The following is a 55,567-nucleotide window of genomic DNA, read 5'->3' on the forward strand; positions in this document are numbered from 1 at the left end:
GGTTGAGGTGAGCATGGTGAGCGCCGTACCGAGCACGGCGAGCACACGCAGTGGTCTGAGCAGTTTCATCCGATTCTCCTCATGATTCGGGCGAGCTGAGCCTGGGAGTTCGTGTGCACGACCCACAGCGCACAACCGGGCACAGTGACGAGTCCGGCCAACGGCGCCTGACTGACGATGACCAACGCAGCGAAGAGCACACCGAGCGACAGCAAACTCAGCCCCCACCCCCGCACCCCGCTATAAACCGCGAGCCGCACAACCCCCCAAATCCCCACAACGTCCGAAAGACGCGCAGCGGTGGTCGGCGAGTCTTCGGACGTTAAGGGTGGAGCTCCCACCAGCACGAGGGCGTTAAGTGCGCCGACGGCGACGAGCGACAGTAAAACGACCAGCAGCGGCACCGCGCCGGGGTACGACGCGATCAGCACCTTGATGTCTGCTGCCAGTACGCCGATAAGGGCGGCCGCGATCACGGCGATCAGCAGCGAGCGGCGGGCGCGCGACACGGCCAGGCGGAACAGGGAACTCAACGGCGGCCGGGGATCTTCCAGAGCGAGGTACCCGAAGGCAGCCGCCGCAGCCGGAGCGAGCGGCAGCGCAAGCAGCCCGAAGAAGACCGGATAGCTCCAGGGTGTTGCCACCAGGCTCAGTGCGAGCATCAGCGGCGTACCGGCCAGTGCGAGCAGCAGGTTGATCGCGAGGACCCGGTGCGCGAACGACCAGAGCGTCTCCCAGAGATCCGCCCGGACGTTGACGCGGGACAACGGCGAGGCCATCACCTCAGCCCACTCGTCGCGATACCCCGCACGAAGTACTTCTGGCCGAGCAGGAAGATCACCAGGATCGGCAGCACCGACAGCACCGATCCGGTCATGATCATCGCGTACTCGGCGTCGTACAGGCCGACGAACGAGCGCAGACCGAGCTGGATCGTCCACAGCTTGTTGTCGGTCAGGTAGATGAACGGGCCCATGTAGTCGTTCCACGTGTTCACGAAGGTGAGCAGGGCCAGGCTCGCCAACGCCGGCTTCGACAACGGCAGGATGATGCGCGCCCAGATGCCGTATTCGCTCAAGCCGTCCAGCCGGGCCGCCTCGCTCAGTTCGTCGGGAATCGTCAGGTAGTACTGGCGCATCAGGAAGACACCGAACGCGCTGAACGCCTGCAGCAGGATCAGCGACAGGTGCGTGTTCACCAGGCCGGCCTTCTGCATGATCACGTACTGCGGAACCATGTACGCCTGCCACGGGACCGCGATCGTCGCGATGTAGGCCAGGAACAGCACGTCGCGGCCAGGGAACCGCACCTTCGCGAACCCGTACGCCGCGAAGCTGCCGGTCAGCACCTGCAACGCGGTGATCGTGACGCTGAGGAAGACCGAGTTCCGCAGATAGGTGAGCAGCGGGATCCGCTCCCAGATCGACGCGAAGTTGCCCCAGCGGAACTCGACCGGGATCCACTGCACCGGCACGGTGAAGACCTCCGCGTCCAGCTTCAGCGACGACGACACCATCCAGGCGAACGGCACCAGCACCGCCACCGACAGGGCGACCAGGAGTACGTAGGCGAGCATCCGCCGTACCGTCATGCTTCGCTCCTTCGCTGCAACCGGAACTGGACGACGGTGATCGTCAGCACGATGACGAACAGCACCATCGACACCGCGGACGAGTAGCCGAAGCGGCCCTGCACGATGCCCTCGCGGTAGATCACCTGCGACAGCACCAGCGTCGCGCGACCCGGACCGCCCTCGGTCATCACCTGAATCAGGTCGAAGACCTTGAAGCTCGAGATCGTCAGCATGATCAGCACGAAGAACGTCGTCGGCCGCAGCGACGGCAGGGTGATGTGCCGGAACCGTTGCCAGCCGCTCGCCCCATCCACCTGCGCGGCCTCGTACAGCTCGGCCGGGATCGTCTGCAAGCCAGCCAGGTAGAGGATCATGTAGTAGCCGAGGTCACGCCAGACACTCGCCACGATGACCGCCGGCATCGCCCAGGTCGTCGAGGTGGTCCACCCCGGCGGGTGGTCGATGCCGATCGCCCGCAGGAACTGGTTCACCGGACCCAGATCCGGACTGAGCAGCATGTTCCAGACCACCGCCACCGCGACCAGCGAGGTGATGTAGGGAAAGAACAATGCCGTCCGGAAGAACCGCACGCCCTTCAGCTTCTGGTTCAGCAGTACGGCGAACCCGAGCGCCGCGCCCAGCGTCAACGGCACATGCCCGACCGCGTAGTACGCCGTGTTGCGCAACGCGGTCCAGAAGTTGTCGTTGTGGATCATCCGCTCGAAGTTGTCCAGCCCGACCCAGCGCGGCGTGCTGTAGGAATCCCAGTCGAGGAAGGACAAAGCGAGCGAGGCGATCACCGGGATCAGCGTGAGCGCGGCGAACCCGATGAAGTTCGGCAGGATGAAACTCCAGCCGATCCAGGTCCGGCTCCGGGCACGCCGTCGGGGCGCCCGGACCTCCGTAGGGGCGGACAGGGTAGCGGTCACGACTCAGCCGACCTCGTTCTTGACCCGCTTGGCCATCTCCGCCAGGCCGTCGTCGAGGGACTTCTGCCCGGTCATGATCAGCTCATGCTCCTCGGTCAGGATCTGGTCGACGTCCGAGGACTTGTCACTGACCGGCATCTCCAGTACGACGTTGTCGGGTTTGAAGGCCTTCTTGGCCACGTCGCCGTTCGGCACGCCCGGCAGCGCGAAGTAGGTGTCGAGGATCTGCTGGCTCTGCAGCGACGGCGTGACGCCGGCCTTGGCGACCGCGGTCGCACCGGCCTCGCTCGAGGCCCACTCGACGAACTTCTTCGCGGCCTCGGAGTGCTTGGAGTTCTTGTTCACCGCGAACGCGGTCGGCGAGCCGAAGGTGGTCACCTTCCCGTCCGCCGCACGCTGCGGCAGCGGCGCCACTCCCCACTCGACCTTCGACTTGCCCGCCTTGGTGTCGGCCAGCAGGGTCGCGGCGTACCAGGTGCCCATCGGCAGCAGCGCGGCTTTGCCGGTGGAGAACATCGTGTTGTAGGAGATCTTCTGGCTGGACGCAGTTGCCCACGGCAACAGGGTGCCGTTCTGCTGCAGCCCCAGCGTCATCGCGTACTGATCCTTCAGGAAGCCGTAGTCACCACCCAGCAGATCGCCACCGGTCTGAGCTGCCGCGGTCGCCTGCACGATCGAGCGCCAGGTGTGCTGATAGGCGCCGTACACCTTGGACGCCCCGTCGCCCTTGGTCAGGCTCTTGGCCAACGTGGCGTAGTCGGCCCAGGTCAGGTTCTGCAGCTTGGACTCGGGCACACCGGCCTGCTTCAGCAGGGTCTTGTTGTAGTAGAGCACCCAGAAGTCCTGCCGGTACGGCAGCGCGAAGTACTTGCCTTCGAGCTCGTAGGACTTCAGGCCCGAGTACTTCGCCTGGTCGAGCTTCTTCGCCTCATCGGTGAGCGGCAGCAACTGGCCGCGAGTGCCGAACCGCGAGTAGTCGATGACGTTCTTCATCGTCAGTACGTCGGTGGTGTCGCCACCGGCGAGCATCGTGGTGACCTTCTCGGCGTAGTCGTCGGCCAGGATGTCGACCGGCTCGACCTTGATCTCGGGGTTGGCCTGCTGGAAGCCGTCGATGATCGCCTTGAACTCCGGCGTGGTGGCGTAGTTCCAGAGCGCGACCTTGATGGTCTGCGGCCCGTCGGCGGCCTGCTGCGCCGAGCCGCCGCAGGCGGTCAGCAGCGCGAGCGCGGCCGCGCCGGCCAGGGTGGTGACGAGGTGTCGCCTCACAACGTTCTCCTTGACTTTCGGTACTGCGGTACAGGGGTTCAGGCAGTCAGCGGGCTCAAGCGGTCAGCCGGCTCAAGCGGTCAGCCGGCTCAGGCGGTCTGCGGGCTCAGGCGGTCAGGGGAAAGGCGTCGGCCGTGATCGGGCCGTGCACGGGTTCACCGGCCACCCAGCGGGTGAGCTCGGCGAGCATGTGATCGGTGAGGCGATGGATCTCGGTGCCGAGCGAACCGGCGATGTGCGGGGTGACCATCACGTTCGGGATCGACCGCAGTGGCGAATCGGCCGGCAGCGGCTCGGGATCGGTGACGTCGAGGATCGCGAACAGCCGCCCGGTGCGGCACTCGGCCGCGAGAGCCGCCGAGTCGACCAGACTCCCCCGTGCCGTGTTGACCACCGTTGCGTGGTCCGGCAACTGCGCTAGCTCGGCTGCGCCGATCATCTGCTGCGTGCTCGGGAGTTCCGGCGCGTGCAGGGAGAGCACGTCGACCTGGGACAGCAGTTCGTCGAGGCCCACAAGCCGGGCTCCGGCAGCGGCCACCTCGGCCGGGTCAGCATGTGGATCAGCGACCAGGACGGTCGTGCCTTCGAGGGTCTGGAGCAGATCCACGACCCGGCGGCCGATCCGCGAGAAGCCGACCACACCGATCGTGCGCCGGAAGTTCGAGAGGTCACCGAAGCCCTGCGGGCGGGACCAGCCCTGGTACGCCGTACGGGCATTAGCCGCCAGGAACGGCGCCTTCTTCCCCGCGAAGATGATCGCGGCCAGCGTGTACTCCGCTACCGGAACCGCGTTCGCGTCGGCGGCGCTGGTGACGACGAGGTCGCGGCTCCAGAGGTTGTCGTCGGCAACGGCCCGGATGCTGCCGGCGGCGTGGAAGACCGCCTTCAGCCGGGGTGCCGCGGCGAGCCGCTCAGCCGTCAGCCGCGGTGCGCCCCAGGAGGTGACGAGGACTTCGGCCGTCGCCAGCCGCGCCCGTGCCTGTGGCGAGTCGAGCTCGTCGGTCCAGATCGGATCGGGCAGCGCCACGAGGCCGGCCAAGCGGTCCAGCCGAGATCGGTCGAAGTGGGCCGCGAACATCTCCCGCTCCATGACCACCAGCGCCGCACGCCGGTAAGCGGTTACCGTTGCTGTCATGTGAACATGAGATGTCCGCAGTGTTCAGATGAGCTATGGCTCGTTCAGACTTGTTCCTAAACATTCAGAGTCGAACATCGAGGTGAGGCGGGTGCCCGACGACCGGCTGTTCGGGGTCCAGCGCCACGAACGCGTCATGGATGAGCTGCGTCGCCAAGGCTCGGTCCGGGTGCGCGAGCTCGCGGAGCTGCTCGGGGTCAGCGAGTTGACCGTCCGGCGCGACATCTCGGCCCTCGCCGCGCAGAACCTGCTGACCAAGGTCCACGGCGGCGCGACGCTGCCGACCGAACTCGCGCCGGCCGCGCGTCGCCGAACCGCGGCCGCGCCTCGGTTCACCATCGGCATGGTCGTGCCGTCGCTCGACTACTACTGGCCGCCGATCGTCGGCGGAGCCCGTTCGGCCGCCGCCGCGTTGGGTGTGGCGATCCAGCTCCGCGGTTCGAGCTACGACTGGGCCGAGGATCGTCGGCAGATCACCCGGCTGATCGAGGCCCAGCAGGTCCAGGGACTACTGCTCGCACCGAACCTGGAGGGCAACGACGTCGACGAGATGATCGACTGGATCGCCCGGCTCCCCGTACCGGTGATCCTGGTCGAGCGGCAACCGCCACGCTGGACACCGACCCCACACCAGGTCGAATGGGTCCGCAGCGATCACGCGCTGGGCGTCGAACTCGCCGTACGGCACCTGCACGCCCAAGGGCACCGCAACCTCGCGCTCCTGCTCTCGAAGGGCAGTCCGACCTCGGCCCACCTGGCCGGTGGCTGGAACCTCGTCTGCGCGGACCTCGGGATCGCGGCCGACCTGGTGATCCGCGAGTCCGTGAACATGGACCAGCCCGGCCACCGCGACATCATCGCCCACGTCCTCGACCGCTGCCGCGCCGCGGGAACCACCGCGCTCGTCGTCCACTCCGATCCCGACGCGATGGCCATCGCCCAGTACTGCGCCGAGCAGGGCATCGCCATCCCCGACCAGCTCGCGATCGTCGCCTACGACGACGAGATCGCCCACCTCGTCGAACCCGCCCTCACCGCGATCCGCCCACCCAAGCCCATGGTCGGCCGCACCGCCGTCGAACAAATGGTCGCTCGCCTCACCGAAGGCCGCCGCCGCCCACCCCAACGAGTACTGATCGTCCCCGAGCTGGTCATCCGCGACTCGTCGATGACCTAATCCTTGTGAGCCAGTAAGGCGTAGGCGTTCGGCAGCCGGCCTGACCACGCGGCAGCCACGTACCCGTCGTCGGGTCGCCAGAACGGCTCGGCGTACTCCTCCAGTACGTCGAGCCGCAGGCCCGCGCGCGTGATCGCAGTGACGAGCTGGCCGAGCGTCCACTGCCATTCCCGAGCGCCGTTGCCGGGGAAGCTGTCGTTGACGTGCGACTCGGCGAAGTAGCTGCGGTCCGGTCGGATCCGCGGTTCGTCCTCGTCCCAGGTCCACAGCGGCACCGCAGGATGCGCCTCGTACACGAACAGGCTGCCGCCCGGCCGTAGTACCCGCGCCGCATCCCGTGCCCACGCGTCGATGTCGCGCATCCAGATCACTGCGCCCTTGCCCGTGTACACGAGATCCGCACACTCGTCCCGCACCGGCACTCCGGGGACCTCCGCGGCAAGGTACTGGCACGGCACGCCGACCTCCGCCGCCCGACGTTGTGCAGCACTCGCGGTCACCACGCTGTAGTCGATCCCCAGCACGGTCCGCGCGCCGGCCCGGACGAGTGCGGTGTCGTCCAGCCCGTGCCCACTCTGGAAATGCACGACCGTCGGGCCGGCCAAGAGCACCGGACCCAGCAACTCGAGCTCCCGCGGGAACAGTTCCCACCCACCGCGAGCCTGTTCGAGCAGTTCGTCGTACTCGTCGACGTACTTCGTTGCAGCCTGTTCCCAGACCGCCTGGTTGCTCCGCACCGACTCGTCCATCCGGCGAGTCTGTCAGCGCATCAAGCAGGTCGCGAACGAAATACGTCCTAGCCGAACGACAAGATCTCGTCGCCACCATCCGACCAGGTGACCCGAACGTTGTCTCCGTCCACGGCAATGTCCGGGACAGGCTCAGGACGACCGCCGGACAGGGAGACGATGGCAACGAAGACCTGACCTGGTACGGCGGATGCGCGGGCGATGGGGATCGCTGTGTGATCGCCGAGGGCCTCGGCCTCGTCAGCTCGCCGGACATCGACCGAGCCGAAGCCGACACTGCCTTCGACGGACGACAGCAGTTCGGCAGTGCGAATCTCGGCGCGCTCGCCGAGTACGGCGGCCTGCGGGATGCTGGACGTCAGGGGCCAACCGGATATTTCAAGCAGCCAGCCGGGTTCGACGACGGCGTCCGGGGCGATGCGGGCGGCCCGCACCTCGTGGCTTCCGCGCAGCGCGGACGCGATGGTGACGGTGGGTCCTGGGGTGACCGCTCCGCCGCGACCCGATCCGTGCTCGGGTCCATGGTCGTCTGTCGTGCGGACCCAGTGGGTCGTCGCGATCGAACTGCCCGAGCCGGTCGCCGTGAATCCGTTGCGGTGGGAAAGACCGAGCTCGGGATGCACGATGGTGACGCTGTTCTCCAGCGGCTGCGCCCAGTACGACGTACTGAGCGGTGGCATCGTGTGGGTCGAGTAGCCGAGGCGGGCGTACAGCGGTGAGTCGGCGCGTTGATCGCCGGGGACCGAGTGGTCGGTTCCATGGTTGACGATCCGCACGATCCCGTCGGACTGTGTTCCACTGACCAGCCAGCCGGGCTCCCTGAGCTCGCGCGTGAAGTCAGAACGCTCGACAGGTAAGGGTTCTTCGGCCGCCGTCCAGACCGGATGGTCGGCCGGGAGCATCAGGCCGAGCATGCCTTTCACCGCCCAGTACGGCGATCCCGGTCCGGAGTACGACTGCGCGATCGCCGGCCATTCGTCGTACCAGCCGAGGGTGAGCAGGCCGCGCTGGTCGGGGACGCCATGGTCGAGGAAGTGCTTGAGCATTCCGGATGACGTGCGGCGCAGCAGGCCGGGAGGCAGGTCGGTGGCACCGGTGATCGCGCCGATCCAGAACGGCGCGGCGGCGGCGAACCGGTAGGTCAGGCTCCGGCCTTGGACCAACGGGGCGCCGTTGCCGCCCACCAGGTGGACCGCCGAATCCAGGAAGGCTGTCAGCCGCTCGCGCCACGCGGATTCCAGCGTGGGCTCGCACAACTCGGAATCCATCGATGCCCAGAGCAACGGATAGACGTGCAGCGCCCAGCCGTTGTAGTGGTCGAACGCGCGCTCCGGACCGTCGGCGTACCAGCCGCTCGAGCGGTACAGCGACTCGTGCACCGCGAGACCGCTGTCGATGTCCTCGCGGGACCACGGCCCTTCGACCGATTTGAGGAACGTCTCCACGACGATCTGGAACCAGACCCAGTTGATCGGCGGATACTTCTCGCCGACCACCGTCGCCAGCCAGGCAACGATCTGCGCACGATCCCGATCATCGAGCCGGTCCCACAACCATGCGCGACTCAGATGCAGGCCGAGGGCGATCGAGCAGGCCTCGACCTTGGCCTGTCCGAGTTGGTCCGGCCGCGGCCAAGCGTGTGGTGACGCGGGATCGGTTCCGGCCCGCAGACCCTCGGCGTACCAGCCCGCTAGATCGTGCGGATCCTTGCCGTCGTCCCCTTTCAGCCGGATCGCAGCGAGCAGGAAGGACCGAGCGAAGGCCTCCAGCGAATCGCTGTCGGGCCCGTAGGCACTCTGCTGTCCGGGCAGGTCGATCCGGGCGTGGTCAGGCGCGGCCCACGGGCGAAGCGACAGCAACAACTGGTCGGCGACCGTCGCCCAGGAGTCGCGGGTCAGTCCGGTGAAGGGGGCGTCGAGCATCAACGGGGTCCTCGGGTCGGCAGGAGTTCGAGACGGTTGTCGCCCGCCGCAAGGATTGACATTCCACCACCTTCACCGCTGCTCCGGACGGCGGCCAGAGTCCGAACATGATCGATCAGGCCCGTTCACATCCGAAGCTCTGATCAGGACGCCCACGGCAAGCTGACGAGCCCTTCGTAGAAGGTGCCGCGGGCACCGACGTCGTTGTACTCCGTGAATGTTCCAGTCTCAAAATCGCTCTTGATCGGGTCTGAACGTTCTTGCGTACCTCTGATCGACGGATAGACACCACCCGGTTCCGGGTCGATATTCCTTGAACATGTGAAGCGGTAGATCCTCGAGCGCTCAGAAGAGGTCAGAACATGAACAGAAAACCGCCCCAATCCCGTACCGCGGTACTACGCCGATCGCTGCTCCTCCTGGTGGTGAGCACTCTCGCGTTGGGTGGCCTGGTCGCCACCTCGGCGCCGGCCGACGCCGCAACCAACCAGTTCCGAGGGATGAACTGGGCCGTCCTCGGTGACAACTTCAGCAAAGGCCCGCTCGTCATCTCCGGCCTCAGCCAGACCGACAGCAACGCGACCGTGCGGGCCAAGGCCAAGGCCGTGTACGACGACATGGCCGCGATCGGTGTCAACACGGTCCGGCTGCCGATCAACACCCACACCGTGGGCACGACCTGGTGGAACAACTACCGGGGCGCCATCGACGCCGCGACCGAACGTGGCTTCAAGGTCATCCTCGCGTATTGGGAGGACGGCGCCGCCTCGGGCGGCAAGGTCACGGACTACAACGCCTGGAACACGATGTGGTCCCAGGTCATCACCACGTACGGCGGCAACGGCAATGTCTATTTCGAGCCGATGAACGAGCCGCACGGCTACAGCTCGGCGGACTGGCGGAATGCCGCGGCGAACTGGCTCAGCGCCCACAGCTCGGCGGCACGCAACCGGGTGCTCATCGGCGGCACCGGCTTCAGCCAGGACCTGCGGGATGTCTGCAACGACAGCCGCTTCAGCGGAACGCTGTTCTCGTTCCACTACTACACGTTCTTCTACGGCGCGATGACGTACGACGCCTTCCGCAGCCACATGCAAACCCGGCTCGGAAACTGCGCCTCGCGGGCAGTCGTGACCGAGTACGGCGCGCCGATGTCCAACGGCCTGAACTATGCGAATGCGAGCAGCACCGACAACTACGTGCGTTACCTTCGCGCCGTCACCCAGGTCATGCGTGACAACCAGATGGGCGGCACCTACTGGCCCGGAATCGGCGGCAAGCGCACCGACGGCGGCGGTTTCGACTGGTACTCGATGTTCTCCCAGAGCGGCAGCGGCACAACCATCGATCTGGCTGTCCGCAACGCCTCCGGCCGTGACCGCGTCAGGTACGGCTGGGGCTTGTAACCCTCGCGCTGGCCGGTGAACGCATCGTGAATCCCTGACTTCGCGATTGTGCTGTCACACAAGCGCTGTTAGCGCGCACATCCGCTGCTTGCCGACCCCCGGACCACGACCGGCGTCGGGGTGCCAGCGGCTGTGCGCAACCCGCTCTCATCCGCACACCCAGATCGCCGACAGCCGTCGCGGGAACACGCTAGTGGGTCAGGATTGGCCGGCCTGCCGCCGAGCTGACGTCCGAAGAACCCGCAGGCCTGGTACGGCGTCTCTTCGGACGTAACCGGCGCGGGCGCCGGTTCCGGGGAGGACTCGGGTCGGCGTCCAGCCGATGTGGGGAGGATATGGGACCGATTCGGGGGGCAAATCCTCCCCAGATCCCGCTCCGGGCCGGGCAAACCCTCCCCAAACCGGTTTGGGGAGCCACAGCGCGACAGCCACCAGCGAAACCAGCACCACGCACACCCGACCCAACCGCGCTCACCACACCCAACGTCCGAACATCCGCAGACCACCCCCGCAGTTCTTTCGGACGTCAACGCGGGGCGGACTGCTTCACACCGCCGCCGACCCGCTAACTAGCCGGCCTTGGAACTGACCCGCCTGATCGAGCAAGCAGCCCGGCTGTGCTTTCGTCAGTCGATCGCCTGGTAGAGGGTGGTCCAGAAGTCGAGCATCAGCTGCGTGGCGCTCGGCACAGTCGCCCCGACCTGGGTCAGCAGTACGCCGACGACGTCGTTGACCGGGTCGGCGTACGTCGACGTACCGCTGCCGCCGTCCCAGCCGAACTGCCCGACCGGGGCGTAGTCGCCGCGGTAGGTGCGCACCGCCATCCCAAGGCCCCAGCCGCCGTGCTGGCCCTGGCCGAACGAGATGTGCACATTGTCGCGAGCCAACGCCTCCCGAGCGACCTGCTGCTCCGCAGTGAGGCGGTTGGTGGTCATCAGCGCTACTGCCGGCTTGGACAGGATCCGCTCGCCCTGGTGGACGCCGTGGTTGAGCAGCATCCGGAAGTAGGCGTGGTAGTCGTCCGCGGTGGAGTTGAGCCCGCCACCGCCTCCCGCGAACGCCGGCGGTTTGCTGTGACGGCCGCCCTCGGCCTCGTCCCACACGTGGAACTCACCCGTGGCCGGGTCCGGCGCGTACAGCGGGGGCAGGCGGTGCAACTGGTCGCCGGGCACCCAGAACCCGGTGTCCTTCATCCCCAGCGGGCCGAACACGCGCTCCTGCAGGAACTCGTCGTACGGCTGCCCGGTGACCCGGGACACCAGGACCCCGACCAGGTCGCTGCTGATCTGGTACTGCCAGCGCTCGCCGGGCTGATACATGAGCGGCAGGGTGCCGAGGCGGCGCACCCACTCGTCCGGCTCCGGCATGGGGACCGGGAGGTTCGGTGTGATGCCCTGCTCGAACAGGGCGGCCATGATCGGCGTACCGATCATCGTCATGTCCATGCCGAGGCCGAACGTCGAGGTGAGCACGTCCCGCACGGTGATCGGCCGCTTGGCCGGCACGGTGTCGTCGACCTCGCTGGTGATCTGCCGCAGCACCTGTCGGTCGGCGAGTTCGGGCAGCCACTGCTCGACGGTGTCGTCGAGCCGCAGCCGGCACTCGTCGAGCAGGACCATGGCCGCTGCGATCGAGACGGGCTTGGAGGTGGAGGCCATCCGGAAGATGGTGTCCCGCTGCACCGCCGGTCCCCCGTCGTGGCGCATCGTGCCGATGGTCTCCACGTGCGGCTCGCCGCCGCCCCGGCTGACCAGGGCGACCACACCCGGGATCTTGCCGGAGTCGACGTGGCGGGCGAGGACGTCGTGCAGCCGGCGCAGACCGGTCGTGGAGAAGCCGGTGGTGGTCATGGCGGTGTGCTCCTTCTGTTGTGCTTCGGCTGAGGTTCAGAGGCTGGCGGCGATGATGTCGCCGACCGAGGTGGTGGCCTTGATGTTCAGGTCGGCGTTGCCGCTGTTCTTGAGCGAGTTGCTGATCCGGCCGCTGGCGGTCCCGGCGTCCAGGGTGGCCGAGGCGCCGGTGGCGGCGACGATCTCGATCGCGCCGGCGTCGGTACGCAGGACGACGTCGCCGCGGGTGGCCTCGGCGATCCGGATGTCGCCGGCGCTGGTGCGGATCTCGGCCGGACCGTGCAGGCGGCCGACCGCGATGTCACCGGCGGAGGTGGTGAGCTTGGCGCTCGCGACGTCCTCGAGGTCGATCGCGCCGTGCGAGCTTTCGACGGTGAAGTCGCCGTACCGGCCGACGGCCTTGAGCTGGGCGCTCGCCGCCCTGACCTCGACCGCCGAGCCGGTCGGCAGCTGGACGCTGACCGCGACGTAGCCGGACGGGCCGAAGTACTGGTTCTTGGCCTTGACCTGCACCGTGAGGACCCCGTCGGCGTAGCCGACCTGAGCCTCCTCGGCGGCGCTGACGTCGCGCTTCTTCGACGGGTCGGCCGGCTTGACCTCGACCGTGGTCTCGGTCTGCTCGGCTGCGACCAGCTGGATGGCGCCGGCCGGGAGGTCGAGGACGGCGGTGATGGGCTCGGAGGTGGTGAAGGTCGTCATCGTGGTGCCTTTCGTGGTTTCTGTTCGGTTGATGGCACTACCTTGGCGAGCGGTCCTGACACGGGCCCGACATCGTGCTGACACCGCTGACACGAGAGCTGTCAGCAGCCGAGCCGGTCGGTCACCACGGCCGCCACGCGGGCATACCAGGTCTGTACGGCGAGGCTCGTGGAGGTGACCTGACCGGTCACCGGCTCGAGCTGGTCGGCGTACTCCGCGCGATAGCTGCCGTGCTGAGTGCCTCGAAGAGGGCGAGCGGCAAGGCGACAAGAGGCCGGCCGGCGGACGACAATGGGTGAATGAGTGCGGTGGACCGGATGCGGCGTTGGGAACGATGGGTCTCCAAGCGATCCTTGGCCTCGTTCGCCGTGTCGCGCCTGACCGCGGAGTTGTATCGGGACAAGTCGGTGTGGGCCGCTTCGATCCTGGTGCGTACCGCCGCGGGTTCGCTGCAACCAGCTGCCGGCCAGGCCTTTCAGGCTTTGGTCGAGGGATGCGAAGACCCGCGCGCGGTCGGCGGTGTGATCTACGAATCCTTGCTGCATTGCGGCGGACGAGACGAGTCGGATACGACCTGGACGCGGGTCACCGGACCACTGCTGCTGGGCGACTCGCCGCCGCGCCTGATCCGGTTCCTCGATCATCCGCCGGCCGATAACCCGCGCGGCAGTGAACCAGCGGACGTCATCAAGCAACTCATGATGTGCGTCTCCTTCAACTCGCCCAGGCGACCTGACCTGGAGCGGTTTCTGTCCAGCACAGATCAGCCTCTGATCGTGGAAGCCTTGCGGGCGGGCTGGAGCGACAACACCTTCTTGCCCAACCACATCGTCACGGACGTGGGCGTTGCGAACCCGCACCTGCAGCCCGCGGGCACGGACAGGAGCGCCGTACTGCTGGCTGTCGTCAAGGATCGCCTGGACCTCCTCGACTTCACCGATCCCTACACCGTCGACTCTTTGCTGCGTGGCGCGCAGATGAAGCGGCCTGACCTGGCCGACAAGTTCCTGCGCGTGCTGAAGGCGTTGCCTCCAGGCACCGCGCAAGAGCGCCTGTGCAAGATCGTGACACGCAGGCTCGTCCCCGATGACGCAGCCACCGTGGCCGCGCTCGAAGCGGGGTATCTCCCCGAGGGGCTGCAAGACCGAGTCCTGTTCCTCTTCCTCACCCAACAGTGGAGCCAGTACGACGCGATCGACCCCACCGGCGATCTCCTCTACACCGCTTACCTGCAAACGCATCGCTCCGCCGACCTGCGGGATCACACCCTGACCTGGGCCATCATCGAGACGGCGCGCCAGAACGGACGCCCCGATCCCGCCGCGCGCTACCTCGAAGAGAATCCGCTGCCCGAGCACACGCGCTCCGACGGAACGCGCCCGTCCGTCGGCGGCTACAGCAGCGACTACGGCTTCGGCGGTGATCACGGCAGCGGCGGCTGGACCGGCGGCAGCTTCCACACCTAGGCCCCAAGGACGAGGGTCGTCACCGAGCGCGCGGGGAGAGTGAGGGTGGCGGTGCTGTTCGCGACTGACAAGGTGCCGGCTTGGTGTGGGGTTCCGGCCGTGTCAGTGGATTGCCAGAGTTGTCCGGTCCCGGTCTGGTAACCGGTCAGATTCAGAACAGTGGTTGTGGCTGTGGTGTTGGCATTGACCAGGACGACGTTCTTGGCGCCGTCTGAGGCAAAGGCGCGCAGCAGGTTGCTACTGGATGCCGTGGAGACCATGGTCGCGCCGAAGTGGCGGAACAAGCCCTCGCCGGTGAACATGCCCAGACCGTGGTAGATCGGGGTCGGATCGCTGACCGGAATGCCGCCTTCGCCTTCGGTGCTGGTGATACCTAGGCCGGTGTTCTTGGCGGCGTTGCCGTTCTTGTCGCCATACAGCAGCGTCGCGACGCCAGACTGCAGCATCGTGCCGAGCGCCGAGGCGCCCCACACGGTGGCCAGGTGCGAGAGCATCAGAGTGCCGTCAGGATCGGAGTAGTCCATGTTCCACTCACCGATCTGGATCGGCACGTCCCGACCGGCCAGCCTCGCGATGCGCGCCTTGAGGTCGGCGATGTCGGAGCTGTAGCCATCGATCACTGTAGTGAGCAGTTCCTCAGGCGTGTACCGCGCGTACCCGGCGCCGTAGTCGTGGTAGTCGATGAAGTCGACACGACTCCCGGACACAGTCAAAAACGTGTCCATGTACGGCGTACCGAACTGCGGCTCGTACGACGCCAACGCCGGGCCGCCCACCTCGACCGCGGGGTCCAGCGCATGCAACGCGTCGTGTACCTGGTTGTAGCGAGCGCTGTACTCGTCAGCGGTCATCTTCTTCGGGTTGCCGCTGTTGTCGTGCTCGTTGCCGTAGATGAACTTGCGCACCGGCGTACCGGTCGCCTTGAAGTGGTTGTAGATGTTCTTCGCGTCGGCGAGATCCTCGGCCGCGGTCCGGCGTCCGTCCGCAGGAAGAATCAGCATCGGTACGGCGCCCAGCTCGCGGATCGCCGTGACCCAGGCATCGCCGGTGATCGCGGTATCGCAGTACGAACCGCCACACACCAGCCCGCCATTGGCGTCGTACTGGAGCTCCATCCGCAGTACGCCGAAGCCCTGCCGGCGAAGGTTGTCTCGGTGAGTGGTGTCGTTGGTGATGTAGTGCTGATTGCCATAGCCGGTGATGTCGAGGCCGTAGTCATTCGCGTCGAGCGTGGTGACCGGCTTGGTGAAGTCGACCGTGACAGTCGTCGTGGCGGCGTGGGCGGGAAGGCTGGGCAGAAGGAGCGAAGCGGCCGTCAGGAGTACGGCAGCCATCGTCGGTTTCGTCCGCATGGCGCTCAGCTTCGCAGCTCAGACCCGCCGGACCGCGTCCACTTCTGGCCAGGTTCCACAACTGGCCAGAAGTGGACGAGAAGCCCCGCGGCACCTCAGCCGCTGGCAAGGCGACCAAGATCACGCGCGACTGAGCGCGGCCTGGGATACTGAAGACGCCCTGCCGCCCGCCCCGAGAGGTGTTCAAGGTGCTCAGATCCGCGGTCATCACGGTCCTGCTCGCTCTCCTCACGTTGTCGCCAGTCGCTCCCGCCACCGCGGTCACTGGCACCCTTCAGGTCAGGCCCGCCGGCGCGGAGGTTGTCGCGGTCACGCCGATCGCGGACCGGCTCGTCGACCTGTCGGTCCGCTCCCAGGCGCTCGGCGGACGGACCGTGAAGGTACGGCTGCTGACGCCCGACGGTTGGAATCCCAGCGACCGCCGACAGCACTGGCCGACGTTCTGGTTGCTGCATGGATGTTGCGGCGACTACACGTCCTGGTCCGGAACCGATATCGCGAAGATCGACAGCCTCCGCAAGGTCCTGGTGGTCATGCCGGAGGCGGGCTGGAACGGCTGGTACAGCGACTGGTGGAACTACGGCGCGGGCGGCGACCCGGCCTGGGAAACCTTCCACACCACCGAGCTACGGCAACTGCTCGAGCGAAACTGGGGAGCCGGCCCCAACCGCGTCGTCGCCGGCCTCTCGATGGGCGGCCAAGGATCACTCCTGTACGCCGCCCGCCACCCCGGCATGTTCCGGGCCGTCGCGTCATATTCCGGGTCAGCGCACCCCCTGCTGAACGACGAGTCTGTCCAGCGGATCATGGGTTTCTTCGCCGGCCAAGGCAACGACCCACTTCGCGTCTGGGGCGATCCGGTCGCGCAGCGCGGCATCTGGGCGGCGCACGACCCCTACTACCTGGCCAAGCGCCTGAAGTCCCTGCCGGTCTACCTGTCCTGCGGCGACGGTACGGCGGGCCCCTTCGACCCGCCAGGCAAGACCGACGCCCTGGAAGCCGACTTCAACCGCCAGAACCACGCCCTCGCGACAGCCCTCCAGCAGGCCGGTGCACGACGACTCACCACCGACTTCTACGGCCCGGGAACCCACGGCTGGGCCTACTGGCAACGCGAACTCCACGATTCACTCCCCATGCTCCTCAAAGCCCTCGGCGTCCCGAGCGCCTGAAAAGCCGTCGCGGCCCAGGCCTGGGGAACCTGGACCGCGACGGGGTTCGATGGATCAGTTGACGTTGACCAGCGCGCCGACCTGGAGAGTGCCTTCGTTGAGACCGGCCGTGTAGCTACCGAAGATCTTGCCGTTGGTGTCGACGTGCTCGTTCGTCCACGTCGCGCCGGCGGCCTTGCTCCGGACCCAGAGACCACTGCCCGGTACGACGGCCGTGACGTGCAGGCTGCCGTTCGGAAGACCGGCCGCCGACAAGGACGAGATGGACTCGTTCAGGTCGATCGGGTCGGACGCGCCCCACTGCTTGCTGACGTTGCGGCTCTTGAACCAGATACCGCTGCCCGACACGAGGTTGAACAGGTTGAGGGTGCCGTCGGGCAGACCGACCGCACCGACCGAGGTGATGTACGGGTTGGTGTCGACCTGGTTCGCCGAACCCGCCCATACACCGTTCTTGAACTCCCGCGTCCAGACGCCGCTCCCCGGGATGGCGGTGAACAGATGCAGGGTCCCGTCCGGAAGCGCTGCCGCCGCGACAGCGACCGTGTAGGGGTTGGTGTCGACCTGCCTCGACGTCCAAACACCAGTGCTCGCGTTACGGATCTTGTGGAAGACCCCAGCCCCCGGTACGACGGTGAACAGGTGCAGCGTGCCGTCGTCCTCTCCCGCGGCTGCGATCGCCGAGATGTTCGGGTTGGTGTCGAGCTGCGTCGCCTCGGCCACCCACTTGCGGGTCTTCGGATCGCGGAGCCGATACCAGACACCGCTGCCTTTGACCACGTTGAAGGCGTACATGCTGCTGTTCGGGATGCTCGCCACCGCGGTGTCGGTGATGTTGGCGTTGCCGTCGACCGCGACGGCCGAAGCGTCCCATCCGGCCGAACCCGACCACTTGGTGCGGTTGAACAGCGGACCACGCGCGGTGCGATCAACCGGGGCGTCGTCCCACAGCAGGTTGACGATGCGCTGCGCGTCCACCACCTGTACGCCGTACCGGTCGGGGTAGGCCGAGACCTGGATCTTCTGGCAGATCGGGCCGATCGCGCCGGTCTTCCAGCTGCCGTTCGGGTACAGCTTCTCCATCTCGTTGAGGAACCGGTTGGTGGTCCAGGTCGCGTTCAGGCGTTGTTCCCGAGTACCCCACCACTTCTGCTGCTGGAACAGTCCCACGCTGGTGGCGTCGCCGCCGTCGAGGTTCTGCAGGGTGGTCTCGACGATCGCGGTGGTGACCGCGATGACTGCGGCGCGCTCGGTCAGGCCGCGATCATGGACGGCGTCGACGATCATCCGGGCGCAGGAGACCCGGTAGGCGTTCATGGCGTTCTTGAGCTCCTCGGTCAGCTGACCGTTGAGGGTGTTCGCCAGTTGCCCGTCGCGGCTGTTGCTGCCCTTGGGGTCACACGGCACTTTCGGGAGTGTTGCCTGCGCGGTCCGCTCGTTGACCGACGGATCGACGGGAGCCGCGTCGGCGACGGTGCCGAACAGGCTGGTGGCGGCGACGGCCAGGGTGACCGTTGCGAGAAATCTCTTGTGCATCGGAATGTCCTTTGTCCGGAGCCGGGATCAGGTCGCGTTGACGAGGGCGCCGGCCTGCAGCGTGCCGTCGTTCAGTCCGGCCACGTAGCCGTCGAAGATCTTGTGATTGCCGTCGATCAGCTGGGCGTCCGCGGTCCAGGTCTGGCTGCCGTTGTTGGTGCGGATCCACAACCCACTGCCAGGCACGATGGTGCTGACCACGAGCTTGTTGCCGTCCTTGGGCAGCGTGGTCGCCGAGATGGCGGTGATCGCATCGTTCTCGTCCATCAGTACGGCGCTGCTGGTCCAGTTGCCGGTCGTCTTGTCCCGCAGCCGGTGCCAGACACCACTGCCCGGAACGAGAGTGAAGAGGTGGACGGCGCCGTCAGCGCTGCCGGTCGCGGCGATGTCGGTGATGTAGGGGTTCGTGTCGCGGATGGACGCCTCGGCGTCCCACACGCCGTTGATCCGCTGCCTGCTCCAGACTCCGCTGCCGGGGACGACGTTGAAGGCCTGCACGTTGTTGCCGATCGCGGCGATGGCAATGTCGGTGCTGTAGGGGTTGTTCTCGATCTGCCGTGAGGTCCACACGCCGGTGCTCGGATTGCGGAAGCGGTAGTAGACGCCGTTACCGGGCACGAGCGTCAACAGGTGCAGGGTGCCGTCCGGGGTCGCGGTCGCGGCGATCTTCGTGATCGCGCCGTTGGTGTCGACCGGGCTGGCCGCGTCGACCCACTTGCTGGTCTTGGGGTCACGCAGGCGGTAGTAGACGCCGCCGCCCTTCACCAGCGTGAAGGCGTACGCGTTGCTGCTCGGGACGCTTGCGATCGCGGTGTCGACGAGCTTGGTGTTGGAGTCGACGAGGGTCGCCGCGTCGTCCCAGCCGGAGGTGAGCCAGCGGCTCCGGTTGTACAGCGGGCCGCGCGGTTCCTGGCTCACCTCGGGCGATGTCCACCAGGTCGTCTGCTTCTTGGCGCCGGCCCAGCTCAGGCTGAAGTGGATGTGGTCGGTGTGCGGGTTGGGACCGTCGTACGGCTGCCAGCCCTGCGACGCCTTGTGCGCCGACCAGATGCGGTGGTTCCAGATCATGTACATGATGCCGAGCCGGCGCGCCATCGCGTCCTCGTTACCGTATTTGTCCGTGGCCAGCAGCCATTGCAGGACGTCCTCGGCGGCGGCTTTGTCGGCCGGTTTGTTGATATCGAGCATGTAGTCGAGCGCACGGCCTTCTTTGTGCTCACTCTGACCGCCCGAACTGCATTCTCTGACGATCCCGCCGTTGTGCTTGCCGTAGGTGCGGTTCAACAGGTCGCGCAGGCCGATGGCGCCCGGCTGGGCCGGCAACCCACAGCGGGTCTGACCGTCGTACGGGGCGTAGGCGTCAATGCTGCTAGGGAAATTCGGGGTCACCGGGGCCGCGGTCGCGGCCTGCGGCGCGAGGGTGGCGACCAGGCCGACGGCCAGGACGCCGACCAGCGCCCGGACGGTACGGCGCCAGCGGCTGGGGCGGATTTTATGCATGACGGAGCCTCACTCGGTTCATGGCAATTGGATTGAACAACCAGAACCGTAGAGAGCCTTTTATCCGCAGACAATGCTATTGCAGCTTGTGGCAGTTGCAGGAACCGGCAGTGTAATAACCTGCAATTGCCACAACCGGAAAACAAGCAGAATGTTCCTTGACGGCCGCGATCCGGAACTGTAGGCCGGCCGCCCGATGGCCGGAAGCTGCCAGTTGGGCCCGCGGTCCGATAGATGCCTGAGGCAAAGTGCCATGCTGAGGCCATGATGATTCGATCCCTGGTGGCGGCCGTACCTCTCGTCGGTACGGCGCTGATCGGAATGCCCGCGGCGCAGGCGGCGCCGAACGCTGATCTGACCGTCACCGAGATGACCATGGACAAGACCCTGGTCGCGGTCGCCGGGCTGAACACTGTCCCGGTCACGCTGACGGTCAAGGCGAGTTACACCGGCACTGCCGCGGCGCCGACGCTCTACGTGATCTTCCAGCTGAGTGGGACCGGCCCGGGACCGTCGCAGAGCCTGTACTCCACCCCGTTGAAGCTCATCTCGGGCACACCCGCCAACGGCACCTGGCGCGGCCCGGTGAACGTGTCTTCGTCGGCGAACGGCGCGTACTACACCGATGGCATCCAGGTCGGCCGGTTCGATCCGGCGAGCGGTGACACCACCAACCCGGCGCAACCTCCGGAGTCGATCCCGCTGCTGCGTGTCTCCGGGCGGAACATCCCGCATTTCTCCGCCAAGGTGACGCCGAACCCGGTACCGGCCGGCAAGCCGTACTCGGTCCGCTGGTCGGTCATCAACTCGGCCACCGGCAAGGCCTACGGCACGCGTCTGAAGGTTGCACTAGGCAACGGTGCCGGCTGCTCGGGCCGCGTCGACCAGGTGCCGACCGTGTTGACCGACACGGCCGGCTACGTCACCCGCTCCTACCCCTCCACCGCGGCCGACTCCCCGAACTGCCTGCTGGTGCCCGGCACCGAGGCTCCGCTCGGCGGCCTCGACATGCTCGCCCCGCGGGCAACCATCATCTCGGCAACCCCGGCCCGCGCCAGCGCACCGGTCGGCACGATCGTCCCTGTCAACGGCACGGTCGCCGGCCCGCCGGTTGGCTGTGAAGTCCTGCTCCAGCGTCTGTACGGCGCTTCGCAGTGGCGCACCGTCGGAAGGTCTACCGTCCGGTCGAGTGGCCGGTTCACCCTCGACGCGCAACCGGCGTACAAGGGCTCGATCCCTTACCGCGCTTGGTTCTGGAACTGCCGCAACTATCCGGTCGGCAACTCCAAGACCTTCTACATCAAGGGCACCTGACCGTCGGAATTCACTCCCTCTCCGCGTCGAGGCGAAGGTCCAGCAAGGTGGAGAAGATGTAGAAATTGGGGATCCGGCTGATCTCCGAGAGCATGTGATTCCGCCGGGCGCCGTGCTCCCGGAGGTAGATCGAGCCGTTCGCAGCCCAGGCGCCCTCGAGCTGGTCCCAGGCCCAGACCTTGTCCTTCGCGGCGAGCGAGTCCCATCGCAGGGTGAGCGTGCCGAACCGCAACGTCTCACCCTGCCGGAACAGCGCCAGGAGGCGGGGCAGCTGCGCCTTTGTCACGGCTTGCTGGATGGCAGGGCCCCAGGCATCCACGGCGGCGTTCCCCTCATGCGAGCCCTCGATCATGGCCTCGGCGCCGTCGTCGCCGTACACCTTGTAGGAGAAGCTGGTCGAGCTGACCATGCCGAAGTCCGCCTTCTGCTTGAGGATCGTCTGCTTGACCTGCATCGAGTCCCAGCGGAAGGCCGACAACTTGCCGCGGTGGTCGATGAAGGTCATCCCGTGCTCGAACAGGTCGAGCTGCACTTTGCCCTTGTTGGCAGCCTTGCGGCCCATCTTGACGGCCCACCACGCCGCCGCGATCGACACCGGCGTAAAGATGATCGACAGGTACGCGGGACCGCCGGCGAACAGCGAACCGAAGCCGAAGACGCCGAAGAGAACAGCCATCAGGCTGGAGACCACAAATCCCGAAGTGTGCTCTCTCGGCTGGTGGGTGGCTTGGTGCTCGCCGAGCCGCGCCTGGGCGACCGCCGCGCTGATCTGATCGGACAAAGGGGTCCTCGTTCCCTTAGGCTTACCTTGAGCAGAGAAGGTAGCAGCTCTTACCTTGAGCATACAAGGTAGCGGCATGGGCCCGGATATGCGCGGCCGGCCGGGACCCAGCAACTAGACTCCGTGAGCTATGGCGGCCACTCGTATTCGCAGAGCACCCGAGGAGTCCCGGCGGGCGATCCTGCAAGCAGCAGAGGAGCTCCTCGTCGAGGGCGGCCTCGACGCCGTCAGCGTCCGCGCCGTCGCCAAGCGGATCGGCATGACCGACGCGGGGGTCGCCCACCACTTCGGCAGCCGCCAGGATCTCCTCATCTCCCTCCTCCGGTACGGCGGTCGCCGGATCCGCGAGGCGGTCGAGCAGGCGGTCGCCACCTGGGCGGACAGCGAGTCGGACATCGACACCCTGATCCGGACCATCGGCCGCGTCTACGACCAGGGGTACGCCGAGCTCGCCGTCGCACTGCACGCCGCGGGCTGGGAAGACACCGGCGTGGGATTCCTCGAGCCGGTCGTCCAGATCCTGCACGCGACCCGGACCCGGACCGGACGCCCAGGACCGTTGAGCGACACCCGCCTGGCCGTGGCCGCCCTCCACCAGGCACTCGCGCTCGACTCCACCTACGGCGCCGCCTTCCGGCGCAGCGCGGGCGTCAGCGAAGCAGCGGCGAAGCGACCGGGCCCGCAGCGGACCTGGTGGGCCAACACCCTGCGCACCGCACTCGGCCTGCCGGACGCCGTCGACCGACCTTGAGCACCCCTCAACCACCCGCGGACCCTCCCCATAGCTGACGGGTGCTCAAGGTAGTGATGGGCAGTCCCACTCACCTTGAGCACGGATCAACCGTTCCAGACCCTCGCCAATGACTGAACCGTGCACAAAGTAGGCGTGCCTCGCCACCTTGAGCACGGTTCGACCATTCGCGGGGCCCCGCAGTGGTTGAGGGGTGCACAAGGTGGCGGTCGGCCGATCCCAATCACTTTGAGCACCGATCAACCGTTCCAGGCCCCCACCAATGACTGAACCGTGCACAAAGTGGGCGTGCCTCGCCACCTTGAGCACGGTTCGACCATTCGCGGGGCGCCGCAGTGGTTGAGGGGTGCACAAGGTGCAGCGCCGCCGGACGCTACCCAGCGCCTACGTTTGATGGGCCCGCCCACGAGATGGTGGGTTGCCCACCGCAGGCGGCTGTGCCACTTGCGCCTCCACATCAGCGGACCCGACCGCAGCCAACGCCGCTAACGTCCGAAAACTCGCCGACCACGTGTGCGGGTTGTTCGGACGTTAGGGGTGGTTAGGAGCATCTGCCGGGGCGGAGGGTGTGTTCGGGACCGGTCTCCAAGGCGTAGCGGCGGAGGCCGGCGTAGTACTCGATGCGGATGCCGGTCAGGTGGCCCTCGGCGTAGATGTCGGGGCGGCGGACCTGGATGACCAACCAGGTGACCGGGGACTTCGCAGCGAGGTCGCCATCCACCGCGAACCTGGGGCGGTCGGGGCTGATGTCGAAAGGGCCGTCGCCGAAGCTCCAGCCGGACTTGCTGGTCGCGGAGTTCTTTTGGGCGTCGGGAAGGAGGAGCGCACCGGCGTACTCGACGCCGGAGGGGTCGATCAGCGAGACGTCGGTGATCCGGACCGCCCCTGAACTGCCGTTCCGCAGCGGCGCCGTCAAGGCAACGGTTGCGGTCTCAGAGGTGCCGACCGGGAAGCAGAGCTCGTCGCCGAGGGCGCTCTCCCCCAGCGGACCGTCACCATGCCGTACGCCGAAGAACCAGCCGGCCGTTGCGAGCAGCGCGCTCACCAGCACACCCACAAGAATTCGCGTACGCATTCGTCGCCCCCCAGGCGTCCGCGCAGACCAGCCGCCTGCCGCTCGATCCATTGTGACCGCTCGAAGGGTTACTCGCCGGCGACACAACGTGCGCCGGTACGACGACACCGGTACGACGACGTGGGTGCGCGATCGGATTCGGGCTCGGCGGCGGCGGAGCTCCAGCCGAAGATCTGGGACGGCAAGGGGGCCGACGGGAACCCGTTCACGGTGTACTACCAGGACGGGCGCTGGGACTACGTGAACGCGCACTCCCTTCGCCCGCTCGACACCAAGAATCTGGTCACGAGGATCACGGTGTGGTGCTGAGCCGATCCAGCTAGCCGCTACCGTGGGAGACCATCGGTAGACGGGAGCGGTAGTGCTTCGACTGACGAGGCAGCAGGCGCGGCGGATCGCCGTACGGGCTCAGTTGCTGACGGCTGATCGGCCGACTGAGCTGGTGACGATGGTTCACGACTTGACCTTGCTGCAGATCGATCCGACGGCGGCGATCGCTCCCAGTGCGGATCTGGTGGCGTGGAGCCGGTTGGGTGCGTCGTACCAGCCGGCTTCGTTGCGGCAGGCGGTGGAGGAGGAGCGGACGCTTTTCGAGTACAACGCGCTGATACGCCCGACGAGCGATGTCGCGTTGTACCTGGCCGGCGCGGCGGAGCAGCCGACGTGGGAGAAGGCCCGCGAGTGGATGCGGAAGAACGACGGCTTCCGGCGCGACATCCTCGACGTACTGGGCGAACGCGGACCGCTGACCTCGCGCGACATCCCGGACACGTCGACCGAGCCGTGGGCGTCCACTGGCTGGAGCAACGCGCGCAACGTCGCCAAGATGCTGGACTGCCTGATCGCCCGCGGCGAGGTCGCCATCGCCGGGCGGGTCGGCCGTGAACGCAAGTGGGACCTGGCCGAGCGGGTCTATCCGACGGGCCTCGTCATCCCCAGCGTCGAGGAGGCGACTCGCCTCAAGAACGAGCGCCGCCTGCGATCACTCGGAATCGCCCGCGCGAAAGGCACCGAGGTCCCGGTCGAGCCGTGGATCGTCGGTGACGTCGGTGAGCCGGTCGAGGTCGAGGACACCAAGGGCGAGTGGCGCGTGGATCCCGCCGCGCTCGAAGCCGACGACTTCACACCCCGTACGGCGTTCCTGTCGCCCTTCGACCGCTTGATCCACAACCGGCCCCGGGCCGAGGAGCTCTTCGACTTCGAGTACACGCTGGAGATGTACAAGCCGGCCGCCAAACGGCGGTGGGGCTACTTCGCGCTCCCGATCCTGTCCGGCGACCAACTCGTCGGCAAGCTCGACGCGATCGCCGACCGGAAGGCCTCGGTCCTGCGGGTGAATGCAATCCACGAGGACATCGCCTTCACCCGCAAGACCAGCAAGGCCGTCCAAGCCGAACTGGAGAGCCTCGCCGAATGGATCGGCCTGGCCGATATTCAGCAGTGATCAGCGGCCGAGATCCTGCACCCAGGTTCCGTGACCCCACTTGGATTTGATGCGTCCACTGTCGTAGCCGACGCCGAGCATGGTGAACGAGCAGTTCAAGAGGTTGCTGCGGTCGGTGTCGCTGTTCATCCAGGCATTCACCACGGCTGCCGGGTCGCGGGAGCCCGTGGCCAGGTTCTCCGCGGTTGAACCGCCCGCGAACCCTGCTGCTCGCATCCGGTCGGCCGGGGTGCGGCCGTCCTCGCTGTTGTGAGCGAAGTAGTGGTTCTCGACCATGTCGTTCGCATGGCCTTGGGCTGCGCGATTGAGCGCGCCATTCAGTTGCAGCGGTCCGCAGCCGGCCTTGGCCCGCTCGGTATTCGTCAACTGCAGGATCTCCCGGGCTTCAGCCGGACCACTCGGCGTCGGCGGCCCGGTCGTCGGCGGAGGCGGAGGCGGCGGAGGCGGAGGCGGAGTGGGCGGAGTGGGGAGCGTCGGCGGGTGGGTCGGCTGCGGCGGCTTGCCGGTCGGCCGAGGCGCGACAGTCGGCGTCCGGGACACCGGCTTCAAGGTCTTTCGCGTCGGCGACGCATCCGGGGTGCTGGATGGCGTAGGGGTGGACCTCAGCACGACCGGCTGAGCTGTCACCTTGCCGGTCAGCGGGACGCGCTGCCGGATCGCGGTCGATTCGTGCGGGCCGCGAGCTACCGACCAGGCACCGACCACCACCAGCCCGATCACCACCAAGGCCCCGATCAGCGGAGCAGTGGCGACGCGCTTGCGGCGTACCGGACTGGGCTCCTCCTCAGAATCCATCACTCCACGGAAGCTAATCGACCTCCTGGGTTGGCGTTACAGCCTTTCTCCAGGTCTTTACCATCATTGAAGATTTCCCTCTCCATTCGGAGATTCTCCGAACGGAGAGATAACTTAGTTGCCTGAAGCAATTGAATGTAAAACTACGGAAAGGGTCCGGCACCCGCTGTTTCACCAGGGCCGTCGCTGCCCGTAGTTTTCCCAGCACAGGCCGGAAAATCGTGATGGGAAGCGAGATGATTCAGCGAGTACCTGTCACCACTCATGTCCACGGAACGGCAGCGCGGATCGGCTGGTTCGCCCTGTATCTCGAAGCACTGCTGGTCCCCCTGGTGCTCACCTGGCTGTCGTACGGCCCGCGGACGATGAAGCTCGGCGAAGTGGTTGCCCTGGGCCTCGGTCTGGTGGCCTTCTCGGCCTTGGTGGTCGCGGTGATTCTGCCGGCCAGGGTGTCCCCGCTGATCGCGGCCTTCGGGATCGAGACGATCCTCAAGATCCATCGCGGGATCGCGAAGGCAGCCGTAGTCCTGGTGCTGTTGCACGTGGTCGCGGTCCTGATCGAAGACCCTCGGGGCCTGCGGATCTTCAACCTGCTGCACACGACCGCGGCGGCGCGCGCGGCAACCTGTTCGACGGTGGCGCTGATCCTGATGGTCGTCCTCGCGATCACGCGATCCCGTCGCCGGCCCCGGTACGAGGGCTGGCGGATGGTCCACAACCTGCTGGCGGGCGTCGTACTGGTGACTGCCTGGCTGCACGTGTGGTGGCTGCGGCACCTGATGACGAAGCCGTTGCTGGCCATCTGGTTCTTCGGAACCGGCGTGCTGGTCGCGACTCTCTCCGTACGGCGTTGGCTGTGGTTGCCGCTGCGCGCACGCCGGCGCTCCTACCTACTTCAGGATGTACGGCGTGAGCCGGGCGACGGGGTCACGTTGACGATCGCGGCGGACCGGCACGGCGGCGTACCGTTCAACGCCGGGCAGTTCGCGTGGCTCAAGTTCGGTACGTCGGCGTTCGTGTTCGAGGAGCATCCCTTCAGCATCTCCTCGAACGCCGACCGGCCAGGCGTCAAACAGTTCACCATCAAGGCACTCGGCGATTTCACCGAGCTACTCAGCGCGCTGCGGCCCGGCCGCCGCGTGTATCTGGACGGCCCGTACGGCGGGTTCACGATCGAGGGGCTCGACGGCTCGGCCGGGTTCATGATGATCGCGGCCGGCGTCGGCATCACCCCACTCATCAGCATGTTGCGCACCTTGGCCGATCGCCGCGACCAGCGCCGGCACTGGCTGATCGTGGCCGCCCGGACGATTGAGGAACTGATGCTGCGACCCGAGATCGACGAGGTCCGGCAGCGCCTCAACCTTCAGGTCGTCGAGGTGCTCAGCAAACCGGGACCCGAGTGGATGGGTGAGACGGGCCGGATCAGCGGCAGAGTGCTCACGCGTTATCTGCCGCGCAACCCGTCCCGGCTCAACTACTTCATCTGCGGACCCGACCCGATGGTCCACACCGTCAGCCACGCGCTGGCAGCGCGCGGCATTCCGTTGCGCCGCATCCATACCGAACGATTCGGCGCAGCCTAGGAAGTCCACAGTTGTAGTTCGGAAAGCTGTCCAGCCGGCCAACCGGTATTCGCGGTGATGTTCACTCGCCAATACCGCTGGCTCGAGGCTGGGAAGGTCATCGTCGCGGTCGGCGAGAAGGTATAGGTGGCGGCAGCCTTCACGGTGGTGAAGGTGTTTCCATCCGTGGATCCCAGCAGAGACAAGGTTTGGTCGCGGGCTCCCCACGAAGCAGGCAGTTGCAGCACGACCCGGCTCACGGACTGGGCGGAGCCGAGATCGACCTGCGCCCACTGCGGGAACACGTTGTTCGCGCTCTCCCAGTACGACGCCTGGTTCCCGTCGGTCACGTTGCCTGACCCGAAGGACTGGTTGTGCGAGGACTCGCTGGTGGGCTTACCGGCCGCCAGGTTCGCCGGCGCGGTTGAACCACTACTGAACTGCAGACTGTTGAAGTTCCAGCCGCCGTTGTCCTGGTAGACCGTCAGAGTCTGAACCCCGGCAGGCAGAGTGACCTGAGCGGTGACGGTTCCCCAGGTCTGCCAACCGCCGGTCGACGGCAGGCTGACGTTCCCGCTCAGGTTGGTGCCGGATGCATTGGCCACATGGAGCGCATTGGTCACCGCGGCCGGCGCCGCGACGCGGATCCCCACGCTGTAGGTACCAGCGGTCGCGACGTTGACGGTGTAGTGGAACCATTGCCCGCCAGTAGTCCAGCCCAGGTTGTAGCCGCCGCCCGTATCCGACGTCGCCTCCAGGTCAACACCATCAGCCCGATAGTTGTTCGCGTTGCCGTTGATCGAGCTCACGTTGTACGCGACGCCCTGTCCCCCCGTGTTGTAGTTCTCCGCCTGTACGACGCCGGGCACCGCGGCCGCCGTACCGCCGTACGGGCCCTCCTGCGGAGGAGTGCCGGTCTGCCAACTGTTGCCGCTCAGCGTCGCCGTGAACCCACTCGAGCCATTGATGTACGGCGATCCGCCACCGGTGACCGTGTTACCCGTGATCGTCGCGGAACCGGAGGGAGCCGGGTAGAACGGCGGTGAAATCACGATGCCGTTCCGCCCGGGCGAGGTGACGGTGTTGTTCTGGAGCAGGGTGTTGGTCGACGTCGAGAACCCAATCCCGTCGTACAGGGAATTGATGATGGTGTTGCCCGTAGCAGTCACGTGGTCGACCACGCCGACGTTCTGTCCGTCGCCGCCGTTGCCGATGTGGAACGCCGGTTGCCCTTGGCTGTAAGCATTTCCACCCGACCGTACGACGGTGTTGCCGCTGACCGTGGTCGACGACAGATCGTTGCCGTTGACGCCGAATCGTCCGGCGCCCAGGCCGATGTAGCGGGCAGTGTCGGAGACGTAGTTGTTCTCGACGCGGTGACCGCTGCCGCCGTAGATGCCGACGCCCTTGCCACCCCAGGGTGCGATCGAGGTGTTGTTCGTGACGACGGCGTTCGCCATCGGGGTGTAGTAGACGCGAGTGCCGTCGATGTCGTTGTAGTTGACCGAGTTGATCGCCAGCGCGTCATCACCAGTGCCGCGGACGAAGTTGTTCGTGATGGTCAGGTTGTTGCCGACGGAGTTGCCCATCGACACGTTGTTGATGTTGGCACCGTCGGCCCAGATCGTGGTCAGGCGGTTGTTCCGGATCGTGCCGCCGGTACCGGAGGCCCAGAAGCCGGAGAGCGTGTGCTGGGTCCAGATCCCCTCGGCCACCCAGTTCGTACCGGTGACGTCCATCGAGCCGCCCGCGCCGTCGACCGTTGCCCGGCTGGTCGCGTTGGTGTCGACGTGCAGGTTCCGGATCGAGGTCGAGGTCAGGCCCCACAGCGCGGGCAGCGGAGTGCTGTTCGGCAGCGGTACGTCGCGGTAGATCGTGCTGTACCACGAACCTGCGCCCGCGATCGTGATCCCCTGCGCCTGCAGGCCTTGCGTGCCCTTCACGTAGAAGGTGCCGGCCGGGATCCACAGGACCCGCCCCTGAGACTGCGCCTGGTTGATGCAGTTCTGGATCGCTGCTCGGCTGTCGACCGACGCCGGGTCGGCCGCACCGTTGGTCGGCGTGTTGTCGGCGACCGCGCCGCAGTCAGTGATGGAGATCGAGTTGGCGGGTTGGGCAAGAGCCGCCGGGGCGCTCTCCACATCGATGACATCAACGTCGTAGAAGGCAGCTGAGTTGGCGGCGTCCTTGCGCAGCATGAACGTGCCGCCCGCGGCGATCGGCGTACCGGTGACGAAGGTGCGGGTCTCGTCGAAGAACACCCGCGGGCTGCCGTCCGCGGGATTCTGACTGTTGCCGTTGTAGTTGTTGTTGCCCTCATACAGCCAGGTCTGCTTCGAGTTGACGTTGACCGCCTGGCGCAGACCGCCGTCGACGTACAGGTTCAGCGTGCTGGTCTGGCCAGTACCGCTGCTGTTGTCGGGGATGCTCACCCGGACGGTGATCGCGCTGATCGGGCCGCCGGTGTTGTTGGTCCACTGCACGCTCTGGCCGGTGCCCGCGAGGTGAGCGTAGGCATGCCCGGAGGCTTCCAGCGAAGCACTCGAGTACTGCGTCGTCGGCGCGGCCGTCAGAGAAACCGACGTCGCGCCACCGCCGAGCGAACCGGCCTCGGCCTCGTAAGAGGTGAACGGTACCGTCGCACCGGCAACCGCGGTGGCACTCGCGGCAGCCGGCGTGACCAGCACAGCCGTGATGGGTAGGGCAGCGACGCACGCAGCGACGACCAGCCGACGGAGCGGATTGGAGGGCATAGCTTCCTCTCTAGACCGTGCAGGCCAGGAGTGGGCTGTCCCGGCGGGCGACTACAGCGGCCTCAATGTCCGAAAGTTTCGAAGAACTGTTCAAAACTTGCATGGACACCGTGGGAAGATGAAACGCCAATGTCACCCGGGCGTCAAGAACCAGAGCCGGTCTTGCGAGCGCGGATGGTCAGGAAGATGACCGAGACCAGGAACCAGAACGCGCCGAACAGCGAGTAGCCCGCAATAGTGGACAGTCCGCTGGTGGGCGCGGCCGACATCGCAGCGAACGAGGCGCCGGCGAGGACGGAAAGGCCGCCGCTGATGATCATCGGCCACTGGGACCCGACGGTACGGCGACGTCGTACGGCGACCGTGAGCTGGATCGCGCCGGAGAGCAGAGCCCAGACACCGAAGACGAGCAGGGCCTTGCCGACGGTGGAGAAGGTAGCGGCGAGCATCGCGACGGTCGCGACGAGGCCGAGCGAGACGTTGATGGTGGCGACCCGGTTGGGGCTGCGCTCGAGCAGGGTGGCGACGGCGTCCCACAGTGGGTAGATCGTGAGCAGGACGGCCGCGATCAAAGTCAGCTTGTCGGTCGAGACGAGCGAGCTGGTGGTCGTGAAGACGAGCGTTGCCCAGAGCAACGAGAAGCCGGCCCGAATCAGGTAGACGGTGCGGAGTCCGGAGTGCGATGTGGTGGTCGAAGGTACGGCGGTCTGTGTCATGCAGCCAGTGTTCGCGCTCCGGAGCCACGCCGTGTACTACGGATGAAGTACTTCGCCGCACCGGGGATGGCGCAGAATCAAGGCATGGCGCAGCGCGAGAACGACGCACCCCTGTGGATCCGTCGTCCGCAGCTGGTGAACTACGCCGCGTACGCCGTGGCCGGGCTCGTCTTCGCCGGTCAGCTCGTCGCGCTGGTACTGCGGGGGCCGGACTGGCCGACCGCGTTGTCCGTGGTCCTCGCAGGCGTGGGCGTTGCCTTGTCTTGGTGGCAGCCGTGGGCCGGGCTGATCGTGACCAGCGCGACCTCGTTCGCCGTCACGGCAGTGGGCAACGACCCGCTCTCGCTGTGGATGGTGGCGGTGCTTGTGCTGATCTCGGTCACCTTCCGAGGCAAACAGCCGGTGATCGCCACCGCCGTCGTCGCGGCGTCCTTCCTCGGCGCCTATATGACGGTCGGCGGGTTTCGCGGCGGGCCGGTCGCGGGAGTCGCCGCGCTCTTCTCGGCCGTGTCCGGCGGAGCAACCGGTACGGCGCTCCGCATCTACCGCGATCACTGGTGGACCCTGGAGGAACGGGCCGAAAGCGAGGCCACTCGGCGCGTCTCCGAAGAACGACTCCGCATCGCCCGCGACCTCCACGACGTGATGGGACATCAGGTCGCGATGCTGAGCGTGCATCTCGGGGTCGCGGAGATCGGGCTACCGCAAGGCGCCGAGTCGTCCCGCCAAGCCCTCGATGCGGCCAGAGCCAACGCTCGGACGGTCGTCATGGAGACGCAGCGGATCCTCGCGCTGATCCGTCGCGGCGACGACGTCTCCGACGGCGAAGCCCTGCGGCCAACGCCGTCGCTCAGCGGTCTCGACGGGCTGATCGCCTCGTTCGGCAGCATCGGTCTCGACGTACGGCGGGTGCTCGCCCTGCCCGACGGTTTCGTCGAACCCAGTGTCGGTGTGACGGTCTATCGAGTCGTCCAGGAAGCGCTCACGAATGCCCACCGACATGGGGTGGGGACGGCAACGGTTGAGGTCCGCGAGCACGAGGGCCGGATCTGCGTCACCGTCGAGAACCGCATCGATCCCGCGCACCAGAGCCGAGGCAGCCTACTCGGGCTGGTGGGGATGCGGGAGCGCGTCGAGTCCTCAGGTGGCCAACTGACGATCGACACCGCGGACGGCGTCTTCCGCGTTCGCGCGGACTTCAGCCCCTCGGGAGCCGACGTCCGATGACGCGCGTACTGATAGTCGACGACCAGGACGACATGCGGGCCGGTATCCGGGCCATGCTCCTGCTCGACCCCAGCCTTGACGTGGTGGCCGACCTCTCGGACGGTCTCCAGGTCATCCCATTCCTGCGCGAGAACCCCGTCGACCTGATCCTGATGGACATTCGGATGCCCGGCATCGACGGAGTCGAGGCGACCCGCCGGATCCGCGCCGATCACCCGGCCGAGGAGGTGCGGGTGATCGTGTTGACCACCTTCGATCAAGACGAGATCGTCCTGGCTGCCCTCCGGGCCGGCGCCAACGGCTTCCTGAGCAAGACCGTCAGCCCGGCTGAACTCGTGGCCGGGATCACCGAGGTGGTCACCGGCGGCGGAGCGCTCTCCGCGGCCGCAACCGCCGCCCTCATCGGCCACATGACTGACAGCCCGCCTCCGGTCGTCGACCAGGAGCTGCTCCAGCGGTTCCGCGCCCTGACTCCACGAGAGCGGGAGGTCGTCGTACTGATCGCCGGTGGACTCGCCAACGAGGAGATCGCGGCTCAGATGTTCCTCTCCCCGCTCACCGTGAAGACTCACGCCGTACGGGCTATGACCAAGGTCGGCGCTCGCGACCGTGCGCAGCTCGTCTCCTTCGCGTTCCGCGCCGGCCTCTACTCCTGAATCAAGAACTCCTGAATCAGGCCGACGGCTGCGCTGCGGTGCGGCCGGTGAGGATCCTGAGCAAGCGGGTCAGTGACACGATCTTGAGCAGGGCAAGCGCTCCTGCGGTCAGGTAGGCCAGCCACATCACACCGAAGTTGTGGCCGAGCACCAGCGAGACCACGACGCCGCCGGTGTTCAGAGCCTTGGCGGGCATCGACCAGTTGTACTTGTAGATCGGTTTGTCGATCCGGAAGAAGTAGTTCGGGCTGATGCAACCGGGCCACAGCAGGAAGGACAGCGTCAGCATCGTGTCCAGGACACCGAACTGGAACAGGAACAGCGCCAGCGGGCCGAGCACATCGGGATAGACCGCCAGGAACGCTCCCGCGAGGAAGAACGCGCACGCCCGGTCGCAGACGACGTCGAAGACCGCGCCGGAGATCGTCTCCTGTTTGCGGTAGCGGGCGACGCCGCCGTCGAGCGAGTCACCGAGCCAGTAGACCGGGTAGGCGATGAACAACCAGATCGGCGTACCGACCCGATAGGCCACCACCGCGAAGGCCATCGCGACCACCGTCCGCGCGAGCGTGATCCGGTTCGGCAGCCCGAGCAGTTCGCGGGTCGCCATCGCCGGACCGATCTTGGTCGCGTTCTCGTTCATCAGCCGCCTTCGGTAGTGGTGCCCCGCGCGAGTCCACGCCCGACGAGGTAGTCGTAGCAGTCGCGCAAGAGCCAGTAGGTCTCGTGGTTCGAGCGGTCGATCTCGACGAGATTCCAGTTGACCGACGCGCCGGCGCGAACCACGCCGTCGATGTCGACCACACCCTGACCGTAAGGCACCAGCAGATCGTCCATCCCCCGCGCCGGACCGTCCTTGAGGTGAAGGTACTCCAGCCGGTCACCGAGCGACCCGGCGAGGCCGACCGGATCGACGCCTCCGGTCTGGGCCCAGTACACGTCCAGCTCCAGCACCACCGCCGGGTCCAGCGCGTCCAGCAGGACCTGGTACGCCGTTCGCCCGCCGAACGAGTTCCGGAACTCGGCGAAGTGATTGTGGTACCCGATCCGCATCCCGTACGACGTCGCGTGGGTCACCGCCTCGTTGATCCGATCGGCACCACTCCGGATCCCGTCCACCGTGCTGAACTCCTCCGGCTCCAGACTCCACACGAGCGTGTCCGCGCCCAGTTCGGCGTACTGGTCGAGGATCGCGGTGGCTCGCTCGCCCGTCGGAAACGGCGCGTGCGAACTGCACACCTCAAGCCCCAGGGCGTCGAGGCGAGACCTGACCACCTTCGGCGCATGGCCGTAGAGGTCGTAGGTCTCCACCCCGGCAAAACCTATCCCGGCAACCCGTTCCAGGACACCGAGCAGGTCCTCCCCTGCCTGATCGTGCAAGGACCACATCTGGAGGCCGATCAGCGCGCTGGACACCCCAAAAGCCTAAGGCCGCCCCGGAGCAGAACGCCTTCCGTGGCCGGATACTGCCCCGCCCGGACCTCGCCGTACCGGGCACCCAACGTCCGAAGGATCGCAGCACCTGGTCGGCGTGTTTTCGGACGTTAGATTTGGAGGGCGGCGTGCCGGGCGAGCAGGAAGGCTCGCTCGGCCTCGTTGTCGGTCAGGGCGAGCGCTTCCTCGTAGGCCGCGATCGCTTCGGCGGTGCGGCCGAGCCGGCGCAGGAAGTCGGCCCGAATCGCGCTGAGGTAGTGATAAGCCGCGAGCGCGGGTTCTTCCGCAAGCGGTTCGAGCGCCACCAGGCCGGCGTCGGGACCATCACGCATGCCGATGGCAACGGCCCGGTTCAGATCGGCCACGGGTGATGGCCAGGAGGCGCGCATGACGTCGTACAGGGCGATGATGCCCGACCAGTCGGTCTCCTCCCAGGACGCGGACTCAGCATGTACGGCGGCCAATGCGGCCTCGACCGCATACCGCGATGGCGAGGCTCGGGTGAGCGCGTCGGTCAGGGCCGCGACGCCCTCGTTGATCAGGTCGCGATCCCACTGGGAGCGGTCCTGTTCGGAGAGCAACAGCAACCGACCGCCGCTGTCCGTGCGAGTGGCCGATCGCGCTTCGACCAGCAGGAACAGGGCAAGCAGCGCGCTCACCTCGGCCGTGCCCGGCATCAGGAGGCGCAACTTCCGGGTGAGCCCGATCGCGCTGTCGACGAGATCCCGTCGTACCAGGTCCGGCCCGGATGGCGCGACGTGGCCGGTGGTGAAGATCAGGTGCAGCACCTCGAGCACCGCGGCCAGCCGATCGACCAGCTGATCCGGCGGCGGCACCCGATATGGGATGCCCGCGGCCAGGATCTTCTTCTTCGCCCGCGTGATCCTGGCGGCCATCGTCGTCTCCTGGACGAGGAAGGCCCGCGCGACGTCGCCGGTCGACAAGCCGCACACCAGCCGCAATGTCAGCGCCACCTGCGCATCACGCGCGAGCGCCGGGTGGCAACAGGTAAAGACCAGCCGGAGCAGATCGTCCTCGAGAATCTGCTCCGGCCCCGGGACCGCGTCCTCAGGCATGAGGAGCGGCAACGTCTTCCGCTCCTGCGCCGCTCGGCGGAGGAAGTCGAGCGCCCGGTTCCGCGCGACCGTGGTCAGCCAGGCACCAGGACGATCCGGTACGCCGGACTCCGGCCAGGTGCGCAGTGCCTGCGCGAACGCATCCTGGGTGAACTCCTCGGCCAGATCGAGATCGCGCGTCACCCGAGTGGTGGCCGCCAGCACACGGCCCCACTCCTGCCGATGCGCCTCGGCCACCTCGTCCATCGTCGGCTAGCCGTGGTTGACGAGCGGGCGAATCTCCACGCCACTGTGACCGACATGGACCTCGCGCAGTCCCGAGGCCAGGGCGATCACCTGGTCGAGGTCCTCGGCCTGCAGCAGGTAGAACCCACCGAGCACCTCCTTCGCCTCCAGGAACGGCGCATCGGTGACCGTCACCTGATCATTCGCACCCAACCGCAGACTCGTCGCCGTCGTCGACGGCTCCAGCTCACCGGCCGCCAGTACGGCGTCGCCTGCCTTGGCCGCGAACTCCTTGTGGGCCGTGTCGATCCGCGCCCGCTCGTCCGGACCCATCGCCGCCCACTCGACCTCGTCACCGAAGATCAGCACCATGTAGTTCATCATCCGAGCTCCCTGCTTCGGGGTCACTCTTTGACCCATTTACTCGTACGACGATCCTGTGGTGACCCGATTCGACACCTGCGCGCGTTTTCTCGTCGTGATGATGCCGATGATCGTGATGGCGATCGCGATCACCGCGGTCGCGCCGATGTTCAGCCGCTGATCGGACTGCGTGACCATGTAGATGAGCAGGGCCGGGATGACGATGACGACCGCCCAGGTCAGATAAGGGTAGGCCCACATCCGCACCGGCATCGGCGTACCGGAGTCTTCCAGTTTCGCGCGGAGCCGCAGCTGCGAGATCGCGATCACGAAGTACACGAGCAGCGCCACCGCGCCTGAGGTTGCGAGCAGGACGCCGAAGACGTCGTCGGGGAAGAGGTAGTTGCTGATCACCGCGAGGAAGCCGACGGCGGTGGACGCGAGCACCGCGACGCGCGGCACCCCACGGCTTGTGGTCTGGGTGACGATCGCAGGTGCCTGGCGCCGTTTGCCGAGCGAGAAGATCATCCGCGAAGCGGTGTAGAGGGCTGAGTTCAGGCAGCTGGCAACAGCAACCAGGACGACGAGATCGACGATCACCTTGGCGCCGGGAACGCCGAGCGCCTCCAGCGCGACCTGGTACGAACCGTCCGCAGCCAGCCGGGGCTCGTTCCACGGGACGATGACGACCACCAGCAGGATCGATGCCAGGTAGAAGATGCCGATCCGCCAGATGACCGACCGCGTGGCCTTGCCGATCTTCTCATCGGGGTGGTCCGACTCGGCCGCGGCGATCGTGACGATCTCGGTGCCCATGAAGCTGAACATCGTCACCAGCACGGCGGCCGCCACAGCACCGAATCCATTCGGCAGGAAGCCGCCCGTGTCCCACAAGTGCGCGACGCCGCTGTGCGTGTCACCGAACACACCAATGACGGCGAGCACGCCGACGGTGATGAAGCCGATGATCGCAACCACTTTCAAGAGTGCGAACCAGAACTCGAACTCGCCGTAATTCGCCACGCTGAACAGATTCGTCACTGTCAACGCCAACGTCACCGCGAGCGCCCACACCCATTTCGGCACACCGGTCCAGCTCTCCAAGATCCCGGCGGCCGCGGTCGCCTCGACCGGGATCACCAGCACCCAGAACCACCAGTAGAGCCAGCCCACCGTGAACCCGGCCCACGGTCCGATCGCTCGATCGGCGTACGTCGAGAACGACCCGGTATCCGGATTCGCGGCCGCCATCTCGCCGAGCATCCGCATCACCAGTACGACGAGCGCCCCGGCGAACGCGTACGCGATCAGGACGCCCGGTCCCGCCTTACTGATCGCCGTACCGGATCCGACAAACAGGCCGGCACCGATCACCCCGGCAATGCTGACCATCGTGACGTGACGGCTCTTCAGCCCTGCGGAGAGATCGTTGCCGGTTCCAGCCATGCGGACGACTCTAAATGGCTACGCTCAGTAGCCTGCGAAGACCCCGCGTAGCGTGTCGAGCGTGATCGGACCGGTCAGCTCGACCGAGTCCGGCGTACGGTCCGGGCCGAGACGACCGGCAACCAGCCGGAACCAGGCCTCAGCGGGCAGAGTCAGCGAGCCGTCGGGCTGCGCGGGCGAGCCCTTGTCCAGGCTGACCGGATCGGCCAGCCGCAGCGTGAACTCCAGGGCCGGCCCGGTCGTCGCCACCGCGAGTACGGCGGTCTCGCCGTTGAGCGCGGCCGGCTTGCTGACCCAGCTGAGGTCAAGCGCGCCCTGGAACAACTCGGGAACGGCCTCGGCATCGAGCGTGGCCGCCGGATCGATCGCGCTGCGCACGTCCCACGAATGGAGCGTCAGTTCGTTGAGCCGCATCCGGCCGATCGTTGCAACGTCGACCGGCGCGGGCAGCCAGCCCAGCTCGAAGCGGAGGTCCACCCGCTGTTCGTCGTTCAGCGACTCGAACAGCGCCACCAGCTTGTCGTTCCACTCGATGAACCCGTCAGCCTGCTCGCGACGCGACGCCGCGTTCCACCGCGCCCACACAGTCTGATTGAAGTCGCCCTCCGCCGGCGGCTTCCCGTCCAGCGCCAACTGGAGCGTGTTCGTCATGATCTCCGCGCCACTCCCCAAGTGGCTCAGCACCTGCGCGATGTCCCATTCCGTCGCGGCCGACGGACCGGCCAGCGCGTCGTCGTCGAACTTCTTCACCAGATCCGCGAGCCGGTCGTAGCCGCTACGGAGCGCGGCGATGACGATATCGGCGTTACTCAAGCTGTGCCTCCAGAAGCAATCAATCGGTTCAGTCCTCAATCATCTGACCGACCACGCTTATTCCCGTCAGCCCGGGAATCAGTCCGGGAATCAGCCCGCGAATCAGCCCGGGTCCACCAGGCCGCGGCGGACGGCTTCGGTGACGGCGGCGGCCCGGTTCGCGGTCCCGAGCTTGCGGTAGGTGCGCACCAGATGCGTCTTCACCGTCGCCTCGCTGAGCAGCAACTCCAGCGCGATCTCGCGATTGCTGAGTCCCTTGGCCAGCAGCCGCAGTACGCCGATCTCCCGGTCGCTCAGCTCGGACGTGGGCGCAATCGCCTCGTTGACGAGCAGGCCGATCGCCTCCTGGGCGATGCCGGTACCGCCTCCACCAGCCGTCCGGAGCGCGCGGAACAGCTCATCAGGCGGACCCGCCTTGAGGACGTAACCACGCGCCCCAGCCGCGAGCGCCAGCGCGATGTCGGTCCGCGTCCCGTGGCTGGTCAGTACGACGACCTTCGCCTCCGGCGCGACAGCGACCAGCCGGCGAGTCGCCTCGACCCCGTCGATCGCGCCCTTCTCCAGCCGCAGATCCATCAGGACGAGATCGGGACGCAGGTCGAGGACCAGCTTGGTCGCCTCCTCGCCGTCACCGGTCTCACCGACCACGTCGAAATCGGGTTCGCCCTCGAGCAGCGCCCGCAGTCCGGCACGAACGACCTTGTGGTCGTCGACGAGCAGAACTCTCATCCGACCGGCACCACAGCAGTCAGCGCCGTACCGCGGCCTGGGGTGCTGTTGAGGGTCAAGGTGCCACCCAAGCCGCGCAGGCGTTCCCGCAAGCCCGGCAAGCCATAACCCCGATCGACTCCAGTGCCGGGGTTGAGCCCAGAGCCGTTGTCTCGGACCTCCAGCTGGACGGACGTGTCGCGCCAATCCAGTACGACGTGGATCCGGTCGGCGGCCGCATGATCCCGGACGTTGGCCAACGCGCCCTGCGCGGTCCGCAGCAGCGCCGTCTCCAGTTCCGGAACGATCGGCCGCGGCTCGCCCTTCACCTCGAGCACGACCTCCGCGCCGTACCGCTCCTCCCGACGACACAACTCCGTCAACGCCGCCTGCAGACTGCCGTCTTCCAGCTCCGCCGGCGTGAGATCGGCAATCATCCGCCGAGCCTGTACGACGTTCTGTCCCAGCGTCCCGGCCACATCCCGCATCCGCTGTCGCGCCTTCGCGGGATCCGAGTCCCAGTCCCGATCAGCCGCCTGCAGCAGCATCCGGCTACCGGCCAGCTCCTGCGTGAGCGTGTCATGGATCTCGCGGGCCAACCGCGCTCGCTCCGCCAGCGCTCCCGCTTCGTGTTGCTGCACAGCCAGCTGATCACGGGTGGCGGCGAGGTCATCGATGAGTTGCTGACGGATACTCGTGTCCCGCTGCTGACCGGCGTACAGGGCGACGGTCGTCAGGATGGCAGCGACCGGCGGAAGGAAGAGCTCGAACGAACCGGACTGCCGGAACACCGCGATCACCAGCAGGACCGTGAGGATGCCGACCGCAACGATCGCGGGTTTCGGCGGGAGCGCCCGCAGCAGCAGGCAGGCCAGCGGAATCGCCAGCCACGCATAGACCGCGGCATATGAGGTGGGCAGCGTCGTTGCCATCAGCAACCAGACGACGGCAATCGCCGCGATCAGCACAGGTTGCCAGCGACCGAGCCGCTCCCCACCCCACACCGTCAGCGCATAGCCGCCGGACAACAGGGCACTCAGCACCAGCACGCGATTGCACAACGGACTGTCGATACTGAACAGCCGGATCAACGCCCCGGCGACAATCAGCACGAACGCGCCATGCATAGCGAGCTCCAACCGGGACACCGCACTCCGGGACACGTGAGCTCCTCCCTCAGGCATTCTGCTGGCCGAGTCTATCGGCGGTGACCAACCCCGATCCGTCAGCGGCCGGGGTGCAGACCCAGCCAGCCGGGACTCGCCGGCCCGGTCACCTCACCGAAGTACAGGCTGAACGTCTGCCGCCAGCGCTCGACCTCGCCGCGATCGGCCATGAAAGCCGGGAACCCGTCCAGGTTCGCGTTCCGGTAGGTCCAGATCGGCCGCAACCCGGTGCCCGGGGCAACATCTGTCCGGACCGACCATCCGTTGTAGGCGGTCTGCTGCCGCTCTTTGGTGAGCTGCCAGTTGAGGTAGAGCTTGGCGGCAGTCCGGTTCCGGCCCCCGGCGAAGATCGCGGCCCGCTGACCCCACGCCATGAACGGGTCACTGGCCGGCACGATCCAGCGCACCCGGCCAGTCCCGCGCGGATCGCCGGAGCCGCCGACCCCAATCGCCTTCTGTGCCGCCGCGAGCGACCTCGCGGGCGTGTCACTCCCCCGGCCGAACGCGAGCTGCTGCTCGGCCAGCTGAGCGATCCACGACCAACCGTAGGTCTCGGCGTACCGCTTGAACAAGTAGAGCGTCGCGTCGTCGTCATTCGGGTACGCCGATGCGATGCGTCCGCGCCAGCGCGGATCGGTCAGCTCCTTCGGCGAGCGGGGTGCCTCCGCGCCGGCCGCGTCGGCGTCGTACGAGAAACTGAAGCCGTACACGGCGATCGCGGTCCAGGCGGCCTCGCTGTCCTTGAATCCGCTGTGGACGCTACCGAACCCGGCCGGCTTGTAGCGCAGCAGGCGTCCTTCGCGCTTCCACCGGTCGAAGTTCTGCAGCGTCTGCAATTGCGCCACGTCAGGCACAAGCGTCCCGGTCGCAAACTGGTTGTCGATCCGTACGTCGTGAAACTTGCTGTAGTCAACGACCACGGTCAGGTCGATCTCGGGGAACCTGGCCCGGAAGGCCGCAGCCATGCCCGTCTGCTGGTCCGACCTGTCACCACCCGCATAGATGACAAGCTTCCCGGACTCGGCAACCGCTGCCCGGTACAACTCGTCCAGCGACCGCGTCTCCTCCGCACCGGCAGCCGAGGCCTGCGCCGTCGACCCGACGACAGCAGCAGCACCCAGCCCGGCGCCGACCCCGAGAATCGTCCGGCGGCCAACCTTGTGGTCCATCATGTTCGCGGTCCTCTCTGGTGGAATCCCTTCCCCGAGATCCTCACCGGCCGCGCCTGGCGCCCGCGTCCACCGACCAGTTCATTTCCACACCGAACGGCTCTTTGCTGTTCATCCGTTCGGTTGAACCGGCCCGCGATGGTTGCCGGTCGCGGGCCGGATCGGTACAGTCTGATTTCTGTTAGGAAAGTTTACTTATTGTTTCGCTGCTGTTCACCCGAGCCCCGCCCCCGTTGGCCGGAAGGAGCGCGACGTGTCCCTGTTCCGCCGTACGAGCGTGTCCGCTGTTGTTGTCGCGGTGCTGTTGTCGTCTGTCCTGACCGCCCCCGCCCAGGCGGCCACCACCTGGCCCGGCGGCGCTGCCGTGACTGTTGCCGATGGCTCCAATGTGTTCGGCCAGAATCTCAGTGGGCTCTCGTTCGAGAGCCCAGATGTGTTGTGGGCAGTGAAGAACGGGCCGAGCACGCTGTATCGGCTTGTCCGGGACGGCGCCAGGTGGAAGCCGGACTCGGTGGGAGCCCGGGCCCTGAGCTATCGCGACGGCAGCGGCGACCCGGACGCCGAAGGCGTGGTCCGGACGCCGGACGGCGTACTGGTGTCAACCGAGCGGGACGGAGACGACGACGAGACCAGCTTGCTGAAGGTGCTGCGGTTCGATCCGAAGTCCACGGCGAGATCTGTCAAGGCCACTGCTGAATGGGATCTCACAGATGACCTGCCCGAGGTGGGCAGCAACAGTGGACTGGAAGCCATCTCGTGGGTGCCGGATTCGTTCCTCACCGCGAAGGGCTTTCGCGACGAGCGCACGAAGGCCGTCTACAACCCCAGCTCCTACGCCAACCACGGCACCGGCCTGTACTTCGTCGGGCTCGAGGACAACGGCATGGTCTACGCCTACGCGCTGAACCAGTCCGGCGGGAGCTTCACCCGCGTGGCCGCGTTCGCCGGCGGCTTCCCGACCATCATGGACCTCGAGTTCGAGCCGGACACCGGCCGCCTGTGGTCGATCTGCGACAACACCTGCCAAGGACGCAGCGCGACGCTCTCGATCGTGAACGGCAAGTTCACCGTCGCCGCGACCTACAACCGGCCATCAGGCTTGCCCAACTACAACCACGAGGGCTTCGCGATCGCTGGTACGACGGGCCACAAGCAAGTCGTGTGGGCCAACGACGGCAACGACGGCGGGCACGCCCTTCGCGCCGGCACCCTCTGATCATTTCTAGCTGGGAGAGCACTATGCGAAGTCTCGCTGTTGCGGTGGCGTTGACGGTTCTTGGCGGCAGTACGGCGGTTGCCGTCGCTCAGACGACGAAGGAGCAGGACGACAAGCGGCCGCACGTCGCGAAGAACATCATCTACATCCAGGGTGATGGCATGGGGCTGGGCCAGCGTGACCTGATCCGGCTGGCATTGAGGGGCCGGTACGGCGAACTGGAGCTCAACAAGCTGCCGGTGGCCGGGCTGGTGCGGACTACGTCGGTGGATCCGGACGAGGTCGTGACCGACTCGGCGGCCGCAGCGACTGCGTTGGCGACTGGTCACAAGACGCGCAACGGCGTGGTCGGCATGGATCCCCAGGGGCGTCCGGTCGAGACGATTCTGGAGCTGGCCAAGCGGGCGGGGAAGTCGACCGGCCTGGTCACGACGGCTCAGGTGACCGGAGCTTCGCCGGCAGCGTTCGCGGCGCATGTGCCGAGTCGCGACCTGCAGAGTGACATCGCCAAGCAGTACATCGAGAACGTCCGGCCCGACGTCCTGCTCGGCGGCGGCGAGGACTGGTGGTTCCCGAAGGGCAATCCGGGTCAGTGGCCGGACAAGCCGGGCGAGGAGAGCCGCAGCCCCTACGGCAACCTCGTCGAGAAGGCTCAGCGCACTGGCTACACGTATGTCCGCAACGCCACCGAGCTTCGGCAGACCCGATCGAATCGGCTGCTCGGGCTGTTCTCGAACGAGGACATGGTCGACTACGGCCCGGAGGGTGTCGGCAAGTACGCGCCACGAGTGCCCCTGCAGCAGATGGCTCGCAAGGCGCTGGACGTCCTCTCCCAGAACCCACGCGGCTTCTTCCTCTTCCTCGAGGAGGAAGGCATCGACGGCCTCTCGCACGACAACAACACTCCCGGCGTGATCGACGCCGGCCGCGCGCTCGACACCACCGTCGCCGAGGTGATGCGCTTCGTCGCCACCCATCCGGACACGCTGGTGATCATCAACGGCGACCACGAGACCGGCGGCCTGAGCATCCAGGACTACGACACCGACGAGGAGAAGACCGACCCGCGGCAGGACGGCCCGTTCCCGATCCCGGGCTCCAAACTGCGGTTCGCCGTCGACTGGACCACCAACAGCCACAGCGGCACTGACACCCCGCTCACCGCGACCGGCCCCGGCTCGGACCGCCTCGGCCGCGTCCAGGACAACACCGAGGTGTACGCCGCCATGCGTGCCGCCGCCCGGCTCTGACCGGGTGATGCAGAATGGGCGCCGTGGCGACTGACTTGGTGATCGAGGAACGGCCGGTGGACGATCCGGAGCTGGCGCGGTTGCTGGCCGCCGCGTTCGAGGAACTCGTCGGCCGGTACGGCGCTGAAGGTCGCTCGCAGGTGAAGGACGGTGCCCGGTATCTCGTCGTACTCGATGACGACACCGCGGTCGGTTGCGGCGCCGTACAGGCTTTTGACGCGGACGGCGAGCACGCGGGTGATGGCGAGCTGAAGCGGATGTACGTCGTACCGGCTGCTCGTGGGCGTGGTTTCGCGCGGGTGCTGTTGACCTGCCTCGAGCATGTGGCCCGGGAGGCCGGCCATCCCGCGCTGCGGTTGTCGACCGGGGAGTTGCAGCCGGAGGCGATCGCGCTTTACGAGTCGAGTGGCTACCAGCGAACTGCGCCTTGGGGTAAGTACGTCGACCAGCCGCTGACCACTTGCTACGCAAAATCGCTGTAACCGGAATGGGCTGACGCCCGGGGTGGTTGGCGACGGTATGACTGTTGAGATCGGCGTCATCCTGCCCACATCCACGCCTGACCCGAGCCGACCGATCCTGGGGGACGTGCGGGACAGCGCCCGGTACGCCGAGGAGCTGGGACTGGACTCGGTGTGGAGCACGGATCATCTGATCGCGAGTGCGCCGATGCTGGACAGTTCGACGGTGCTGGCGACCGCTGCCGCCGTCACCGAGCGGATCACGATCGGGTTCAACGTGATGCTGCTGGCGCTGCGGCCGGTGGCGTGGGCGGCGAAGCAGGTGGGCACCTTGCAGTTGCTGTCAGGTGATCGGCTGGTGCTCGGGGTCGGGACCGGGAACCCTGCGCATGGCGACGCCGGGTGGCGGGCCGCCGGGGTTGAGTTCGCCGACCGCGGCCGGTTGACCGACGAGGCGCTCGCCGTACTGCCCGACCTGATCGCCGGACGGGTTGCGACGCTTGCTGACGGCAACGAGGTGACGCTGGCACCGGGCGCCGTCGTACCGCCGATTTTCGTTGCAGGCAACGGCCCGCGCGCTTTCCGTCGAGCAGCCCAGTACGGCGACGGCTGGGCGACGATCGCGCAGTCACCTGACGAGGTTCGCACCAGCCTCGACACCATCAACAAACTCGCCGCCGAATACGGCCGCCCGCCGCTCCGAGCAACCGTCGTGGCTCCGCAGCCCGACACTCCGCTCGCGGCGTACGAAGCGGCCGGCGTACAGCGCGTGATCCTTGCACCCACGGGTGACTGGCGCCACGACTACGAACAGGCCGCCGCCCTCAAGTCGTGAGCCGGTAATTCAGGTCGCCGGACCAATGGACAACAGCCGGTCCTCGAGCAGCGGGCCGATCTGCTCGATGGTGGCGCCGAGATCGAACCAGGACTGTTGACGGGCAGTCTCCGGATCATCCATACCGGTGAAGGCAAGGCAGAACGTGCCGAGCAACAGATCGCGACCACCGGTCGGCGCCTTCACCGAGAGCGCGAACTGGACGGCGAGCGCCGCCTTCAGCATCTGCATCTTGTTGGGTTCATCCGGCAGCGGTCTGGCGCTGGTGAGGAACTTCGGCTCGCCGGTGAACTTGAGCCACTCGAGCGTGGCGCCCGCGACCTGATCAGTCAGCGTCTTCTCGATCAGGTCGCGCACCGCGCGGCCCGGATCGTCACCCAGCCAACCCAGCCAGTGGTCGGGTGAGGTGAGCGCACTGAGCTCATCCCGGGGCGAGCTGTGCTTGGGGTTGGCGCGGTGCTCGCCGGTGAGCTTCCCGGCATCATCGACCTTCCAGCCGGCGCGGATCGCCTCCGGCGGCACGTAGCCCATCGGGTCGTCGACCCAGTCCGCGTCGATCTCGTACACCCAGCCGCCCGGGTTCGCAGCAGCCTCGGCGACAAGCCCGGGCGGAGGCTTGAGGCGGCGCTTGAAGAGATTCACCCGGTCAATTCTGCTCCGCCCGTCAAGCAGCGCACCGGTAGTGTGCTCGCATGGCGAATGGGCGGCGGAGCAATGCCGAGCGGACCGCGACGACTCGGGGCGAGATCCTGTCGGCCGCCATCGACGCCTTCGGCACGAGAGGCTTTCACAAAGCGTCGCTGCAGGAGATCGCTGCCGCGGCCGGCGTCACCCCGGCCGGTCTGCTGCACCACTTCGGCAGCAAGAACCAACTGCTGACCGAACTGCTCGCACACCGCGACAGCTCCGAGATCGCCGAGGTCAACGACCCCGAGCGGCCCTACGGCACCGACTTCCTCGATCACCTAGCCATCACCGCGGAGCGCAACAGCCAGCGCCGCGGCGTCACCCAGCTGTACGCCGTCCTCTCCGCAGAAGGCGTCACCGAAGACCACCCGGCCCAGGACTACTTCCGCGCCCGGTACGACGGCCTCCGCCGGATGATCGCCGACGAGATTCGCACGGCGCAGACGGCCGGCGACCTACCGACCGGCCCAGACCCTGTGCGCGTCGCGACACTGGTCATCGCGGCGATGGACGGCCTACAGGTCCAGTGGCTGTACGACCCGGAGGCAGTAGACATGGGCGGGCTCATCCGCGACCTCATCACGGCCCTCACCCGCCCATAACCCCTCGCCCCGGCTCCAGCCAGCAAACGCAAAGCCCCTACGGGTGGGCGGCCCAGAACGACTCGAGCTCGTCGTTCAGCGGCTTGCCCGCCTGCATGGGCAGCGAGTGCGTCGTCTTCGGCCACACTTTGACCCGCACATCCGGGATCAGCTTCGCCTTGTCGGCCGCGCCGCCGCCCGCCAGCGACTTGTCGCTGGCCAAGGCCACGTAGACCGGCATCGGCAACGCCTTCAGCTCGGCGTCGGTCAACGGCTTCGGCGTGGGCAGGCTTCCCGCCGAGTAGTGCTCGGCACCCGCCGCGATCATCCGGGCCACCGGGTCGTTCGGATCGACCTCCTCGTCCTCGATCCCGCCGATCTTGTTCAGCGCGTGGTCACGCCACGACTTCGGGATCCCCGGAAGGGAGGCGAGCGCGGTCCAGCCGAAGGCCCAGGCCGGGATCGTTCCCAGCGTCATGATCGGCTCCAGCACGGTGAGGCTGGCGAGACGTTCGGGATATCGCACGGCCACGGCTGTCGCGAGCCCGCCGCCTTGCGAGTGCCCGACCAGGTGCACCTTGTCGAGCTTCAGCGCGGTCAGCGCCTCGTCGACCCAGCGCGTGTTGTCGTCCATGTCGCGTAACGGGATCGTCTGCTGCGACAGCCCGCTGTCGCCGATCGCGTCGAACGCGTACACCGTGCGATGCGCGGCGAAGTCGGGCAGGTTGACGCCCCACATCGGCACTCCGCTGGACCGACCGGGCAGCAGCACGACCGGGACGTCGTCGACCGCGTTGTCGTTGACCCAGATGTAGGTGCGCACCGTCCCGAACGTCGTCGTGACGTCGCGCGTGGCCGTGGGCGCGGGCATCGTCTTCATCGCCGCGTCGTAGGCCGAGACATAGGCCGCACGTCCCTCAGGAGTGCGGAAGTGCCCGAGCGTGGGTCCGCTCATGAACAACATCGCCACCAATCCGCTCGTGGACAGCACCGCGACGACGACCAGCAGAACGATGGGCCGACGACGCCGCTTCTTCGTTTCGGCCGGCGCGTCCTTCGTCTCGGCCGGCGAACTGTCCGTGGTCATGTTTGTCATCCCGTCGACGATTTCTTTGCAATATGGTCATACTGCATCAGGTGACAGTATGACCATACCGGATAGACTCACACCATGCCCAAGATCGTCGATCACGAGCTGCGCCGATCCGAGATCGTCCGCGCGCTGTGGCAAGTGATCGCCCTGCACGGCATCGAAGGGGTCAGCCTGCGCGTGGTCGCGCAGGCCGCGGGCGTGTCGATCGGCCGGATCCAGCACTACTTCGACAGCCGGGAGGCCCTCGTGCTGGCCGGTATCGACCGGCTTGTCGCGCATGCCGTCGCCGCATACGACGACACGGTGGACGCCCCGGCGCGTGACCGGCTGCTGCACGTGCTGGTCCAGCAGGTGCCGCGCACCGAGGCGGGGCGGATCGGGGTGGCGGTCTGGTACGCGTACCTCGCCTCCGCGATCACCGATCCCCGGATCCGCGAGGTCCTCGCCGAGGCGCTGCGCGTCGGCGAGGCCGAGTGCGCGGCACACGTACGGGCGATGCGCGGCATCAGCGAGGCGGACGCCGTTGTCGCCGCGCGACGGTTGCTCGCCCTCTCCGACGGCCTCACCCTGCGGGTGCTGGTGGGCGGGCTCGACGCCGACCACGCGATCGCCGCCCTGCATGCCGAAGTGGACGCCATCCGATAGTCAATTCGCATCCATACCGGTCGTTCATCACTCCCCACGGAGCAGGGACGGAGCAGACGAGACGTCAGGTGGCGTTCCTTGGGGCATACATGATCACGGCGACTCCGACGAGACACACTGCTGCGCCGAGGATGTCCCATCGGTCGGGGCGGAACCCGTCGACGAGCATTCCCCAGGCCAGAGAGCCCGCGACGAAGATGCCGCCGTACGCCGCCAGGATCCGTCCGAAGTTCGGATCGGGCTGGAAGGTCGCGACGAATCCGTAGGCGCCGAGGGCAAGGATTCCGCCGGCGATCCACCACAGGCCCTTGTGCTCGCGCCAGCCTTGCCAGACCAGCCAGGCGCCGCCGATCTCGGCGACGGCGGCCACGATGAACAGCGCAATGGACTTGGCGATCGTCATGGGTCAGAACGTACCCACCGGCTCGACGCCGTCGTTGACGATCGTCATGTCAGCCGGCCATGGGCGCGCCGAGGCCGACCGCCGCGGTGATGCGGGCGGCCAAAGCATCCAGTACGGCGACGTGCGCGGCCGGAACGGTCACTGTCATCTCCATAACGTCGCCCGCGGGGATGAAGTCGAAGCCGAAGAACGAGCAGCAGCTACTCTCCCGGCCGGCCAGATCCCGCGCCGCTGCCTCCGCGTCGGCAGCGAGAGTCAGCCGCAGCGTGGTGGCATCGACACGCTCAGCACCCTGGACGTAGGCGTTGAACAGGTCGTCGAACTCGGCGACCCGGATCGGCTGTTCGACAGTCGGCAGCGTGCAGGAAGCCGGAACCCAGTCCAGGCCCGCAGTATTGGCGTCTGAGGTGCACATACATAGACGGTAAACCTGTACCCCAGTACGGATGCAAGCCTCGAACTCAGTGCCTTGTTCAACCACTCTGGGGGCGAGTGCGAGGCCGATGAGTGAACCGACTTGCTCCGCTGGTGTACTGACGTGCGACCGTGAGTCTTCCCCGTGTCGGAGGTAGTAGTCGTGACGAGCTATAACGCGCTTGCCGAGGTGTACGAGTGGCTCATCTCGGATGCAAAGCTGGCGCCGGCCGAGTTCGCTGCGTCGTTCGACGATGTCCTCAGTCTCCTACCGCCGAACGCTCACGTCCTCGATTGTTCGTGCGGAACCGGACAGTTGGCGGTCGGCCTCGACGGTCGCGGCATGCAGGTGGTCGCAACTGACGCCAGCGAAGCGATGGTTCGTCGGACTGCGGAGTTGGCTGAGGAGTTCGGGGCAGCTGTCCGGACAGTGCGGGCGGACTGGCAAAAGTTGCCCGACCATTTCGAGGACGACACCTTCGACATGGTGTTCTGCGTTGGCAACTCGCTGCACCATGCCGCGGGCGCGACAGGCAGGGTTGCTGCTCTGGAGTCGATGTCACGCCTTCTGCGCCGTGGCGGACGCTTGGTACTCACCTCCCGCACCTGGGAACTCGTGAGGGCCAGAGGTTCCCGGCTCGACATCAGTGACCGACTCATCCGCCGGAACGGGCGCGATGCCGTCGTGATCTACCGCTGGGAGATTGCGTCACAGTGGGAGGAGGAGCACCACATCGAGATTGCGATCGCGCAAGTTGATGCGGCTGGGTCGGTTCTTGTCCGCTCAGAACTGCTGTCCTGCTGGCCCTACCGGTACGACGAACTCGTAGCCGAGTTGCAGCAGGTCGGACTCCGGACGGAGAGGAGCACCTACAACCCTGAGGCCGAGAACTACATGGTGGTGGCGAGCAAGGCATAGACAACGGGTGCACGAGACTGCAACGCAACTTTCGCTGGGGCGGCCGCATCAAGCTGAGTGAGGATCTACTGCAGGCATGGTGCCGGCAACCTGGGGGCAGGTCACGAGAGGTTGCGAAATGCACTGTACGCAAAGGCTTTTCCTTCGATGTTCCGTAATGCTGAGCGCGGCGTCGCTGTTGAGCGTCGGCTTGCTGCCCGGAGCCGCCGACGCTGTGACAACCACCGCCGATGCCAGCTCCGGCGTGTGCGGGCTGGACCTGGGGTCGGTGACGGCCGGAGGTGATCATCGGTCGCAACGCATCACGGCCGGCTCGCCACCGACAAGGACGAACAACCGGATTGTCGTGCCCAAGCTGTACGACGAGCCGGTGCGGCTCAGCACTTCGATGTTCGCCTCCCTCCTGTCGGGCGACCCCTTGATCGAGGGGCATGTGATCATCGGCCCGACCCTGGCCCGGAGCGACTACGCGTTCTCCAGCGACGGCACACTCGATACGGCCTCGATCCGCCTCACGCCGATCGCCGGCGGACACGAAGACACCGTCGCGTTCGAGGAGTCCCGCTATCGAGAGGGGACCGCCCCGCGAACGACAAGCTACGGGCTACGGAGCGACGGCATCCTGGTCAGGCAGAACAACGTCATCGGAAATCAGTGGGAGACGACCGGCCTGGCTCCGGGGTTCGGGCTGGTGAAGGCAATGGTGTTGATCAGCAAGACCCGGACCTACGACACGTTCCTCGCGAACACGCGAGGCGGCACGCTGCTCACGATTCACATCCCGACAACGTCGCCGATGAAACCAGTGGCCAAACGGGTACGCGCCAGTACCTGGCAGGGCTTCGAATTCCTGATCGCGCAGAAGTGCGGCAACCAGGGCACCCTGCTGCTCGGCATCGACAAGGACACCCAATCGGCCTTTCTGTACGCCGTCGGTCACGCCAACGGCACCACCACGGTCATCCACGGCCTCGGCAGGGTTCCCGGCGCGTTCAACGACCCGACCTACTTCCGCTTCACCCCGCTCGTCGACCCACTTGTAGGCGAGTAGGAGCGGCAGTGGTGGCCGGTTCAGACCCGGCCACCACGCACGCCGGATCGGTTTGATGAGGCACTAGCGCTGTACTGCGTGCACTACGGCATCGCAGCGGGCTCGCAACTCGTCGGATGGCCGCGCGGTAGGAGCGACCTCGGTCAGGAAGTCGTAGATAGCGGATGCCTCGGTTGCCAGGATGCCGGCCTCTTCGTCGGCGCCGCAGCGTCGGCACGAAGCCAGTTGGCACCAACGGAGTTCTGGCTGTGCGGACCAGGCGGAGGTCTCGGCCATCCGGGCCCGGAGCTCGGTCGGCGTCAGGCCCTTGTCAGGGTTCCCGTGCCGAGATCGGATCAGACACTCGGCGAGCAGGATCCGACTGTCCGCGGCTGCCAGGAGTGTGGTTTCACCGTCGGAATACCCGCCGAGGCCCGGTCCAATGTCGTAGTCGAAGGTCTCCGATTCGAGCAGCGCCCGCATGGCGTCTCGTCGTCCGCCCGCCAGTTCGGCGCCGTGCAGGGCCCAGAGCGAAGTTCTCGCCGCGTCAAGGGCCATGCGCTGGTACGACGGTTGCGGATAGGCCATCGTGATCGCCGCGCGGCAGCCGGCGATGTCGCCGAACGCCCGCTCGAGGGCGCGGTCAGTCGGGTCGGCATGCACGAGCTGGAAGAGGTACTTCTCCGCCTTGTTGGCCAGACGTAGACAGCGTGCGATGTCGAGCCTCCGACGCGAGCCGGAGCTCACGACCGCCCACGCCGCCCAGAACTGTTGTACTAACCCACCGAGCTTGTCGCGCCGCATTACTTCAACCTAGGAGCCCCGGCCTCCCCTGAACCTCCGGTGACCGGTTGCTGACTCAACCCTTGCCACGGCCCACCAAGGCAAGCATGACTTCTGCTACGTCGCTGCCCAGCGCCAGCGCTCGCTCCGATAATCGCCTGTGACATCGCTTTCGATGGTCCTACAGTGCCGTGATGGACCCCATCGCCGCGCCACCCGTTGATCTGGACTGCCACGATCTCCCGGACGCTGCGAGTCTTCAGCCCGGTCGAAGAACCCGGATCCGTACCTGGCCAGGTTCGGAGTACCCCTTCCTGACCGGGCCACTCCGCGTCGAAGGTGTAAGCCCGGGCGACACTCTCGCCTTCCACCTCCACGCCCTTGAACTGGATCCCGTCGGTCATTACGGCTTCGCAGGCACGACCAAACCCTGGGAGCCCTGGGGTGGTGTCCTTCGCGAGTCCGCCACCGAGGAATACGCCGGCCGCGCAGAACTCAGCGGTGACCAGGCCATCCTCGACGGCCAACATGTCGTACCGGTTGTCCCGATGCTCGGCTGGCTCGGCCTGGTCAGGCCCGAACTGATCGCCGACCCCTGGGACCACGGCGGCAACCTCGACACCAAGGAGTTCGCCCCGGGATCAACCCTCTATCTCTACGACGAAATCGGATCGGGCCGGTTCGTCGTCGGCGACGCGCACGCCGCGATGGGCGATGGTGAAATCAGCGGCCAGGGCGTTGAGATTGGCTCCTGGTGCGACCTTACCGTCGAGGTGATCCCGAACACCCGCCCGCACCGTCCTCTCGTCCGCACCACCGATGCGACCGTTCACCTGTGCAGCCGCTTCAACGAGAAAGAGGCCTACACCCAAGCCATCTCCGATGCCGTCCACCACCTCGGATTCACGCAACAACTCGGCTTCGAGCGAGCCAACGCTCTGCTCGGCTTGATCGGCGACCTGCGCGTGTCGAGCGTCGTCTCCCACTCGCCTACCTACAAGCTCCTCGTCCCGTCGAGCTGGCTAGGCCCGATCGAAGACCTCCTCACCGTCGAGAAGCCACTGCTGCCCTACTCCCCTAGATGATGGTCCCCCGGCCCCGTAGGGAATCAGCCGGAATCGCGCGGAGGCATCAGTTCTTCATCGAGCGCCGCCGTGCCCTGCGGCCCTTCGGGGAGATGCGGCCAGCGTCCGGGGAGGAGTGCAACGAGTTCGAGCAGCACCCCTGTTGACTGCACCACGTCAAGATCAATGACCAGGCTGGATGCCTGGTCTGGTGGAACGACGTGGTGTGGTCGAGGACATGCGGCAGGCGTTGGCCGACGGGCGGCGATCTGTCCCGGCGGTGGGAACGGTGGTCAAGGGCGAGACGTCCGACCTGCCGTTCGTGGTCGTGGGCGGCGACGGCGGGCGATTGGAGCCGGTCGTCGCGTACTTGCGGGATCTGAGGCTCGGCGACGCGAGCCCGTTGACGTGCCGCAGCTATGGGTTTGACCTGTTGCGGTGGCACCGGCTGTTGTGTTTTTGCGGATCGAGTGGGACCGGGCGACCGAGGCTGACGTCGCGACCCTGGTGGCGTGGTTGCGGGTGGCCCGCAATTTTGGCTTGGTGAGGTTGAAGGCATTGACCTGACCCTGGCCTTCCTCCGGCAGAAACGAGAGGAGACCAAACGGCTGGCCCGCATCACACCGGTCGAGCTCGGCATCCCGATCGTCGCAGCGCGGCGATGACATGAGCTCCCGTCGGATCGTTCCCAGCGCGGACCGAGCTGGGAACGATCCGGCCGACCCAGATCTGGCGGGACGCGCTCATCGCGGCATGAGAGTGTGTTCTCCGTATGTGTTCGCGACGGGATGTTCCTCAGTGGACGCGTTGGAAGGTGTCGGCGTTGGTCATGGCGGCATGCGCCCATGGCAGCTCCATCAGTCGCGGGGGCTGCCCCGGTTCTGGCGACTTGATGGCGGAGTCGGCCACCACGTGCCAGAGGGTTTCCAGTCGTTCCCCGCGGAGCAGGCCGGTGAATGAGGCGATCGTGTCACCGGTCGGCCCGGAACGGCTGAACGCGAAGTGTACGCAGTTTCCCCGGTGTATGCCGGTGATCTCGGCCTCGTGCCCGGCGAACGTGCTGTCTCCCAGTGCGGTGCGGAAGGTGCCCCGGATCCGCTGACCGGACTCGTCGGTGATGGTCAGCGTCGAGCCGTACTGGTTGCGCCACCGCCCGCTCCACTTCCCCCAGGATGCGACGTCGGTTTCAGTGCTGGTGCCGGATGTCGAATCAGTCATGGTCACCATGCTCGCCTCTGGACATTGACCGGCGTGAGTGGCTGTATCGACACTGTTGAGGATTATCCTGCCACCATGCGGACAGATGTTCTCCACCGTGTGGTCGCCGTGGTGATTCCACCGCACTCCCCGTTCGAACTCGGCTGCGTGGCAGAGGTGTTCGGAATCGAGCACCCCGGCGTGCCCGACCACTATCGTTTCGATGTTTGCGCGGAGACACCCGGAGTCCTCCCGACCAAAGTGGGCTACGGGATGCTCATCGAACGCGGCCTGGATCTCCTCGACACCGCCGACTCCGTGTTCGTCACCGGCTGGCCGGACCGTGCGGCCCACCCGTCATCGCGGCTGGCCGAGGCCCTCGTCGCCGCGCACACGCGCGGTGCTCGCATTGTCGGCATCTGCTCGGGCGCCTTCGCGCTGGCCGCGGTCGGGCTGCTCGATGGCAGGGCCGCGACTACCCACTGGCGGATGGCGGACGAACTCACGGCCCGCTATCCCAGTGTGCTGGTCCAGCCACATGCCCTGTACGTCGACCATGGTGACGTCGCCACCAGCGCGGGCACCGGCGCCGCGATCGACCTCGCACTTGCCCTGGTCCGCCGTGACTTCGGTGCCGCCCATGCCGCTGACATTGCCCGGCATATGGTGCTGCCACCACATCGCGAGGGTGGGCAACACCAGTACCATCAGGTGGCACCTCATCGGGATACCCCTGAACAGGGCACGCTCGCCCGGATTCTGGACTGGGCCGGGCAGAACCTGCACCGTCCGATCAGTATCGACGAACTGGCCGCACAGGGGGCGGTCTCGCCCCGCACGTTGGCCCGCCTTTTCGACCGCCACCTCGGTACCACCCCCGGGAAGTGGTTGCTGCGCCGCAGGATCGAGCAAGCCCGCGTCCTGCTGGAGCGCACCGATACGCCCGTGGCGGCCATCGCCACGGCGACCGGGTTCGGCGACCCCTCGAACTTTCGACGCCGGTTCACCGACGAGGTGGGCACCACGCCCACTAACTACCGGCACACCTTCACCCAACCCGCCTGCGAACAGTTCTAGCTGTAGACCCCGGCACAGCACCACGCCGCACAAAACGAACACCTGCTACTCGGGCAGAAGAGGGCGTTGAGTTGACCGCTGTGTCCGTACGGCGGCCGCTCTGCTCGCGGTCACCGCCCTCCTCCCCGCCGCTCCCCCGGCCCAGGCCGCGACCTCGTCCCAGGTGTGGCTGACCACGGCCGACGGCTCCACGCTGCTCGCCCGGCAGGCCGATGTCACCTTCGGCTCCGCGACGAGTGGGACGACCATCGACGTCAACCCAGGAACGACGTACCAGACCATGGACGGTTTCGGTGCCGCGTTCACCGACTCGTCGACCTGGTTGACCTGGAACAAGCAGAGCAGCAGTCAGCGCGATGCCTTGCTGACCAAGCTGTTCGACCGCACGAACGGCATCGGGCTCAGCCTGATGCGGCTCCCGATCGGCGCGAGCGACTTCACAGCGAACAGCGCCGACTACACCTTCGACGACACCTGCTGCGACCTGAACGACTTCTCGATCAACCACGACAAGGCGTTCACGATCCCGGTCCTCAAGGCGGCCAAGGCCAAGAACTCGTCGCTCGAACTCATGGCCAGCCCGTGGACGCCGCCGGCCTGGATGAAGACCAACAACTCCTTGTACGGCGGCAGTCTGCGCACCGATCGGCAGTCGGTCTTCGCGGACTACTACGTGAAGTATCTGCAGGCCTACGCGGCC

Annotated in this window: 56 protein-coding genes (2 of these 56 only partly in view); 22 read left to right on the forward strand and 34 right to left on the reverse strand. The window is 66.8% G+C overall.

Features of this window, described 5'->3' with window-relative positions; all coding sequences use genetic code 11:
• The 6 genes from ACFVWG_RS10735 to ACFVWG_RS10760 form a co-directional block, all read right to left on the reverse strand.
• Window positions 1-69: the beginning of a glycoside hydrolase family 43 protein gene (locus tag ACFVWG_RS10735; protein WP_391542974.1), read on the reverse strand. It extends 1,863 nt beyond the left edge of the window; the window shows 69 of its 1,932 coding nt (coding positions 1-69); the start codon lies at window positions 67-69; its stop codon lies off the left edge, out of view.
• A complete protein-coding gene (locus tag ACFVWG_RS10740) occupies window positions 66-779 on the reverse strand; it encodes a hypothetical protein (protein WP_391542975.1) in 714 nt (237 codons plus the stop codon). The genes ACFVWG_RS10735 and ACFVWG_RS10740 overlap by 4 nt, the downstream gene beginning before the upstream one ends.
• Complete coding sequence (locus ACFVWG_RS10745) at window positions 779-1,591, reverse strand: carbohydrate ABC transporter permease (RefSeq protein ID WP_391542976.1); 813 nt, start codon at window positions 1,589-1,591, stop codon at window positions 779-781. The genes ACFVWG_RS10740 and ACFVWG_RS10745 overlap by 1 nt, the downstream gene beginning before the upstream one ends.
• Window positions 1,588-2,502 (reverse strand): carbohydrate ABC transporter permease, encoded by a 915-nt coding sequence (locus ACFVWG_RS10750; RefSeq protein ID WP_391542977.1) that lies wholly within the window; start codon window positions 2,500-2,502, stop codon window positions 1,588-1,590. The genes ACFVWG_RS10745 and ACFVWG_RS10750 overlap by 4 nt, the downstream gene beginning before the upstream one ends.
• A gap of 3 nt (window positions 2,503-2,505) precedes the next feature.
• A complete protein-coding gene (locus ACFVWG_RS10755) occupies window positions 2,506-3,771 on the reverse strand; it encodes an ABC transporter substrate-binding protein (RefSeq protein WP_391542978.1) in 1,266 nt (421 codons plus the stop codon).
• Between the two features lie 106 nt (window positions 3,772-3,877).
• Window positions 3,878-4,906 carry a hydroxyacid dehydrogenase gene (locus ACFVWG_RS10760; protein ID WP_391542979.1) on the reverse strand — a complete coding sequence of 343 codons (1,029 nt, stop codon included), beginning with the start codon at window positions 4,904-4,906 and terminating at the stop codon, window positions 3,878-3,880.
• A 91-nt stretch (window positions 4,907-4,997) separates the two neighbouring features.
• Here ACFVWG_RS10760 and ACFVWG_RS10765 point away from each other — a divergent pair, with 91 nt between their 5' ends.
• Window positions 4,998-6,083 (forward strand): substrate-binding domain-containing protein, encoded by a 1,086-nt coding sequence (locus tag ACFVWG_RS10765; protein WP_391542980.1) that lies wholly within the window; start codon window positions 4,998-5,000, stop codon window positions 6,081-6,083.
• Here the strand turns inward: ACFVWG_RS10765 and ACFVWG_RS10770 are convergent.
• Both ACFVWG_RS10770 and ACFVWG_RS10775 read right to left on the reverse strand, forming a co-directional pair.
• Window positions 6,080-6,832, reverse strand: a complete 753-nt coding sequence (locus tag ACFVWG_RS10770) for a class I SAM-dependent methyltransferase (protein WP_391542981.1) — start codon at window positions 6,830-6,832, stop codon at window positions 6,080-6,082. The two genes, ACFVWG_RS10765 and ACFVWG_RS10770, sit on opposite strands and share 4 nt — an antisense overlap.
• A gap of 47 nt (window positions 6,833-6,879) precedes the next feature.
• Window positions 6,880-8,754, reverse strand: coding sequence for a DUF2264 domain-containing protein (locus ACFVWG_RS10775; RefSeq protein WP_391542982.1), 1,875 nt, complete (start codon window positions 8,752-8,754; stop codon window positions 6,880-6,882).
• A 362-nt stretch (window positions 8,755-9,116) separates the two neighbouring features.
• Here ACFVWG_RS10775 and ACFVWG_RS10780 point away from each other — a divergent pair, with 362 nt between their 5' ends.
• On the forward strand, window positions 9,117-10,160 hold the full coding sequence (locus ACFVWG_RS10780; protein ID WP_391542983.1) for a glycoside hydrolase family 5 protein: 1,044 nt from the start codon (window positions 9,117-9,119) through the stop codon (window positions 10,158-10,160).
• Window positions 10,161-10,786: 626 nt separating this feature from the next.
• Here the strand turns inward: ACFVWG_RS10780 and ACFVWG_RS10785 are convergent.
• Complete coding sequence (locus ACFVWG_RS10785; protein WP_391542984.1) at window positions 10,787-12,010, reverse strand: serine hydrolase domain-containing protein; 1,224 nt, start codon at window positions 12,008-12,010, stop codon at window positions 10,787-10,789.
• Between the two features lie 36 nt (window positions 12,011-12,046).
• Entirely contained in the window at window positions 12,047-12,709 is a 663-nt protein-coding gene (locus ACFVWG_RS10790; protein ID WP_391542985.1) for a DUF4097 family beta strand repeat-containing protein, read from the reverse strand.
• A gap of 299 nt (window positions 12,710-13,008) precedes the next feature.
• Here ACFVWG_RS10790 and ACFVWG_RS10795 point away from each other — a divergent pair, with 299 nt between their 5' ends.
• Window positions 13,009-14,175 carry a hypothetical protein gene (locus ACFVWG_RS10795; protein WP_391542986.1) on the forward strand — a complete coding sequence of 389 codons (1,167 nt, stop codon included), beginning with the start codon at window positions 13,009-13,011 and terminating at the stop codon, window positions 14,173-14,175.
• On the opposite strand, the gene ACFVWG_RS10800 is transcribed toward ACFVWG_RS10795, so the two are convergent.
• Complete coding sequence (locus ACFVWG_RS10800) at window positions 14,172-15,527, reverse strand: hypothetical protein (RefSeq protein ID WP_391542987.1); 1,356 nt, start codon at window positions 15,525-15,527, stop codon at window positions 14,172-14,174. The genes ACFVWG_RS10795 and ACFVWG_RS10800 overlap by 4 nt on opposite strands.
• Window positions 15,528-15,715: 188 nt before the next feature.
• Between ACFVWG_RS10800 and ACFVWG_RS10805 the strand changes: the two genes are divergently transcribed.
• On the forward strand, window positions 15,716-16,699 hold the full coding sequence (locus tag ACFVWG_RS10805) for an alpha/beta hydrolase-fold protein (protein ID WP_391542988.1): 984 nt from the start codon (window positions 15,716-15,718) through the stop codon (window positions 16,697-16,699).
• A gap of 54 nt (window positions 16,700-16,753) precedes the next feature.
• On the opposite strand, the gene ACFVWG_RS10810 is transcribed toward ACFVWG_RS10805, so the two are convergent.
• Window positions 16,754-18,235 carry a hypothetical protein gene (locus ACFVWG_RS10810; protein ID WP_391542989.1) on the reverse strand — a complete coding sequence of 494 codons (1,482 nt, stop codon included), beginning with the start codon at window positions 18,233-18,235 and terminating at the stop codon, window positions 16,754-16,756.
• A gap of 27 nt (window positions 18,236-18,262) precedes the next feature.
• Window positions 18,263-19,735: a hypothetical protein gene (locus ACFVWG_RS10815; RefSeq protein WP_391542990.1), complete on the reverse strand. Its 1,473-nt coding sequence runs from the start codon at window positions 19,733-19,735 to the stop codon at window positions 18,263-18,265.
• 264 nt (window positions 19,736-19,999) lie between these two features.
• On the opposite strand from ACFVWG_RS10815, the gene ACFVWG_RS10820 reads away from it, so the two are divergent.
• Complete coding sequence (locus tag ACFVWG_RS10820) at window positions 20,000-21,049, forward strand: hypothetical protein (protein ID WP_391542991.1); 1,050 nt, start codon at window positions 20,000-20,002, stop codon at window positions 21,047-21,049.
• A 10-nt stretch (window positions 21,050-21,059) separates the two neighbouring features.
• Here the strand turns inward: ACFVWG_RS10820 and ACFVWG_RS10825 are convergent, their stop codons facing one another.
• Window positions 21,060-21,830: a DUF6585 family protein gene (locus ACFVWG_RS10825; RefSeq protein WP_391542992.1), complete on the reverse strand. Its 771-nt coding sequence runs from the start codon at window positions 21,828-21,830 to the stop codon at window positions 21,060-21,062.
• A gap of 130 nt (window positions 21,831-21,960) precedes the next feature.
• Between ACFVWG_RS10825 and ACFVWG_RS10830 the strand changes: the two genes are divergently transcribed.
• Window positions 21,961-22,581 carry a TetR/AcrR family transcriptional regulator gene (locus tag ACFVWG_RS10830; RefSeq protein ID WP_391542994.1) on the forward strand — a complete coding sequence of 207 codons (621 nt, stop codon included), beginning with the start codon at window positions 21,961-21,963 and terminating at the stop codon, window positions 22,579-22,581.
• 541 nt (window positions 22,582-23,122) lie between these two features.
• On the opposite strand, the gene ACFVWG_RS10835 is transcribed toward ACFVWG_RS10830, so the two are convergent.
• Window positions 23,123-23,656, reverse strand: coding sequence for a hypothetical protein (locus ACFVWG_RS10835; protein WP_391542995.1), 534 nt, complete (start codon window positions 23,654-23,656; stop codon window positions 23,123-23,125).
• Window positions 23,657-23,776: 120 nt separating this feature from the next.
• On the opposite strand from ACFVWG_RS10835, the gene ACFVWG_RS10840 reads away from it, so the two are divergent.
• Window positions 23,777-23,965, forward strand: coding sequence for a hypothetical protein (locus ACFVWG_RS10840; RefSeq protein ID WP_391542996.1), 189 nt, complete (start codon window positions 23,777-23,779; stop codon window positions 23,963-23,965).
• A 52-nt stretch (window positions 23,966-24,017) separates the two neighbouring features.
• Window positions 24,018-25,100, forward strand: coding sequence for a DNA glycosylase AlkZ-like family protein (locus tag ACFVWG_RS10845; protein WP_391542997.1), 1,083 nt, complete (start codon window positions 24,018-24,020; stop codon window positions 25,098-25,100).
• On the opposite strand, the gene ACFVWG_RS10850 is transcribed toward ACFVWG_RS10845, so the two are convergent.
• Entirely contained in the window at window positions 25,101-25,895 is a 795-nt protein-coding gene (locus ACFVWG_RS10850) for a CAP domain-containing protein (RefSeq protein ID WP_391542998.1), read from the reverse strand.
• Between the two features lie 236 nt (window positions 25,896-26,131).
• Between ACFVWG_RS10850 and ACFVWG_RS10855 the strand changes: the two genes are divergently transcribed.
• Window positions 26,132-27,481, forward strand: coding sequence for a ferric reductase-like transmembrane domain-containing protein (locus ACFVWG_RS10855; protein ID WP_391542999.1), 1,350 nt, complete (start codon window positions 26,132-26,134; stop codon window positions 27,479-27,481).
• Here the strand turns inward: ACFVWG_RS10855 and ACFVWG_RS10860 are convergent.
• Complete coding sequence (locus tag ACFVWG_RS10860; protein WP_391543000.1) at window positions 27,478-30,213, reverse strand: carbohydrate-binding protein; 2,736 nt, start codon at window positions 30,211-30,213, stop codon at window positions 27,478-27,480. The genes ACFVWG_RS10855 and ACFVWG_RS10860 overlap by 4 nt on opposite strands.
• 143 nt (window positions 30,214-30,356) lie before the next feature.
• Window positions 30,357-30,929: a DUF308 domain-containing protein gene (locus tag ACFVWG_RS10865; protein ID WP_391543001.1), complete on the reverse strand. Its 573-nt coding sequence runs from the start codon at window positions 30,927-30,929 to the stop codon at window positions 30,357-30,359.
• A gap of 42 nt (window positions 30,930-30,971) precedes the next feature.
• On the opposite strand from ACFVWG_RS10865, the gene ACFVWG_RS10870 reads away from it, so the two are divergent.
• Entirely contained in the window at window positions 30,972-32,156 is a 1,185-nt protein-coding gene (locus tag ACFVWG_RS10870) for a sensor histidine kinase (RefSeq protein ID WP_391543002.1), read from the forward strand.
• On the forward strand, window positions 32,153-32,812 hold the full coding sequence (locus ACFVWG_RS10875; protein WP_391543003.1) for a response regulator: 660 nt from the start codon (window positions 32,153-32,155) through the stop codon (window positions 32,810-32,812). Before ACFVWG_RS10870 ends, ACFVWG_RS10875 begins: the two co-directional genes overlap by 4 nt.
• A 16-nt stretch (window positions 32,813-32,828) precedes the next feature.
• Here the strand turns inward: ACFVWG_RS10875 and ACFVWG_RS10880 are convergent, their stop codons facing one another.
• The 9 genes from ACFVWG_RS10880 to ACFVWG_RS10920 form a co-directional block, all read right to left on the reverse strand.
• Window positions 32,829-33,455 carry a CDP-alcohol phosphatidyltransferase family protein gene (locus tag ACFVWG_RS10880; RefSeq protein WP_391543004.1) on the reverse strand — a complete coding sequence of 209 codons (627 nt, stop codon included), beginning with the start codon at window positions 33,453-33,455 and terminating at the stop codon, window positions 32,829-32,831.
• Window positions 33,455-34,228: a sugar phosphate isomerase/epimerase family protein gene (locus ACFVWG_RS10885; RefSeq protein ID WP_391543005.1), complete on the reverse strand. Its 774-nt coding sequence runs from the start codon at window positions 34,226-34,228 to the stop codon at window positions 33,455-33,457. Before ACFVWG_RS10885 ends, ACFVWG_RS10880 begins: the two co-directional genes overlap by 1 nt.
• A gap of 128 nt (window positions 34,229-34,356) precedes the next feature.
• A complete protein-coding gene (locus tag ACFVWG_RS10890) occupies window positions 34,357-35,568 on the reverse strand; it encodes an RNA polymerase sigma factor (protein ID WP_391543006.1) in 1,212 nt (403 codons plus the stop codon).
• Window positions 35,569-35,574: 6 nt separating this feature from the next.
• Window positions 35,575-35,931, reverse strand: coding sequence for a YciI family protein (locus tag ACFVWG_RS10895; protein ID WP_391543007.1), 357 nt, complete (start codon window positions 35,929-35,931; stop codon window positions 35,575-35,577).
• 36 nt (window positions 35,932-35,967) lie between these two features.
• Entirely contained in the window at window positions 35,968-37,356 is a 1,389-nt protein-coding gene (locus tag ACFVWG_RS10900; RefSeq protein ID WP_391543008.1) for an amino acid permease, read from the reverse strand.
• A gap of 24 nt (window positions 37,357-37,380) precedes the next feature.
• Window positions 37,381-38,169, reverse strand: coding sequence for a maleylpyruvate isomerase family mycothiol-dependent enzyme (locus tag ACFVWG_RS10905; protein ID WP_391543009.1), 789 nt, complete (start codon window positions 38,167-38,169; stop codon window positions 37,381-37,383).
• Between the two features lie 102 nt (window positions 38,170-38,271).
• Window positions 38,272-38,898 carry a response regulator transcription factor gene (locus ACFVWG_RS10910; protein ID WP_391543010.1) on the reverse strand — a complete coding sequence of 209 codons (627 nt, stop codon included), beginning with the start codon at window positions 38,896-38,898 and terminating at the stop codon, window positions 38,272-38,274.
• Complete coding sequence (locus tag ACFVWG_RS10915; protein WP_391543011.1) at window positions 38,895-40,040, reverse strand: sensor histidine kinase; 1,146 nt, start codon at window positions 40,038-40,040, stop codon at window positions 38,895-38,897. The genes ACFVWG_RS10910 and ACFVWG_RS10915 overlap by 4 nt, the downstream gene beginning before the upstream one ends.
• A 62-nt stretch (window positions 40,041-40,102) precedes the next feature.
• On the reverse strand, window positions 40,103-41,215 hold the full coding sequence (locus tag ACFVWG_RS10920) for an ABC transporter substrate-binding protein (protein ID WP_391543012.1): 1,113 nt from the start codon (window positions 41,213-41,215) through the stop codon (window positions 40,103-40,105).
• Between the two features lie 250 nt (window positions 41,216-41,465).
• Between ACFVWG_RS10920 and ACFVWG_RS10925 the strand changes: the two genes are divergently transcribed.
• The 4 genes from ACFVWG_RS10925 to ACFVWG_RS10940 are packed head-to-tail and all read left to right on the forward strand — an operon-like array spanning window position 41,466 to window position 44,974.
• Window positions 41,466-42,428 (forward strand): hypothetical protein, encoded by a 963-nt coding sequence (locus ACFVWG_RS10925; RefSeq protein ID WP_391543013.1) that lies wholly within the window; start codon window positions 41,466-41,468, stop codon window positions 42,426-42,428.
• A gap of 23 nt (window positions 42,429-42,451) precedes the next feature.
• Entirely contained in the window at window positions 42,452-43,678 is a 1,227-nt protein-coding gene (locus tag ACFVWG_RS10930) for an alkaline phosphatase (RefSeq protein WP_391543014.1), read from the forward strand.
• 23 nt (window positions 43,679-43,701) lie between these two features.
• Complete coding sequence (locus ACFVWG_RS10935) at window positions 43,702-44,160, forward strand: GNAT family N-acetyltransferase (protein ID WP_391543015.1); 459 nt, start codon at window positions 43,702-43,704, stop codon at window positions 44,158-44,160.
• A 37-nt stretch (window positions 44,161-44,197) separates the two neighbouring features.
• Window positions 44,198-44,974, forward strand: a complete 777-nt coding sequence (locus ACFVWG_RS10940; RefSeq protein WP_391543016.1) for an LLM class flavin-dependent oxidoreductase — start codon at window positions 44,198-44,200, stop codon at window positions 44,972-44,974.
• A gap of 9 nt (window positions 44,975-44,983) precedes the next feature.
• Here ACFVWG_RS10940 and ACFVWG_RS10945 read toward each other — a convergent pair whose 3' ends face one another.
• Window positions 44,984-45,616: a hypothetical protein gene (locus ACFVWG_RS10945; protein ID WP_391543017.1), complete on the reverse strand. Its 633-nt coding sequence runs from the start codon at window positions 45,614-45,616 to the stop codon at window positions 44,984-44,986.
• A 50-nt stretch (window positions 45,617-45,666) separates the two neighbouring features.
• Here ACFVWG_RS10945 and ACFVWG_RS10950 point away from each other — a divergent pair, with 50 nt between their 5' ends.
• Window positions 45,667-46,263 (forward strand): TetR/AcrR family transcriptional regulator, encoded by a 597-nt coding sequence (locus tag ACFVWG_RS10950; RefSeq protein WP_391543018.1) that lies wholly within the window; start codon window positions 45,667-45,669, stop codon window positions 46,261-46,263.
• Window positions 46,264-46,300: 37 nt separating this feature from the next.
• Here ACFVWG_RS10950 and ACFVWG_RS10955 read toward each other — a convergent pair whose 3' ends face one another.
• Window positions 46,301-47,329: an alpha/beta fold hydrolase gene (locus tag ACFVWG_RS10955; protein WP_391543019.1), complete on the reverse strand. Its 1,029-nt coding sequence runs from the start codon at window positions 47,327-47,329 to the stop codon at window positions 46,301-46,303.
• 84 nt (window positions 47,330-47,413) lie between these two features.
• Here ACFVWG_RS10955 and ACFVWG_RS10960 point away from each other — a divergent pair, with 84 nt between their 5' ends.
• Complete coding sequence (locus ACFVWG_RS10960; RefSeq protein WP_391543020.1) at window positions 47,414-47,980, forward strand: TetR/AcrR family transcriptional regulator; 567 nt, start codon at window positions 47,414-47,416, stop codon at window positions 47,978-47,980.
• 64 nt (window positions 47,981-48,044) lie between these two features.
• Here the strand turns inward: ACFVWG_RS10960 and ACFVWG_RS10965 are convergent, their stop codons facing one another.
• Both ACFVWG_RS10965 and ACFVWG_RS10970 read right to left on the reverse strand, forming a co-directional pair.
• The gene (locus ACFVWG_RS10965) at window positions 48,045-48,383 is read right to left on the reverse strand and encodes a YnfA family protein (protein ID WP_391543021.1); all 339 of its coding nucleotides are present in this window, start codon (window positions 48,381-48,383) and stop codon (window positions 48,045-48,047) included.
• A gap of 49 nt (window positions 48,384-48,432) precedes the next feature.
• A complete protein-coding gene (locus ACFVWG_RS10970; RefSeq protein ID WP_391543022.1) occupies window positions 48,433-48,798 on the reverse strand; it encodes a hypothetical protein in 366 nt (121 codons plus the stop codon).
• 162 nt (window positions 48,799-48,960) lie between these two features.
• On the opposite strand from ACFVWG_RS10970, the gene ACFVWG_RS10975 reads away from it, so the two are divergent.
• A complete protein-coding gene (locus tag ACFVWG_RS10975; RefSeq protein WP_391543023.1) occupies window positions 48,961-49,716 on the forward strand; it encodes a class I SAM-dependent methyltransferase in 756 nt (251 codons plus the stop codon).
• A gap of 76 nt (window positions 49,717-49,792) precedes the next feature.
• The gene (locus tag ACFVWG_RS10980; RefSeq protein WP_391543024.1) at window positions 49,793-50,767 is read left to right on the forward strand and encodes a hypothetical protein; all 975 of its coding nucleotides are present in this window, start codon (window positions 49,793-49,795) and stop codon (window positions 50,765-50,767) included.
• Between the two features lie 63 nt (window positions 50,768-50,830).
• On the opposite strand, the gene ACFVWG_RS10985 is transcribed toward ACFVWG_RS10980, so the two are convergent.
• Window positions 50,831-51,550, reverse strand: a complete 720-nt coding sequence (locus tag ACFVWG_RS10985) for a hypothetical protein (protein WP_391543025.1) — start codon at window positions 51,548-51,550, stop codon at window positions 50,831-50,833.
• Window positions 51,551-51,723: 173 nt separating this feature from the next.
• Between ACFVWG_RS10985 and ACFVWG_RS10990 the strand changes: the two genes are divergently transcribed.
• The gene (locus tag ACFVWG_RS10990) at window positions 51,724-52,614 is read left to right on the forward strand and encodes an acetamidase/formamidase family protein (protein WP_391543026.1); all 891 of its coding nucleotides are present in this window, start codon (window positions 51,724-51,726) and stop codon (window positions 52,612-52,614) included.
• Between the two features lie 23 nt (window positions 52,615-52,637).
• On the opposite strand, the gene ACFVWG_RS10995 is transcribed toward ACFVWG_RS10990, so the two are convergent.
• Together ACFVWG_RS10995 and ACFVWG_RS11000 are read right to left on the reverse strand one after the other, a co-directional pair.
• A complete protein-coding gene (locus ACFVWG_RS10995) occupies window positions 52,638-52,766 on the reverse strand; it encodes a hypothetical protein (protein ID WP_391543027.1) in 129 nt (42 codons plus the stop codon).
• A 622-nt stretch (window positions 52,767-53,388) separates the two neighbouring features.
• Window positions 53,389-53,811, reverse strand: coding sequence for an avidin/streptavidin family protein (locus ACFVWG_RS11000; RefSeq protein ID WP_391543028.1), 423 nt, complete (start codon window positions 53,809-53,811; stop codon window positions 53,389-53,391).
• 99 nt (window positions 53,812-53,910) lie between these two features.
• Here ACFVWG_RS11000 and ACFVWG_RS11005 point away from each other — a divergent pair, with 99 nt between their 5' ends.
• Window positions 53,911-54,867, forward strand: coding sequence for a GlxA family transcriptional regulator (locus ACFVWG_RS11005; RefSeq protein ID WP_391543029.1), 957 nt, complete (start codon window positions 53,911-53,913; stop codon window positions 54,865-54,867).
• Between the two features lie 163 nt (window positions 54,868-55,030).
• A protein-coding gene (locus ACFVWG_RS11010) for a glycoside hydrolase family 30 beta sandwich domain-containing protein (RefSeq protein WP_391543030.1) crosses the window boundary here: on the forward strand, window positions 55,031-55,567 show its start. 777 nt of this gene lie beyond the right edge of the window; 537 of the gene's 1,314 nt are visible here — the first part of the coding sequence; it begins with the start codon at window positions 55,031-55,033; its stop codon lies beyond the right edge, outside the window.

The sequence above is a fragment of the Kribbella sp. NPDC058245 genome, assembly GCF_042882005.1.
Taxonomy (GTDB): Bacteria; Actinomycetota; Actinomycetes; order Propionibacteriales; family Kribbellaceae; genus Kribbella.

What these genes read in the sequence shown, in the direction of transcription:
- ACFVWG_RS10930 (WP_391543014.1), top strand. Translation starts at nt 42,452, where the DNA reads ATGCGAAGTCTCGCTGTTGCGGTGGCGTTGACGGTTCTTGGCGGCAGT.
- ACFVWG_RS10990 (WP_391543026.1), top strand. Translation starts at nt 51,724, where the DNA reads ATGGACCCCATCGCCGCGCCACCCGTTGATCTGGACTGCCACGATCTC.
- ACFVWG_RS10955 (WP_391543019.1), bottom strand. Translation starts at nt 47,329, where the DNA reads ATGACCACGGACAGTTCGCCGGCCGAGACGAAGGACGCGCCGGCCGAA.
- ACFVWG_RS10865 (WP_391543001.1), bottom strand. Translation starts at nt 30,929, where the DNA reads ATGACACAGACCGCCGTACCTTCGACCACCACATCGCACTCCGGACTC.
- ACFVWG_RS10810 (WP_391542989.1), bottom strand. Translation starts at nt 18,235, where the DNA reads ATGCACAAGAGATTTCTCGCAACGGTCACCCTGGCCGTCGCCGCCACC.
- ACFVWG_RS10980 (WP_391543024.1), top strand. Translation starts at nt 49,793, where the DNA reads ATGGTGCCGGCAACCTGGGGGCAGGTCACGAGAGGTTGCGAAATGCAC.
- ACFVWG_RS10950 (WP_391543018.1), top strand. Translation starts at nt 45,667, where the DNA reads ATGGCGAATGGGCGGCGGAGCAATGCCGAGCGGACCGCGACGACTCGG.
- ACFVWG_RS10815 (WP_391542990.1), bottom strand. Translation starts at nt 19,735, where the DNA reads ATGCATAAAATCCGCCCCAGCCGCTGGCGCCGTACCGTCCGGGCGCTG.
- ACFVWG_RS10790 (WP_391542985.1), bottom strand. Translation starts at nt 12,709, where the DNA reads ATGACGACCTTCACCACCTCCGAGCCCATCACCGCCGTCCTCGACCTC.
- ACFVWG_RS10970 (WP_391543022.1), bottom strand. Translation starts at nt 48,798, where the DNA reads ATGTGCACCTCAGACGCCAATACTGCGGGCCTGGACTGGGTTCCGGCT.
- ACFVWG_RS10875 (WP_391543003.1), top strand. Translation starts at nt 32,153, where the DNA reads ATGACGCGCGTACTGATAGTCGACGACCAGGACGACATGCGGGCCGGT.
- ACFVWG_RS10890 (WP_391543006.1), bottom strand. Translation starts at nt 35,568, where the DNA reads ATGGACGAGGTGGCCGAGGCGCATCGGCAGGAGTGGGGCCGTGTGCTG.
- ACFVWG_RS11000 (WP_391543028.1), bottom strand. Translation starts at nt 53,811, where the DNA reads ATGACTGATTCGACATCCGGCACCAGCACTGAAACCGACGTCGCATCC.
- ACFVWG_RS10965 (WP_391543021.1), bottom strand. Translation starts at nt 48,383, where the DNA reads ATGACGATCGCCAAGTCCATTGCGCTGTTCATCGTGGCCGCCGTCGCC.
- ACFVWG_RS10895 (WP_391543007.1), bottom strand. Translation starts at nt 35,931, where the DNA reads ATGATGAACTACATGGTGCTGATCTTCGGTGACGAGGTCGAGTGGGCG.
- ACFVWG_RS10760 (WP_391542979.1), bottom strand. Translation starts at nt 4,906, where the DNA reads ATGACAGCAACGGTAACCGCTTACCGGCGTGCGGCGCTGGTGGTCATG.
- ACFVWG_RS10910 (WP_391543010.1), bottom strand. Translation starts at nt 38,898, where the DNA reads ATGAGAGTTCTGCTCGTCGACGACCACAAGGTCGTTCGTGCCGGACTG.
- ACFVWG_RS10985 (WP_391543025.1), bottom strand. Translation starts at nt 51,550, where the DNA reads ATGCGGCGCGACAAGCTCGGTGGGTTAGTACAACAGTTCTGGGCGGCG.
- ACFVWG_RS10850 (WP_391542998.1), bottom strand. Translation starts at nt 25,895, where the DNA reads ATGGATTCTGAGGAGGAGCCCAGTCCGGTACGCCGCAAGCGCGTCGCC.
- ACFVWG_RS10795 (WP_391542986.1), top strand. Translation starts at nt 13,009, where the DNA reads ATGAGTGCGGTGGACCGGATGCGGCGTTGGGAACGATGGGTCTCCAAG.
- ACFVWG_RS10960 (WP_391543020.1), top strand. Translation starts at nt 47,414, where the DNA reads ATGCCCAAGATCGTCGATCACGAGCTGCGCCGATCCGAGATCGTCCGC.
- ACFVWG_RS10775 (WP_391542982.1), bottom strand. Translation starts at nt 8,754, where the DNA reads ATGCTCGACGCCCCCTTCACCGGACTGACCCGCGACTCCTGGGCGACG.
- ACFVWG_RS10820 (WP_391542991.1), top strand. Translation starts at nt 20,000, where the DNA reads ATGATGATTCGATCCCTGGTGGCGGCCGTACCTCTCGTCGGTACGGCG.
- ACFVWG_RS10740 (WP_391542975.1), bottom strand. Translation starts at nt 779, where the DNA reads ATGGCCTCGCCGTTGTCCCGCGTCAACGTCCGGGCGGATCTCTGGGAG.
- ACFVWG_RS10770 (WP_391542981.1), bottom strand. Translation starts at nt 6,832, where the DNA reads ATGGACGAGTCGGTGCGGAGCAACCAGGCGGTCTGGGAACAGGCTGCA.
- ACFVWG_RS10780 (WP_391542983.1), top strand. Translation starts at nt 9,117, where the DNA reads ATGAACAGAAAACCGCCCCAATCCCGTACCGCGGTACTACGCCGATCG.
- ACFVWG_RS10745 (WP_391542976.1), bottom strand. Translation starts at nt 1,591, where the DNA reads ATGACGGTACGGCGGATGCTCGCCTACGTACTCCTGGTCGCCCTGTCG.
- ACFVWG_RS10940 (WP_391543016.1), top strand. Translation starts at nt 44,198, where the DNA reads ATGACTGTTGAGATCGGCGTCATCCTGCCCACATCCACGCCTGACCCG.
- ACFVWG_RS10920 (WP_391543012.1), bottom strand. Translation starts at nt 41,215, where the DNA reads ATGATGGACCACAAGGTTGGCCGCCGGACGATTCTCGGGGTCGGCGCC.
- ACFVWG_RS10880 (WP_391543004.1), bottom strand. Translation starts at nt 33,455, where the DNA reads ATGAACGAGAACGCGACCAAGATCGGTCCGGCGATGGCGACCCGCGAA.
- ACFVWG_RS10870 (WP_391543002.1), top strand. Translation starts at nt 30,972, where the DNA reads ATGAAGTACTTCGCCGCACCGGGGATGGCGCAGAATCAAGGCATGGCG.
- ACFVWG_RS10860 (WP_391543000.1), bottom strand. Translation starts at nt 30,213, where the DNA reads ATGCCCTCCAATCCGCTCCGTCGGCTGGTCGTCGCTGCGTGCGTCGCT.
- ACFVWG_RS10835 (WP_391542995.1), bottom strand. Translation starts at nt 23,656, where the DNA reads ATGCGTACGCGAATTCTTGTGGGTGTGCTGGTGAGCGCGCTGCTCGCA.
- ACFVWG_RS10900 (WP_391543008.1), bottom strand. Translation starts at nt 37,356, where the DNA reads ATGGCTGGAACCGGCAACGATCTCTCCGCAGGGCTGAAGAGCCGTCAC.
- ACFVWG_RS10785 (WP_391542984.1), bottom strand. Translation starts at nt 12,010, where the DNA reads ATGACCACCACCGGCTTCTCCACGACCGGTCTGCGCCGGCTGCACGAC.
- ACFVWG_RS10800 (WP_391542987.1), bottom strand. Translation starts at nt 15,527, where the DNA reads ATGCGGACGAAACCGACGATGGCTGCCGTACTCCTGACGGCCGCTTCG.
- ACFVWG_RS10855 (WP_391542999.1), top strand. Translation starts at nt 26,132, where the DNA reads ATGATTCAGCGAGTACCTGTCACCACTCATGTCCACGGAACGGCAGCG.
- ACFVWG_RS10830 (WP_391542994.1), top strand. Translation starts at nt 21,961, where the DNA reads ATGGCGGCCACTCGTATTCGCAGAGCACCCGAGGAGTCCCGGCGGGCG.